Origin of the sequence: Pantoea sp. UBA6567 (assembly GCF_002434165.1) — a bacterium.
GTDB lineage: Bacteria > Pseudomonadota > Gammaproteobacteria > Enterobacterales > Enterobacteriaceae > Pantoea > Pantoea eucrina.
In genome coordinates this window covers 1-57,345 of the sequence record NZ_DJJN01000009.1, presented here as the reverse complement: position 1 = coordinate 57,345, position 57,345 = coordinate 1, and the positions used below count along the sequence as shown (strand labels likewise).

Sequence of the window (57,345 nt, the reverse complement as noted above, 5' to 3'; positions counted from 1 at the left end):
CGCCCAGGCGGCGCGCAGCGCCAGCTGTTCGTTAAACGGCGCGGCAATCAGCTGTACGCCAATCGGTAAGCCGCTGGCGGTGAGCAGCGGTACGCTACATACCGGCAGGCCAGCGAACGAAATCGGCTGCGTCAGCATGCCCATGCTGGCGCGTGTCGGCAAATCCTGACCGTTGATGTGAATGGTTTCCTGGCCGATGGTGGTGGCGGTACAGGGCGTGGCGGGGGCGATCAGCACGTCATAATGGTCGAACAGCGGCAGCACCTGTTGCTGGAAGTGACGCCGGAAACGCTGGGCCTGCACATACCACGCGGCGGGCAGCATCGCGCCGGCCAGCAGGCGTTCGCGTGAATTCGGCTCAAAGCGTTCTGGCTGGGTGCGCAGAGCGGGCAGATAGTGATTGCCGCCTTCCGCCGCGGTCATGATAAACGCGGCCGCGCGCGCCAGTTCGGCCTGGGGCAGCGTCACTTCTTCTGCCGCGCCGAGCGCGCTGGCCGCTACCGCTACCGCCGCGCGCGCCTCATCATTGCACCAGGTGGTAAAAAAACCGCCCAGCGTCGCGCAGCGCAGCCCGTCGCTGCCCGCCTGCAGGCGGTCGCTGACCAACTCCGGCGGCCGCGTCAGCTGAAACGCATCCTCTGCGTCGCGGCCCTGCAGCGCATCATAAACCAGGCTGAGATCCTCAACCGAGCGGGCAAACGGGCCGATATGATCGAGGCTGGCGACAAACGGCTGCGTACCGCTGCGCGACAGGCGGCCAAAGGTGGGCTTAAGGCCGAAGATGCCGCACAGCGACGCCGGTACGCGAATCGAGCCGTTGGTATCGCTGCCGAGCGAAAAGTGCACCAGTCCGGCCGCTACCGCGGCGGCTGAGCCGCCGGATGATCCACCGGCGATGCGCGTGATATCGCGCGGGTTGCAGGTGGCGCCATAGTGACTGTTTTCGGTAGTAAAGCCATAGGCGTAGGCATCCATGTTCAGCATACCGGAGAGTAGCGCGCCCGATTCACGCATCCGGCTGACCGCCCAGGCGTCTGCACGCGCCGCCGCCCGCGTGCTAAACAGGCTGGCACCCGCCAGCGTGGTATGGCCGGCTACATCAAACAGATTTTTTACCGCATACGGAATACCCGCCAGCGGTGGCAGCGTTTCACCGCGCAGGCGCTGCCGGTCAAGCTCTTCAGCCTCGCGCAGCATGCGCTGCCCGGTGATCGCCGTCCAGGCGTTGAGCGCCGGGTTATGCTGCTCAATCGCCGCCAGCGTATGGCGGGCAATCTCAGCGGCCCAGATTTCACCCTGCTGCAGCGCACGCTGCAGCGCTGCGATCGATAATGATGTCAGGCGCATGGCTGGAATACCCCGGCCACTTCCAGGCGATCGTCCAGCGGCAGCGCCATCAGCGGCGCGGCTATAGCCGCAATCCGGCTGAGCTGCAGCTGCAGCTCAGCACGACGTGCGTCATCCAGATCCAGTGCGAGGATCTGCTCCATCTGAGCGACATAGTTCGCCCACTCTGCGGATTCGGTCATGAGTCTCTCCTGTTAAAAACCGGCTGCGCTGCCGTTGCTGCGCGGATCGAAAGCGCCTTCCAGCATGCCGCTGGTGTGGCGCACTACGGCGCCCGCATGGCCTACCACTTCACTGAAGTCAGAGAGCAGCTCAACCTGATGACCCAGCAGACGCAGCCGACCCACCGTTTCCGGCGCCACGCGCGCTTCCAGTTTGAGTGAGTCAGAGGCCTCGCCCCAGGTGCGCCCCAGCAGCCAGCGTGGCGCACTGACCGCCTGCTGCAGCGGCATACCCTGAATGACGTGACGGGTAAAAATGGCCGCCTGCGTCTGCGGCTGACCATCTCCGCCCATCGATCCATACACCATGACCCGGCCATCTTTCAGGCGGGCGGCAGCAGGGTTAAGCGTGTGAAACGGCTGCTTGCCCGGCAGCAGCGCCAGCAGATGATCGGGCTGCAGGCTGAACGCCGCGCCGCGATTCTGCCAGGTGATGCCGCTGCCTGGCAGCACCACGCCGCTGCCAAATTCGTGGTAGATGCTCTGAATAAAAGAGACCGCCAGCCCGCTGCTGTCGATGGCGCCCATCCAGACGGTATCGCCCGGACCGCGTCCGGTTCCCCACGGCGCGGCGCGATGGTCATCAATATTGGTCGCAAGGCTGGCAAGATGATCGGCACTGAGCAGCGCCTGCACGTCGGTATCGCTATGGCGCGGATCGGTGATATGCCGATCGCGCAGGCTGAACGCCTGCTTGGTCGCCTCCACAATCCGGTGCAGCGTCTGAGCTTCATCAGCCTGCGCCATATCCAGACGATCGGTAATACCCAGAATCGCCAGCGACACCAGCCCCTGCGTCGGCGGCGTCATGTTCCAGATATCGCCTTCGCTGTGTGCGAGGTGGAGCGGGGTGCAGCGCCGGGCGCGATGCTGCTGCAGATCGTTCAGCGTGACCGGCATCCCCAGCGCGTGCATGTCATCTGCCAGCGACCGCGCCAGCCGGCCGCGGTAAAAGCTCTCCAGCCCCTCTTCACTCAGCTGGCTGAGCGTGGCCGCCAGCGCAGGCTGGGTAAAGCGGCTGCCCGGCTGTGGCGGTCCGCCGTCCGGCATAAACGTGGCGGCAAAGCCGGGCTGATGCTGCAGCTCAGGCGCTTTTGCGGCGGTAGCGGCCGCCTGCGAGGCGGTAACCGGTATGCCGTCGGCAGCGTAACGGATAGCATCGCGCAGCAGACGGTGTGGCGGCAGCGGCGCATGGCCCAGCTCCTGTGACAGGGTCAGCGCCTCCTGCCAGCCGCTGACGGTGCCGGCGACGGTCAGCGCCGCTTCCGGCCCGCGATGCGGGATCGTCTGCCGGCCCTGATAAAAACTCATTGTCGCCAGCGAGCCGGCGGCGCCACTGGCATCAATCGCAACGGGTTCCCCTTCAGGCGGCACCACCAGCCAGAAGCCGTCGCCGCCCAGCCCGTTCATATGCGGATAGACCACCGCAATGGTTGCGGCGGCGGCGACCATCGCTTCGAGTGCGCTGCCGCCGTCGCGCAGTACGGCAAGGGCGCTTTCACTCGCCAGATGATGTGGGGTGACGACCATGCCCTGCGGGGCCATGTTGCTCTGAATCATAATTGTTCCCGGCTGATTTCTGCTCATCTCCATCCGACACAGCTGCCAAACCCGCTGCGGCGGCATTCCCTGACGTAAACATAAGCAAGAGCTGTTCCACTTTTTCTGTCGGTGGGTGCTGGATCGATTTATGCTAGAGCAGGGTGAAACGAAAGTTACAGGACAACGCATGAAACAACTCGATGAACGTCTGCGCAGCCAGTACGCGCAGCTGTCGCCTCAGGAGCAGCGCATTGCTGACTTTGTGTTTGACCATTTTGATGACCTGATCAGCTACAACAGTGCTGAACTGGCGCGGCTAAGCGGCGTCTCCAAAGCAACGGTAAGCCGGCTGTTCCGGCGCCTTGGCTATGAAAAATATAAAGATATGCGCGATGAGCTGCGCACCCTGCGGCAGAGCGGAATGCCGCTCACCGACAACCGCGATGCGGTGCAGGGCAACACGCTGCTGGCGCGCCACTATAAGCAGGAGATGGCAAACCTCACGCAGTGGATCAACCGTATCGACAGCCAGCAGTTAAGTGACGTTATCGCCGCGCTGGGCAGCGCAAAACGCGTCTTTATCATCGGTATGCGCAACGCGTATCCGGTCGCGCTGCACCTGCGGCAGCAGCTGCTGCAGGCGCGTGCCCACGTGGTACTGCTGCCGCAGCCGGGCCAGACGCTGGGCGAAGAGCTGGTGGATATTACCCCGGACGATATGGTGGTGGTGATGGCGTTCCGGCGACGTCCGCGCCTGCTGCGTCCGCTGATGCAGCAGCTGCAGCAGCGTGATATCCCGCTGCTGGCGCTCTCGGAGCCGCAGGCGCAGGGGATTCAGGGCGTGGCACGCTGGCAGCTTTGTGCACCGCTTGACAGCGTGTCTGCCTTCGACAGTTACGCTTCAGCCATGAGCCTGGTCAATTTACTGGCAAACGCGCTGCTGCATGAAACCCTGTCGCAGGGGCGGCAGCGTATTCATCAGATAGCCGATCTCTATCAGCATCTGGATGAGCTGGAACACCGATAGCGGGCACTGAAATGGTGCGTTGCACCGTTTTGAATCTCTGAAGCAGGGTACGCCAGTACCCGATTTTTCCTGCTGCTGACCCCTTTTATGCCGGTTTGTTACCGGTTTTTTTCTGTCGCTTTGATTGGCACATTAGTTGCAGTAACTGCCTGTAAGAATCTTTTGTTTCACGTTCAACACACCGGGGTGCATAATGAAAAAGGTTTTACTGGCGGTAGCGGGTGCGGCGCTTTTACTGGCTCAGGCAGGCAGCGCGCAGGCGGATCAGCTACAGGATATTCAAAAGCGCGGCGTGATCCGCATCGCAGTGCCGCAGGATTTCCCGCCGTTTGGATCAGTGGGCACCGATCTGCAGCCGCAGGGATATGACATCGACATGGCGCGCTATCTGGCAAAGCAGATGAAACTGAAGTTGCAGCTGGTGCCGGTCTCCAGTGCCAACCGCGTACCTTATCTGCAGACGGACAAAGTCGATCTGGTGATCTCCAGCATGGGTAAAAATGCGGAGCGGGAAAAGGTCATCGCCTTCAGCCGCGCCTATGCGCCCTTTTTCCTCGGCGTGTTCGGGCCGAAAGGTGAGACGCTGAAGGATGCCGCCGCACTGAGCGGCAAAACGATCGGCGTTACGCGTGGCGCGGTTGAGGATATGGTGCTGAGCGCGGCCGCGCCGAAAGATGCGCAGGTCAAGCGTTACGAAGATAACAACACCACGCTTTCGGCTTATCTCTCCGGTCAGGTGCAGTATGTGGCAACCGGTAATCTGGTGGTGGCGGCCATTACCCGGCAGAACGCGGCAAAAGCGCCGGTGGCGCAGTTTATGCTGAAAGATTCTCCCTGCTTTATCGGTCTGAAGAAGAATGAGCCGGCGCTGAAAGCAGAGGTCGATACGCTGATCGAACAGGGTATAAAGGACGGTACGCTGAATAAGCTCTCGGAAGAGTGGCTGAAAGCGCCGCTGCCCGCTTCGCTCGGTGCCTGAGTCATGGCGCAGCTAAATTTCGCTGAACTCTGGCCTTACTGGCCGGAACTGCTGGCCGGGCTATGGGTCACTGTGCAGCTTACGGTGGTGGCTACGCTCGGTGGCGTCAGCCTCGGCATCCTCGGCGCAGCGCTGCGCAGCGGCAGGCCAGGCTGGGCCAGCCGCCTCTGGGGCGTCTATGTGGAGCTGATCCGCAATACGCCGTTTGTCGTACAGCTGTTTTTTATCGTGTTTGGCCTGCCCAACCTGGGGGTAAAACTTACCGCCGGAGAAGCTGCGCTGCTGGCGATGCTGATCAATCTCGGCGCTTACAGCACAGAGATTATCCGCGCCGGCATTCAGGTCACGCCGAAAGGACAGTGGGAAGCGGGGCGCGTGCTGGGTTTAAGCCGCGCGCAGACCTTTCTGCGCGTGGTGCTGCCACCTTCGCTGCAGCGCATCTATCCGGCCCTGGTCAGTCAGTGCATCATCGTTATGCTCGGCTCATCGGTGGTGTCGCAGGTCTCTTATGAGGAGCTGACCTTTGCGGCCAATCTGATTCAGTCCCGCACATTTTTGAGTTTTGAAGTCTACCTGGTGACCACGCTGCTCTATCTGGCGTTGTCAGTTGCGATGCGTCAGCTGCTGCTGGCGCTGGGGCGTAAATGGTTTGGAGTAGAGCCGGCATGACAACCTTTACCGACTGGGACATTCTGCGCAATCTGCTGCTGGCCGCACGCTGGACGCTGCTGCTGTCGCTGGTGGCCTTCGCCGGCGGCACGCTGGTGACGCTGCCGCTGCTGCTGCTGCGCCTGCTGAAAAAGACGTGGCTGACGCGGCTGATTCAGGGCTATACCGCGCTGTTTCAGGGCACGCCGCTGCTGATGCAGCTGTTTCTCGCGTTTTTTGGCGTCGGGCTGTTTGGCGTGGACGTGGCGCCGTGGACCGCTGCCTCGCTGGCGCTGACCTTTTATACCAGCGCCTTTCTGCTCGATATCTGGTACGGCAGCATACGCGCGCTGCCAAAAGGTCAGTGGGAGGCGTCACGCTGCCTCGGCCTGAACTTCGGCCAGACGCTCTGCCGCGTCGTGGCACCGCAGGCGATCCGCATCGGCATTGCGCCGACGGTGGGCTTTGCGGTGCAGGTGATCAAAGGCACCGCGCTGGCCTCAATCATCGGTTTTATCGAGCTGACGAAAGCCGGCACTATTTTAAACAACGTCACGTATCAGCCGTTTAAGGTGTTTGGCCTCGTGGCGCTTGGCTACTTCCTGATGTGTTATCCGCTGTCGCGCTACAGCCAGTACCTGGAGAAAAAATTCCATGCCGCTCATCACCATTAATCAGGTTCAGAAATACTACGGCGAAAATCATGTCCTGAAAGGGGTTGATCTGGATATCGATAATGGCGAAGTGATCTCGATTATCGGCCGCAGCGGCTCCGGTAAAAGCACGCTGCTGCGCTGTATGAACGGGCTGGAGGGCTACCAGGAGGGCAGCATTAAGCTGGGCGGCATGACCATTACGCATCGTGAATCTCAGGCGCGTGAAATCAGCCGCTCGGTCGGTATGGTGTTCCAGAATTTCAATCTTTTTCCGCACATGACCGCGCTGGAGAATGTGATGCTGGCACCGCGCCGCGTGCTGAAAAAAAGCGCGGCGGAGTGCCGGCAGCTGGCAACAAAAATGCTGGAAAAAGTGGGGCTGGGTGAGCGACTGGACTACTACCCGGCCAGCCTCTCCGGCGGCCAGCAGCAGCGTGTGGCGATTGCCCGGGCGCTGGCGATGCAGCCAAAAGTGCTGCTCTGCGATGAGATCACCTCCGCGCTCGATCCGGAGCTGGTGGGCGAGGTACTGAAGGTGCTGGAGCAGCTGGCGGCGGAGGGGATGACGCTGATCCTCGTGACGCATGAAATGAATTTTGCCCGCGACGTGGGCGACCGGGTGGTATTTATGCATCAGGGTCGGGTGTGGGAGCAGGGCAGCAGTAAAACGCTGTTTGCGCAGCCGCAGACCGCCGAACTGAAACAGTTTATCTCGACCGTACGCCTCTGAGCGGGGCCATTAAGGAATTCACTATGGACATTCATCAGTTCTCTCAGATCAATCCGCCGCAGCGTCTGCTGATGGGGCCAGGGCCGATTAACGCCGACCCGCGCGTGCTGCGCGCCATGTCGAGCCAGCTGCTCGGGCAGTACGATCCGGCGATGACGCACTACATGAATGAAGTCATGGCGCTCTATCGCGGCATTTTTCGCACCGAAAACCGCTGGACGCTGCTGATTGACGGCACCTCACGCGCCGGCATCGAGGCGATTCTGCTTTCTGCTATCCGTCCCGGCGATCGGGTACTGGTACCGGTGTTTGGCCGTTTTGGCCATCTGCTGTGCGAGATTGCGCGGCGCTGCCGGGCGGAAGTGCATACGATTGAAGTGCCCTGGGGCGAAGTGTTCTCGCCGGATCAGATTGAGGATGCGATCAAACGGGTTAAGCCGCGCCTGCTGCTGACGGTGCAGGGTGACACGTCAACCACTATGCTGCAGCCGCTGGCGGAGCTGGGCGTTATCTGTCGCCGGTATGGCGTACTGTTCTATACCGATGCCACCGCCTCTCTGGCGGGTAACGCGCTGGAAACTGATGCCTGGGGGCTGGATGCGGTCTCTGCCGGCATGCAGAAATGCCTGGGCGGTCCCTCCGGCACCTCTCCCGTTACCCTGAGCCCGCAGATGGAGGAGATCATCCGCAAGCGTAAATGCGTGGAGGAGGGGATCCGCACGGCGGCGCATCAGGATGGTGATGACGAGATGATCTACTCCAACTATTTCGATCTCGGCATGATCATGGATTACTGGGGGCCGGAGCGGCTTAATCACCATACGGAAGCGACCAGCGCGCTGTTTGGTGCCCGCGAATGCGCGCGCATCATTTTGCAGGAGGGGCTGGATAACAGCATCGCCCGGCACAAGCTGCATGGTGACGCGCTGCTGAAAGGCATCCAGGGCATGGGACTGGAGACCTTTGGCGATCTGCAGCACAAGATGAACAACGTGCTGGGCGTTGTCATTCCGCAGGGCGTGAACGGTGACCAGGTGCGCAAACTGATGCTGGACGATTTTGGCATTGAGATCGGCACCTCATTTGGTCCGCTGCACGGCAAAGTGTGGCGCATCGGCACCATGGGCTACAACGCGCGTAAAGATTGCGTGATGCAGACCCTGAGCGCGCTTGAAGCGGTACTGCAGCACTGCGGTTTTGGTACGCCGCAGGGTGCGGCGCTGCAGGCCGCCTGGGATCGCTACGGGAGCGAAGCATGAGTGCACGCCAGATGAGCGCTGAAGAGGCGCAGTCGGCCGCCGCGCGCATTATGGCGCGTTGTGATGCGCTGGCGGAGATCAGCGAGGAGGAGGATAGCCTGACGCGCGTTTATCTCTCTCCGGAGCACCTGCGCGCTAACGCCTGCGTGGCGGAGTGGATGCAGGCGGCGGGCATGCGGACCTGGCAGGATGCCGTGGGCAATATCTGCGGCCGCTATGAGGCGGCCGAGCCGGGCGCAGCGGCGCTGCTGCTCGGTTCCCATCTTGATACCGTGCGCAACGCCGGACGCTATGACGGCATGCTGGGCGTGCTGAGCGCAATTGAAACCGTGCAGTGGCTGCACGATCGCCGGCAGCGCCTGCCGCTGGCGGTCGAGATAGTGGGTTTTGCGGATGAGGAGGGGACCCGCTTCGGCATTACGCTGCTGGGCAGCCGCGGTCTGACCGGCAGCTGGCCGGAGAGCTGGATCACTCATCCCGACGGCAACGGCATTACGGTCGCCGCCGCGATGCAGGATGCCGGGCTGGATGCCGCACAGGTAAGTCTCGCAGCACGTCATGTCAGCGAGATCGCCGCCTATCTGGAGCTGCATATCGAGCAGGGGCCCTGCCTGGAGGAGGCGGATTTAGCTCTGGGCGTGGTCACCGCCATCAACGGCGCGCGCCGCCTTAACTGCCATTTTAGCGGCGAGGCGGGACACGCCGGCACGGTGCCGATGCTGCTGCGTAAAGATGCGCTGGCCGCCGCCGCCGAGTGGATGCTGTTTATCGAACAGGCGACGCAGGCGCCGCTGGTGGCGACAACCGGCACGCTCAGCTGTCAGCCTGGCGCAGTGAATGTCATTCCGGGAGAGGTGCAGCTGTCGCTGGATATTCGCGGCCCGCAGGATGAGCCGCTGGAGCGGCACCTGTCGCAGCTGTTAACGCAGGCGCAGGCGATTGCGCTGCGGCGCGGGGTGAGCTTCAGCGCCAGCGAATATTACCGCATTGCCGCGACGCCGTGCGATAAACGGCTGCAGCAGGCGCTGGGCGCGGCGGTTGAAACCGTTCAGGGCTGCACGCTGGCACTGCCGAGCGGGGCGGGCCATGATGCAATTGCCATGGCGGAGCGCTGGCCGGTCGGCATGCTGTTTGTGCGTAACCATCACGGTATCAGCCACCATCCGGCGGAATCGGTAAATACGAACGACGTGGCGCTGGGCGTGCAGGCGTATCTGCAGGCGGTAACAGCGCTGGCGCAGGCATAAGGGAGCGGGCATGAAGCTGAATGAGTTTAATCAGGCGGATGAGGCTGACGCCCGTCAGGCGATCGCGCACTGCGTCGCCATTCCTGCCTGGCAGCAGGCGCTGGTGGCCGCACGGCCCTATGCGTCCCTGAGCGCGCTCGCAGAGCGGGCGCAGCAGCTGGCGCAGCGCTGGCAACAGGCGGAGCTGGATCAGGCGCTCAGCGCCCATCCGCGTATTGGTGAAGCAGCCCAGGGTACGGCGCATGAGGCCACGCTGTCGCGTCAGGAGCAGGCTGCGATGCAGCAGGCAGACCGCGACCTGCAGCTTGCGATGCGCGCAGGGAATCAGGCCTATGAAGCACGCTTTGGCCGGGTATTTCTGATCCGGGCCAGCGGACGCAGTGCGGAGCAGATGCTGGCAGAGTTGCAGCGCAGGCTTAACAATAATAAGGCGTGCGAACAGCAGGAGACGCTGGCGCAGCTGCGGGAAATTACCCTGTTACGGCTTAAGGAGAGCATCATATGAGCACCATCACCACGCATATTCTCGATACCGCGCTCGGCACACCGGCCGCAGGCGTTGCCGTCTCGCTGGAGCAGAACAGCCCGGAAGGGTGGTTTCCGGTCAGTGAAGGAGAAACCGATCGTGACGGGCGTATCAGCGATTTGACACCGGAACCCTTAGCGCCAGGGCACTACCGGCTGACGGCAGAGATTGGCGACTATTTTGCCGCTGACGGGCGCGATGCGCTCTATGTCAGCGCGCAGATAGACTTTGTTATCGGACGGGCGGGCAGCCATTATCATCTGCCGTTTCTGATCTCCCCCTGGTCCTGGTCCACCTATCGCGGCAGCTGAACGGCCGCGCTTCATTTTGTGCAGCCTGTCACAAAACCTCTTTTTGAAAGACAAAAGCTATCAAAGCTTTCGGTCCATCCAAATATATTCTGCTCCTGAGTGCCGCTATCTTAACCGCAAAACGTGAAGCCAATGGAGCCGAATAATGAGCACGCCAGAACATAACGATAATGCTGCAGCGTCCGGAAAATGTCCTTTTCATCATGGAGCGTCAGAAGAGAAGAGCGTGCTTGCACGCGGCGCCGGCAGCGGCACCTCGAACCGCGACTGGTGGCCTAATATGCTGCGGGTCGACCTGCTGAATCAGCACTCCAGCCGCTCTAATCCGCTGGATGAAAATTTCAGCTACCGCGAAGCGTTCAGCCAGCTTGACTACGCGGCACTAAAAGCGGATATCCGCGCGCTGCTGACCGATTCACAATCCTGGTGGCCCGCCGACTGGGGCAGTTACATTGGCCTGTTTATTCGTATGGCGTGGCACAGCGCCGGTACCTACCGCACCATTGATGGCCGCGGCGGCTCCGGACGCGGACAGCAGCGCTTTGCGCCGCTCAACGCCTGGCCCGATAACGTCAGCCTTGATAAAGCACGACGCCTGCTCTGGCCGGTAAAACAGAAGTATGGCCAGAAAATTTCCTGGGCCGATCTCTACATTCTGGCGGGTAACGTCTCCCTGGAGAACGCCGGGTTCCGTACCTTTGGTTTTGGTGCCGGTCGTGAGGATGTCTGGGAGCCGGATATGGATGTGGACTGGGGCCATGAAAAAGAGTGGCTGGCGCACCGTCATCCTGAGAGCCTTGCAAATGCCCCGCTGGGCGCCACCGAAATGGGCCTGATCTATGTGAACCCTGAGGGCCCGGAAGCGAGCGGCGATCCGCGTTCTGCAGCACCGGCGATCCGCGCCACCTTTGGCAACATGGGCATGAACGATGAAGAGATCGTCGCGCTTATCGCAGGCGGGCATACGCTGGGTAAAACGCACGGGGCGGCGGCCGCCAGCCACCTTGATGTCGATCCTGAAGCCTCACCGATTGAAGCGCAGGGCTTTGGCTGGCACAACAGCTACGGCAGCGGCGCCGGCGCAGATGCCATCACCTCCGGTCTGGAAGTGGTCTGGACGCAGACGCCAACCCAGTGGAGCAACTACTTCTTTGAGAACCTGTTCAAATATGAGTGGGTGCAGACGCACAGCCCCGCGGGCGCAATTCAGTTTGAAGCGGCGGACGCAGAAGCGATCATCCCCGATCCGTTTGATCCGGAGAAAAAGCGCAAGCCCACCATGCTGGTGACCGATCTGACGCTGCGTTTCGATCCGGAGTTTGAGAAGATCTCGCGCCGCTTCCTGAACGATCCGCAGGCGTTTAATGAAGCGTTCGCCCGCGCCTGGTTCAAGCTGACTCACCGCGATATGGGACCCAAAGCGCGCTACCTCGGCCCGGAAGTACCGAAAGAGGATCTGCTGTGGCAGGATCCGTTACCGCAGCCGGTGCATCAGCCTGGCGCTGATGATATTGCGCAGGCTAAAGCGCAGATCGCCGCGTCGGGCCTGAGCGTCAGCCAGCTGGTCTCCGTGGCCTGGGCATCCGCTTCAACGTTCCGTGGCGGCGATAAGCGCGGAGGGGCCAACGGCGCGCGTCTGGCGCTGGCACCGCAGAACGGCTGGGCGGTCAATGCCGGCGTGGTAAGCGATGTGCTGCCGGTCTTGCAGCAGATCCAGCAGGCGTCCGGCAAGCTCTCACTGGCGGATATCCTTGTGCTGGCGGGCAGCGTCGGTATTGAGCAGGCGGCAGCCGCCGCTGGCGTGGCGGTACAGGTGCCGTTTATGCCAGGCCGCGTGGATGCGCGTCAGGATCAGACCGATATTGAGTCGTTTAACGTGCTTCAGCCGCTGGCCGATGGCTTCCGTAACTATCGTCGCGTGCAGAGCGGTTCCTCAACGGAGACTCTGCTGCTGGATAAAGCGCAGCAGCTGACGCTGAGTGCGCCGGAGCTGACGGCGCTGCTGGGCGGCCTGCGCGTGCTCGGCACCAACTATGACGGCAGTCAGCACGGCGTTTTTACCGATCGCCCGGGCGTGCTGAGCAACGACTTTTTTGTCAATCTGCTCGATATGCGCACCGCATGGCGCGCCACTGATGAACGCGCGGAGCTGTTTGAAGGACGCGATCGTGAAAGCGGTGCAGTGAAATATCACGCCACGCGCGCCGATCTGGTGTTCGGCTCTAACGCCATCCTGCGCGCGCTGGCGGAAGTGTACGCCAGCAGCGATGCGAAGCAGAAATTTGTCCATGACTTTGTGGCCGCCTGGACGAAAGTGATGAACCTGGACCGTTTCGATCTGGCGTAATTATCCTGCGCTGCATCGCGCCTGACAAATCTGCAAAAAAAGAACCGGAAGCCGCGCGCTTCCGGTTTTTTATGTGACGAAAAACAGCCTGTAGCGCAGATCAGGTATGCCCAACTGGCCAGGCAAGCCGGAAAATGGAATGCTGCTGTGACGTTACCACGCAAGTGGCATTGCCGCCGTGTGCCTGCATAATAGCCCGGACGACAGAGAGCCCCAGACCACATCCTTTTGGATTCGCCTCTCTGGCACTTATCCCGCGCTGAAAAGGCTGAAACAGCAGTGGCTGAAATTCAGGTGGAATACCAGGGCCTTCATCCTGAACAAGAATGTAATTCTCTCTCTCTGTCATACCATTTTTTATCACCAGGGTGCGTGATGTGGAGTAGTGCAGCGCATTATCAAACAGCACGGTCAGGCACTGTGTCATGCGCAAAGCATCACAGACGCAGAGCTGTGGAGTGAGTTCAGTGATAACCGTAAAGCCTTTGTTTTCAAATTCCGGCGTAAATACGTCAATGGCATGTGTAATCAGCTGCTGCAAATCGGTTTCATGCGGATCCAGCAGGTAGCCAGCTCCGCCTGCAGAGCTGACCACGCGTAAATCTTCAATCAGTCTGTTTAAGCCTTCGGTTTGTCTGAGCAGCTTTTCAAACAGAAGCGGGTCGGGGCCAAAAACGCCCTCCACCAGCCCCTGTAAACGGCCGCGTAATATAGTAACCGGTGTCCTGAGTTCGTGTGCGATGGCCGCATTCCACAGATTTCTCTGCTCATCGAGCGTCTGCAGCTTCTCCGCCATTTCATTAAAATCTTTTACCAGGCTGTTGATCTCGCCCAGCATTGAGGTTGTGCAGAGCGCCCGGGCGCCTAAATCACCGGCAGATATCTTTTTCAGGCTGGAAGCAATCGTGTTCAGCGGAGTCAGTATGCGCGCAGAGAGCTTCACCGTAAAAAACAGAGAGATAACCAGACTGGAGAGCGTCATAACCAGAACCCATATCCAGTCCCACAGGTTCATAGACTCTTCTGCACCTGCTGTATTTTCGCCAGGAATATAGTCAGTGATAAAGGTATAAAACAGCCATGAGCCTGCAACTGATATAGTAACAATAATGAAAGTCAGCGACAGCATATAGGTGAGTATCTGGCGACTGAGCACAGGCTCCCGGCTCATTGACTTTCTCCCAAACGATAACCCATCCCTCTGATACTTTCCGGCACACCCATCAGACCGGCATGCTCAAGTTTTTTACGCAGTTTACTCATATGGCTATCTACCGTTCTGTCGAGTGTGTCTCCCTCAGGCAGACAGGCGTTGAGTAGCTCTTCACGGGAACAGACTTTACGTGGACTTTTTGCCAGATAGGTCAAAAGTTTAAACTCGGTTGTGGTGAGTACCGGCGTTATGACGCTCTCTCCGGCTTTAATTTCCAGATAAAAGTCGTCAGGATAAATAGTGATATGAGCTGTTCGTATTGGCCTGGCTGCCTCAGCTGGCACATTACGCGCGGCTCGTCTGAGGACAGCCTCAACCCGGGCAATGACTTCGGAAGGGTTGAAAGGTTTGATGACATAATCATCAGCCCCCAGCCTTAACCCCATCAGTTTATCGATATCCTGATCGAGAGCGGTGACCATAATAACCGGCACGTTGCTCTCTTTACGCAGCGTGGTCATGACGTTCCAGCCATCAAGCAGGGGAAGGTTGATATCCAGCAAAATCAGGTCGGGCTTTTTCAACCGGCTCAGACTGATGGCCTGCTCGCCATTGGCTGCCCGCAGGCTGCTCATGCCTGCTCGCTGCAAATAGCTCATTAATATATCTGCTATTTCATCATCATCTTCAGCAACAAGAATTAAAAAGCCGCTATTCATTTATTCTCCGAAAGAGCCAGGTAATGCTGGCTGGCCGGTAGGCAGAAGCAGGCAGCATAATCTTTTGCTCAAAAAGGTAACTGATATCTCATCAGGACAGGCTGGTTTAAAAAAAGTTTCATAAGGCTGACCCTATTTCTTTGCCGCTGCCTTATCTGCACGCGCCGGGGGATCTTAATGCTATCTCCACAAACCACAGATAAACACTCCATAGTGTAATGAGATAATGAAAAAAACAGGCATGCCTCTCTGGTTTTTCATTAATTGAGCGTAAAAGAGAACAGGATACCCGATGACAGGCGCTAACAGAGATACAGAAGAGATGAATGGCCTTCAGGATGTTTTTATCAAAAGATTACGTGTGCTGGTACCTTTTATCTCAGTTTCATGGGGACTACTTTATCTCTGGCTTATACTGGCGCACGCCGCTGACGACCGGGTATCGCATACGCTTATGGCGTCACCATTGATCTATCTCTCTATTGTGGCAGCCGCTTTACTGCTGGTGATGCAGAAGAGGTCCGGTGCATTAAAAGAGATACTCATTATTGCATTCTGGCTGCTGATGATAATGCTGTGGCTGGTGTCATTTTTCTCCAGCATGCTGAATCTGCATCCGGGATTAAATGAATTACTATTTTATTATGAATGTTTTTTGATTTTATTTTTCTGCGGCTCTCCGCTCTGTCTGATGATGAGAATAATTAATGCTATTTACTAGCCGTTATTTTAAGGTTTTTTGCTCCATAATCTATCCATAAACCTCACATACAGCCTAAACAATGGCGCTTTAAACTGCCTCCCTGTCTGGTTGTCACTGCGCAACAGGTTTGTTGCGGGCAGAAGCGTGCTGTAGTCAGTTGCTGAGTATGAGATAAATATAATGCCGCTATTTTTTATTCACCGCCCGGTTTTCGCCTGGGTTATTGCTCTGTTTATCGTTCTCAGTGGCGTTTTATCGATTCCGCATCTGCCGGTTGCTCAATATCCTGCTGTTGCGCCTCCCAGCCTGATCATTTCAGTGAGCTATCCGGGCGCAAACGCAGAGGTCATGAACACCTCGGTGGTGTCGCTAATAGAGCGCGAGATATCAGGCGTTGATCATCTGCTCTACTTTGAGTCATCCAGTGACACGACGGGCATGGCTTCCATTACGGTTACCTTTAAACCGGGTACTGATATCAAACTGGCGCAGATGGATCTGCAAAACCAGCTTAAAACGATTGAGCCACGGCTCCCGCAATCTGTCCGCCAGAATGGGATTAATGTTGAAGCGGCAAATGCCGGCTTTCTGATGATGGTGGGTCTGCAATCCCGAAACGGTGCGTTTCAGGAAGCGGATTTAAGTGATTACTTTGCCCGCAATATTGCGGACGAACTGCGGCGGGTACCGGGGGTCGGCAAAATTCAGCTGTTTGGCAGTGAAAAAGCGCTGCGCATCTGGCTGGATCCGGTACGGCTGCACGATTATAAACTTTCTGTCACGGAAGTGCTTACGGCAATCAGTCAGCAAAACGTCATTGTTTCGCCGGGTAGAACCGGCGACGAGCCAGCCATCGACGGGCAGGCGGTAACCTGGCCTATCACGGTAAGGGGCCAGCTTACGTCTGCGGAGGCGTTTGGTAATATTACCATCCGGTCCGATGCAACCGGCGCACGCCTCAGGCTTGCAGATGTGGCGCGCGTTGAATCCGGATTACAGAGCTATGCATTCGGCATACGCGATAATGGCTTGCCAGCCACGGCTGCCGCGATTCAGCTGGCACCCGGCGCTAACGCCATCAGCACTGCATCGGGCATTCATAACCGGCTTAAGGCGCTCACCGGCTCGCTGCCTGAGGGAATAAGCTTTACCGTGCCTTTTGACACCGCACCCTTTGTAAAACTCTCCATTATCAAAGTGGTGGAGACCTTTGCAGAAGCGATGGTGCTGGTATTTCTGGTTATGCTGCTCTTTCTGCATAAAATTCGCTGTACGCTTATTCCGGCTATTGTGGCACCGGTTGCGCTGCTGGGCACGTTAACCGTGATGCTGCTGTGCGGATATTCCATCAATATTCTGACAATGTTTGGCATGGTGCTGGCTATCGGCATTATTGTTGATGACGCCATTGTGGTAGTAGAAAACGTCGAGCGTCTGATGGCAGAAAAAAAGCTGTCACCCCGTGAAGCGACCCAGGAAGCGATGCGCGAGATCACGCCAGCGATCATTGGCATTACGCTGGTACTCACTGCCGTCTTCATTCCCATGGGCTTTGCCAGCGGATCAACCGGAATCATCTATCGTCAGTTCTGCATTTCGATGTCGGTGTCCATTCTGCTGTCAGCCTTTCTTGCGCTGACGCTGACGCCCGCATTGTGCGCTACTCTGCTCAGGCCGCACGATAGTCGCTTAAGCAGCGACCGGACATTTTCAGCCCGCTTTAACCGGCATTTCAATGCGCTTACGGTTCACTATGAATCGGGCATCCGCGCACTTCTCAAACGAACCGGCAGGATGATGTTGATCTATCTGGCGCTCTGTATGGCACTGCTGGCCGGTTTAGCTACGTTGCCATCCTCGTTTTTGCCTGAAGAAGATCAGGGCTATTTCATGTCGTCTCTTCAGCTGCCTTCCGACGCCACGATGCAAAGGACACTTAACGTGGTTGAAAAATTTGAGCATGAAATAGCGCAACGGCCAGCCATTAAAAATAACATCATGATCCTGGGTTTTGGCTTTTCAGGCTCTGGTCCTAACACGGCGATGGCGTTTACGACGCTGAAAGCGTCAAAGGAACGTGGCGGCAGCAGCGCGCAGGCTGAAGCGAGTTATATCCAGCAGCAGATGGAAAGCGTGGCGGATGGCGTTACGATGAGTTTGCTGCCACCTGCCATTGCCGATCTGGGAACCTCTTCAGGCTTTACCTACTATGTGCAGGATCGGGGAGGGCGGGGCTATAAAGCGCTGAAACAGGCTACCGACGAACTGATACGGCGTGCAGGCCATCATCCTGCGCTGGCAGAAGCGTATATCGACGGTTTACCGGACGGCACCAGCCTGTCGCTGAAGATCGACCGGGAAAAGGCAGAGGCGCTGGGCGTTTCATTCGACGAGATAAACCAGACTCTCTCCGTTATCGCCGGGTCCAGTTACGTCAATGATTATGTTAGCCAGGGGCGGGTACAGCAGGTTATCGTCCAGGCGGATGCAGCATACCGCATGCAGCCTGAGCAGCTGCTGCAGAGCTGGGTCAAAAACCGCAGCGGCCAGATGGTGGCACTATCCAGCTTTGCGTCGATCGGCTGGGGCGTTGCGCCGCAACAGCTGAATCGCTATCAGGGCTATCCCGCTATCCGTATTACCGGCAGCGCTGCGCCCGGCGTCTCCAGCGGCACCGCCATGCAGGTCATTGACCAGCTGGCGCAACATTTACCGGAGGGGTTTGCTGGCGAGTGGGCCGGCAGTTCGCTGCAGGAAAAGGCGTCTGCAAAACAGCTTCCGTTACTGATTGTGCTTTCCGTGTTGGTGGTATTTATGGTGCTGGCAGCGCTCTATGAAAGCTGGTCTGTGCCAGTGGCCGTTATGTTGGTTGTACCGCTCGGGCTGATAGGGGCTGTAATTGCGGTTGCCATGGCACAGATGACGAATGACGTATTCTTTAAAGTCGGACTGATTACCCTGATTGGGCTTTCGGCCAAAAATGCCATCCTGATTATAGAATTTGCCCGCCATTTACGGCAACAGGGTGAGACCCTGACGGTGGCGATTCTGACTGCGTCAAAACAGCGCCTGCGTCCGATTATAATGACCTCCCTGGCCTTTACGCTTGGCGTTGTTCCACTCATGCTTGCCAGTGGCGCAAGCGATAGTACACAGCATGCCATCGGCACAGGCGTATTTGGCGGTATGATCAGCGGTACGCTACTGACAATATTTTTTGTACCCGTATTTTTTACCATAGTGATGCGTTTTGTTAAGAAAAGGGCGGAGTAGCACAGTGGTATCTGCAGACAAGCTTCAGTAATCAATCGTTTTATCACATGGTAGCGCGAGGCATAATGAATATTATTACCACTTCAAGACTGATTATTCGTCGCTTTTGTCGGGACGATGGCACAGCATTATTCAGTTATCTTCATGAGCCGGCCACTCCCTGCTTTTATGATGAAAGAGTAGCGTCGCTGGCGGCTGCTTATCTGGAAGCGGAAAAACGATCGACAGATAAAAGTCAGTTTGCCGTATGCCTGCAAGAGAACAATCAGTTAATAGGCCATCTTTTTGCTGAGAACGGGAATGATGAACCTGACAGGCACACCTGGTCAGCGGGCTGGCATTTCTCTCCGGCATTTCACGGTCAGGGATATGCCCGTGAATTGGTGGCGGCACTGTTTGATTATCTTTTTAAGCAGAAATATGCCCGGCGGATTTATGCCTGGGTGGAAGATTATAATGTTCCTTCGCGCAATCTCTGCGTTCGCTTACATATGCGGCAGGAAGCGTGCTTTAAAGAGTTCGTCAGTTTCATCACTGAACATGGTGAGGCGCGTTATGACGATACGCTGGTGTATGCCATTCTGAAAAAAGAATGGGATGCGAAGCGAAATAAAAATAATGGCGATAATGCTTAGTGAAAGAGTGAACTTTTTTTATAGAGTAAAGACTAATATCTGTCATCAGAAATGATGCAATATATTCAAATAATAGATTCCATTTAAAGGGTGAATGCGCTATTTAGCGCTATTCGCCAGGGCAGCTTATGTCTGCTGTGTCATAATTAAAGAGAAAAGAGATGAAAAAAATACTGGTTACAGGGGCTACCGGCTTTTTGGGTGGTGCTATTGCTGCTGAGTTAATAATAAATGAGAACCCAGAGAGATTGCTTCTTCTTGCGCGAGGCGATGCAGAGAGTAGTGCCCTGGAACGGGTTAAGGAGAATTTAGCTAAGTTTGGCATCAGCCCCGCTCAGCTAAATACCATTTCAGCGCAACAAATCATAGAAGGCGATTTATCAAAGCCGGAAACTTTTATTGCAGACCTCAGGCTGAACGATGTGGAAAAGGTGATTAACTGTGCCGCTATCGCTTCCTTTGGTAATAATCCGTTAATCTGGAAAGTAAACGTTGAGGGCACGTTTCAGCTTGCCAGCCGCATGAGTAAAGTAAAGGGATTAAAACGCTTTATTCATGTAGGTACAGCAATGTCATGTACGCCTGAACCTGACAGCCATGTGACAGAAGCGATCGCGCCCACGCAAAGAAAAGATCATATTGTAGAGTATACCTGGAGCAAATCGACGGTAGAGCAGATGATAAAAGAGCACCTGCCGGGATTCCCGTTAATTATTGCACGCCCCTCTATTGTTGTAGGGCATACTGAGCATGGGTGTATTCCCTCCGCCAGCATTTTTTGGGTGTTTCGCATGGCGCTCAGACTGGGCAAGTTCATGTGCAACCTTGATGACAAAATCGATGTTATACCGGTAGATTACTGCGCCAAAACCATAGTCAGGCTGCTTCAGGCAGCTGAACTCGATCATCCGGTTTATCATATCTCCTCCGGTAGAGAGAGCAGCGTAACGTTTGCAGAGATTGATCGTGCTATGGCGCTGGCTTCAGGCTCCCGACCCGTCTCGGCCGATTATAAAAAAGTCGGCTATAAAGAGTTATCCCGGGAAAAGCATAATTTCAAAACGCTTTTTGGCGACTGTAATGAAAGGATCGTACTGAAATCTATGAGTCTGTATGGCGAGTTTTCAAAGTTAAACGTGACTTTTGATAATGAAAAAATCCTGAAGCTCGGCATGCCAGCCTCACCAAGATTTACCGATTATATTGCGGTCTGCCATAACTCAGTAAAAGAAAAATCACTTTCTGAATTGATGGCTGTCGATTTCAAATAACATGAATGCTTAATAGGGTAGTGCTATATTTAAGCACTACCCTGAATGCCGCTCGGGAACATTTACGCCTGAAGTTAACCCTTTTTCAGGGTATCTTTTTAACGGCAGTGCTGAGCTTATTAACCGCGGTTATGGTAGGTATAAGCTGCCTGACAACCCGGTTCCAGCGCGTCAGTGGCGTTGCGGTAACATAGACAATATCATAGGGCTGTAGTTTGAAATCACTGGCCAGTGCCATCGCTGCCGCATTTTTCAGGTTGATTTGATAAATATCAGCCAGTCTTTTTTCTGCTGGCGCCTTTAATTGCCTGATGACAAAAACGCCTGTGGCGTCAGCCGTAGTCTGATCTATTCCCCGCGCACTGCTGATAGCCTCTGTCAGCGTCATGCCGCTTCTGTCCATCAGTAATGTTTTTTGCGCGCCGGTTTCACCCATGACAAAAATTTTGCGGGAATCATTACGCGGAATGTAAAGAATATCGCCATGATGCAACAGCGCATTTTGTGTCAGGTCGCCCTTCTCTAACAGCAATTTAAGAGATATCGGATACTGCACGGCATCATGCGTCAGTGTGACATTTTCCCAGTCCGCCTCTTTCGTCAGGCCGCCTGCGGCATTGATGGCGTCAAGCACGGTCAGAGGAATATGAGTAATGGGCTGCTGGCCGGAGCGAACGACTTCACCACTCACATACGCTTTCCGGGAGCGAAAAGCGGCTATTTTCACATCAACCTGCGGGGATTCAATGTAGTGGTGAAGTCGTGCAGTTATCTCCGTCCTGACCTGTTCTGTGGTTTTATTAAGAACGTAGATGCTGCCCGTATAGGGAAAATAGAGGGTGCCGTTAGGTCGGACAGTGCTGCCGGTTTCCGTTGAGTCACGATACTGACCCGCCGGAGACGTAATTTCCGGATGATCCCAGACGGTAATACTCAGTACATCACCTACGCCGATGCGATAAGAATAATCGTCTTCCGGCAGCCGGAAAATATGTTTTGAACGGTTTTGCTGACCGGCTTCATTAAGCTGTTGCAGCATTACCGGACTTAACAGAGTGACCCTGACCAGCGCGTTAATGTCAGAGCGCTCGCGGTTATCGTTAACCAGCGTTTTATTGGCCAGCGGCAGGTCCTGACCTGGCTGCACGGTACAGCCACAAAGTATTAACGCAACACTGAGCGCTGAATGGCGAAATAGTCGCAATTTACTCTTCATTAATCCGGTCCATAAAAAAGTGCACAACAGCAAGGGTTTTCAGAAATTATCAGTAGCGGCCAGCTATCACGCTGCAAAGCGCTCTGCAGCGGACTGGCGATACAGATGGTGATAACTAGCTGGTATACCGAAGTAGTGCGGATTACTGATGCAGGATTTATGGAGGGAAAATGCAGGCCTGAAAAAGCAGCGTTGTTAACGCTGCTTTTTCGCCGGATAAACTAAATCCGATAAATAAAAATCAGCGGCTGATTGCCTGTTGTCAGCCGCAGTCGCTCAGCCCAGCGTCCACGTATCAGCATCGCGCCACGCCGGAAAGCGCTCGCGGTACGCCTGCAGCGCCTCCAGCGACAGCTCCGCATCCAGACGTGCCGGGGTGAACGGTTCAGCGGCTGCGAGGATCTCCCCCTGCGGTGAGATAATCTGGCTGTCGCCGCGGTAGCGATGATGATTGCCGTCGCTGCCCACCCGGTTACAGCCGGCGATATACGCCTGATTTTCGATGGCGCGCGCCATCAGCAGCGCCTGCCAGTGATGCGCGCGTGGAGCCGGCCAGTTGGCCACATAGAGCGCCAGATCGTAATCGTTGCGGTTGCGGGAAAACACCGGAAAGCGCAGGTCGTAGCAAATCTGCGGCAGAATGCGCCAGCCGCGCCAGTAAACCAGCTCCCGGCGTTCGCCCGGCAGATAGTGCTGATGCTCCTCCGCCATACGAAACAGATGGCGTTTGTCATACTGATGCAGCGTGCCGTCTGGCTCCACCAGCAGAAACCGGTTTACCGCACCCGCTTCTGTCTGAATGGCCGCGCTGCCGCCGATCAGCGCCTGGGTGGCCCGCGCGTGATGCTGCAGCCAGGCCACCACCTCCTGCTGCGGCAGCGAAGCCTGTGCCGCCTCCATGGCAAAGCCGGTCGTAAACATCTCCGGCAGCACAATCACATCGCGTCCGCTCAGATTTTCCAGCAGCCGATCAAAGTGACGCAGGTTAGCGGCGCCGTTCATCCAGCTCAGCGGCTGCTGCAGCAGGGTCATCTTCAAAGTTTGCACAGGCGCTCCGCGGCGGCGTCAAGCGTCGCCTCTTGTTTGGCAAAGCACAGGCGGATCAGCCGGTGCGGGAAAGGATCAGCGCAGAACACCGACAGCGGGATAGCAGCGACGCCCGCCTCTCCGGTCAGCCACTCGCAGAAGCTGACGTCGTCGAGATCGGAGATCGCGCTGTAGTCCAGCAGTAAAAAATAGGTGCCTTCGCAGGGTAATACCTGAAAGCGACTGGCTGCCAGCGTCTGCGTCAGACGATCGCGCCGCGCGCGGTAAAACTCAGGCAGCGTCCGGTAGTGTTCCGGCTGCTGACGCAGCATATCCGCCAGCGCCAGCTGGGCCGGAGTATTGACGGAAAAGGTCAGGTACTGATGTACCTTACGCAGCTCGGCGCTGATAGCGGGTGGCGCTATGGCGTAGCCCACTTTCCAGCCGGTCATATGATACGTCTTGCCAAATGAGGAGACGGTGACCGCGCGCTGGCGCAGTCCGGCATGCGCCAGCACGCTGGCGTGGCCTGCCGTGCTGAAACAGATATGCTCATACACTTCATCGCTCAGCACATAAATCTCCCGATCCGCAATCGCCTGCCACAGCGCCTCCAGATCGCTCTGCTGCCAGACGGTAGCGGAGGGATTGTGCGGCGTATTCAGGATCACCAGCCGCGTACGTGCGCTGAGCCGATCGCGAAACGCAGGCCAGGGGACGCGAAACTCAGGCGGCTGCAGGGCGATGCGCTGCATCACGCCGCCCGCCAGCGTTACCGCGGGCGCATAGCTGTCGTAGCTGGGGTCAAAGCAGATCACTTCGTCGCCGGGGCGCACCAGCGCGGTAATGGCAGCGTAGAGCGCTTCCGTCGCCCCGCTGGTCACGGTAATGTCGCTGCCAGCGTCGGGCCGGTAGCCATAAAGCCCGGCGGTTTTATCCGCGATGGCGTCGCGCAGTTCCGGCGTGCCGATCATCGGCGCATACTGATTAGCTCCCTGACTGACGTGATGCGCCAGCCGCGCCTGCAGCAGGGCGGGGCCGCTGAAATCGGGAAATCCCTGAGAAAGGTTAATGGCGCTGTGCCTGGCGGCAAGCGCGCTCATCTGCGTAAAGATCGTGGTGCCGGTCGCGGGAAGCTTGCTGTCGGGAATAAGATCAAATGGCGTCATAGTAAGCTGGCCTTGCGCGTAAGCAGCGTGATAAGAAACCCTGTATTGCTGACACTATAATCAGGATGCTACTCTTTGGCAATCGAGACGCTTAGATGGCTAAATGCAGCTTTTACAGGAGCAGGTAATGGCACAACCTCATGACAACAGCGCCGCCGGCGAGGCGCTGGCGCAGACTTTGCTGGCGGCATCAACCGGGATAAATGACGGAGCGGCACGCCGGCTGGCGGAACAGCTGTTCAACTGGCAGCCCGCGACGGTGCCGGTTACGCTGCAGGCGCTGGCGGCCGAACTGCAGCAGGATGAGGCGCTGCAGCAAATCCTCGGTGTACTGCGCTGGCGTTTCCTTACCCGTCCTGAAACGCAGCTGCCTGAGCACGGCTGCGCTGCGCCTGTCGGTTTTGCCGTCAGCGGGGCGTTAAGCGATCTGCTGATCCACTACTGCGCTGCCCCCGGCCAGCTGCCGCTGCGCGAAGCCGCCGATGCGCGCGAGCAGCATCTGCAGGCGGTTCAGCAGCTGTGGCGCGGATTTTCCGCCAGCTTTCGTCGCCGGGTGGGCAGCGAAGCGCTCTTCAGCTGGCCCGGATGTGACCAGCTGCTGCTGCAGTCGGTCTGGCATGACGCTCTCGGCTACAGCGGTGCAGCGCTGATCCGGCGCAGCCTCAGCGCTATCACGCTGAGTGATTTTTCCGGTATTGATGATGAGGAGATGCGCAACGCCTGTCTGCACAGCGCGCTGGCGCTGGGGCGCACCCTGATGCTGGCCGCTGACCATATTGCGGATGAAGAGGCGCTGGTTGCCCGCATTCGCCAGGCCGCGTAGGCGCTGGCGCAGGCAAAAAAAACGCCTCCGTAAGGAGGCGTCTGGCACCTGGTGTCGGGATTATGCCGCTTCGCTGGGCTGCGCCCGCGGCCGGGGTTGTGGCTTCGGTGCGGCCAGGGCTTCCGGCACGAACTCATCCACATTAATGGCTTTCAGCCGGCTTGCTTCTGCGCGGATCAGCACCTGCGCTTCGCTCTCGTCGATCAGCTCCTCTTTCAGCGCCCGCTGCGCCAGCGCATCAAGGCGGGTAAAGGAGAGATGCTTTTTCTGTTGCTGACAGAGGCGATCGTGGATCACTTCTGCCGCCATCACATCCTGCAGCGCCTGCTCCAGCTGGCCCGCCGGATTATGCTCAGCTGGCGTCAGATACTGACCGCGGCCAAGGCGGGAGCGGGTGGCAGAAGGCAGCTGCAGCAGCTTCGCCAGTTTATGATCAAGTTTGTCTGACGGCGGCAGGCAGCGTTTGCCGCCGGCGAAGATAGCCAGGCGCAGCGCACCGGCGGCCAGACGGTTCGGGAAGTTACGCAGCAGATCGTCCATCGCCACTTCTGCCTGATGCAGCGCATCCTGCACGCCCCAGTGCACCAGCGGCAGATCGGCCTCATGGCGGCCTTCTTCGTCATAGCGTTTCAGCGTGGCGGAGGCCAGATACATCTGGCTCAGCACATCGCCAAGGCGGGCAGAGATGCGCTCGCGCCGCTTCAGGCTACCGCCGAGCACCGCCATGGAGATATCGGAGAGCAGCGCCAGGTTCGCGCTCAGACGATTAAGCTGCTGATAGTAGTGGCGCGTGGCGTCACGCGTCGGCGCGGCGCTGGTGCGGCCGTTGGTCAGGCCGAGCCACAGGCTGCGTACCGCGCTGCTGCCGACGTGACCGATATGGCTGAACAGCGCGTGGTCAAAGCGGGAGAGATCGTTCTTCGCCGCCGCGTCCATCTCTTTAAGCACCCAGGGATGGCAGCGAATGGCACCCTGGCCGAAGATAATCATGCTGCGCGTCAGGATATTAGCGCCCTCAACCGTAATGGCGATTGGCGCACCCTGATAGGCGCGGGCGAGGAAGTTGTTATCTCCGAGCATAATGCCTTTGCCGCCCGCGATATCCATCGCGTCAATAATGGCGCGCTGGCCGCGGTGGGTGCAGTGATACTTCACAATCGCAGAGAGCACGGCGGGCTTTTCACCCTGCATAATGCCGGTGGTGATCAGCGTGGCGGCCGCGTCCATAACGTAAGCATTACCGGCAATACGCGCCAGCGGCTCTTCAATACCTTCCATTTTACCAATCGCCACTTTGAACTGACGGCGGATGTGCGCATAAGCGCCGGTGGCCAGCGCCACGCTTTTCAGACTGCCGGTGGAGTTAGAGGGCAGGGTGATGCCGCGCCCGACCGAGAGGCACTCGACCAGCATGCGCCAGCCCTGACCGGCCATCGCCGGGCCGCCGATGATATAGTCAATCGGCACGAAAATGTTGTTGCCGCGCGTCGGGCCGTTCTGGAACGGCACGTTGAGCGGGAAGTGGCGATTACCAATCTCCACGCCCGGCGTATGGGTCGGGATCAGTGCACAGGTAATTCCCGGCTCCGGGTTATCGCCCAGCAGACCATCGGGATCGGAGAGTTTAAACGCCAGGCCCAGCACGGTGGCAACCGGTGCCAGCGTAATATAGCGTTTGTTCCAGGTCAGGCGCATGCCCAGCACCTGCTGACCCTGCCACTCGCCCATGCAGACCACCCCGGTATCAGGAATGGCGCCCGCATCAGAACCCGCTTCCGGGCTGGTCAGGGCAAAGCAGGGGATCTCATCGCCGCGTGCCAGACGGGGCAGATAGTGATCTTTCTGCTCCTCAGTACCGTAATGCTGCAGCAGTTCGCCCGGTCCCAGAGAGTTCGGTACGCCGACGGTGATTGCCAGAATACCGGAGACGCCAGCCAGCTTCTGCAACACGCGCGCCTGCGCATAAGCGGAAAACTCCAGTCCGCCATACTCTTTTTTGATGATCATGGCGAAAAAGCGGTGCTGCTTCAGATAGGCCCACAGCTCCGGCGGCAAATCGGCCAGCTCATGAGTAATCGCGAAGTCGTTTGCCATACGGCACGCTTCCTCAACCGGACCATCCAGAAACGCCTGCTCCTCAGCGGTGAGGTGCGGGCGCGGATAGTTGTGCAGCTTCTGCCAGTCCGGCTTGCCCTGAAACAGGTCGCCTTCCCACCAGGTCGTGCCGGCATCGATCGCTTCCTGCTCTGTGCGTGACATCGGCGGCATGACGTTACGAAAGCCCCGCAGGGCTGGTTTTGAAAACAGGCGCTGGCGCAGCGACGTCAGGTTAAGCGGCAGCAGGAGCAGCGCCAGCGGCAGCAGCAGCCAGGCGCTCCAGAGGCCGGTTAAGGCCATGGCAGCGGTCCAGAGCAGCAGGATGGCGCTGCTCAGACGCAGAGATATCTGATGATAAAAGAGGGCGCTAACCAGCAGTAGCGTCGCCACAATGGAAACCAGCAGCATAGTGAATCGCTCCGTAAGTAGTAAGAGGTCTGACCTGTTAGTCACAGGTTTAGAGCAGCCGCTCTTAATAAGCAATTCCTTTACATCACAATTACAACCAGGCTCACAAAATCATCGCGGCTGGCGCATTTATCGCCTGGCTACGCTGTGGCAGACGCGTTTTCACTGCTGCCAGCGCTTTGCGCCCCTGTGGCATTCCGTTAAACTTGCCGGGTTAACCTCTCCGCTAAAGGATATCTCTTATGTATCAGGACATCATTCGCTCGGAACTCAACGAAGCCGCCGACACCCTGACCCGATTTTTGAGTGACGACGCGAACATCCACGCTATTCAGCGCGCTGCGGTGCTGCTGGCAGACAGTTTCAAAGCGGGCGGAAAAGTGCTCTCCTGCGGTAACGGGGGATCGCACTGTGACGCGATGCATTTTGCCGAGGAGCTGACCGGCCGCTATCGCGAAAATCGTCCTGGCTACCCGGCGATTGCGATTTCTGATGTCAGCCATCTCTCCTGCGTCAGCAACGACTTCGGCTATGACCATGTGTTTTCGCGCTACGTGGAAGCGGTCGGGCGCGAAGGCGATGTGCTGCTGGGGCTCTCCACTTCCGGCAACTCCGCTAACATCATCAAAGCGATTGAGGCCGCGCGCGCGCAGGGAATGAAAGTGATCACCCTGACCGGCAAAGATGGCGGCAAAATGGCGGGCAGTGCGGATATTGAGATCCGGGTTCCGCATTTCGGCTATGCCGATCGCATTCAGGAGATCCACATTAAAGTGATCCATATCCTGATGCTGCTGATTGAAAAAGAGATGGTTAAGTAATTTACGCTGCCTTCCTGCATGCCGGGAGGGGTGAGAAGGGGGGAAGCTATGTGCGAATTGCTTGGGATGAGCGCCAATGTCCCTACGGATATCTGTTTCAGTTTTACCGGACTGGTGCAGCGCGGCGGCGGTACCGGACCGCATAAAGATGGCTGGGGTATCGCCTTTTATGAAGGTAAAGGGTGCCGCACATTTAAAGATCCGCTGCCGAGCGTAAATTCACCGGTTGCCCGCCTGGTGCAGGAGTATCCGATCAAATCGCACTCGGTGGTCGCGCATATCCGTCAGGCAAACCGGGGCGAAGTCTCGCTGGAGAATACGCATCCGTTTACCCGCGAGCTGTGGGGCCGCAACTGGACTTACGCGCACAACGGACAGCTTAAAGGCTATCGCCAGCTCGACAGCGGCCACTTCCGCCCGGTGGGGGAGACCGACAGTGAAAAGGCGTTTTGCTGGATCCTCTCACAGCTGCAGGCGCGCTATCCGCGCACGCCAGGTAACTGGCCCGCCGTGTTCCGCTATATCGCTGAAATCGCCGGCGAGCTGCGTGAAAAGGGCGTTTTCAATATGCTGCTATCGGATGGTCGCTATCTGATGGCGTTCTGCTCCACCAATCTCTACTGGATCACGCGGCGCGCGCCGTTTGGTAAAGCGCGCCTGCTGGATCAGGATGTGGAGATCGATTTCCAGCAGCAGACCACGCCGCATGATGTGGTGACGGTTATCGCCACGCAGCCGCTGACCGGAAATGAAACCTGGCACCGGATAGCGCCAGGCGAGTGGGCACTATTTTGCCTGGGTGAGCGCCAGGAATGATTTGGACGCCGCGTCCGGTGCAGAAAGTACCGGCGTGTTGTTCACCGCATACTGACCCGTTGCGGTGACGTTAACGCTGGGCGGTACGTGATATTTAGCAAAATAGGCGTAGCCCGGCTGCAGTTCGCGCCAGAAATCGATGTAGGTCGAATAGCGATGACGCTGAAGATTGCTTTCCGTCATGCGGAACGGATAAATATTCAGCTGCATCTCCTGCTGGCCGTTACGCAGGGCCGCATTAACGTAGTTGAAAATCTCATCCATTGAGCCGTTGGTCATGGCGTAGCAGCCCACGGAAACGCAGTCGCCGTGAATCATCAGATAGTTGCCGTTATAGCCCTTACTGCGATCGTACTGGTTAGGAAAACCGGTATTGATGGCGCGGTAAAAGCGGCTGTCAGGTTTCAGCTGATTGAGTTTGACGTTGTAGAAACCTTCCGGACTTTTGAAGTCGCCCTGGCGGCGCTTGGGACCGAGTCCGCCGGAAAAATTACAGATGCGATAGCTGTCCAGCAGGCGATATTCATTACCGATTTTGCCATAGAGCTCCAGCGTACGCTCTTCTTTGAAAATCTGAATAAACACCGGTGTACCCAGCAGTTGTTTTTTTAACTCTTTGCTTACCGGAGCCAGCGGCTGTGCGGGTTCAGGTGTGATTGCCCAGCTAAGGACTGGCATAAGAATCATCGCGAACAGCAGTGCGATTCTGCCCATTCTGTGTGTACCTTGAAGTGAAGAAAAACTCAGACGCGCAGCGTCACTCAGTTGCATTATCGGAAATATCCGCTATCGCTGCGCAACATTAACATTGTCTGGCTTTTAATCAAGATAGCGGGCAACAAAATGGCGCAAAGTTGTGATGCATCGGGGAGTAAAAGCGCTCAGGCGCGGCATCGGTGCCGATGACGATTGCTCAACGCCTTCGCTACTGTATACTTAGCCAGTGTCCGGAGGGGGTATGCGCAAAATCATTCATGTCGATATGGACTGCTTTTACGCAGCGGTTGAGATGCGTGACGATCCGTCGTTGCGGGATATCCCTATCGCGATTGGCGGCAACCGCGTTCAGCGCGGAGTGATCAGTACCGCTAACTATCCGGCGCGCAAATATGGCGTGCGCAGCGCCATGCCGACCTCGACCGCGCTGCGTCTCTGTCCGCACCTGCGCCTGCTGCCGGGACGCTTTGACGCCTATAAAGAAGCCTCGCGACAGATCCGCGACATCTTTCTCCGCTACACGCCGCTGATTGAACCGCTCTCGCTGGATGAAGCCTATCTGGATGTCACCAGCAGTCTGCACTGCCAGGGGTCGGCGACGCTGATGGCGCAGGCGATCCGCGCGGATATTCTGCGCGAAACCGGACTGACCGCGTCAGCCGGCATCGCACCGATCAAATTTCTGGCGAAAATCGCCTCCGACCTTAATAAGCCTGACGGCCAGTATGTGATCACCCCGCAGGCGGTGCCGGCGTTTCTGCATGAGCTGCCGCTCAGCAAGATCCCGGGCGTGGGCAAAGTGGCGACCAAAAAGCTGGAAGAGATGGGGCTGCGTACCTGTGCTGACGTGCAGCGCGCCGATCTGGCGCTGCTGCTGAAGCGGTTCGGAAAGTTTGGCCGCTCGCTCTGGGAACGCAGCAACGGCATCGATGACCGCGAAGTGATCGTCGAACGTGAACGTAAGTCGCTGGGGGTAGAGCGTACGCTGCCGGAAGATATCCACCACTGGGAGCAGTGCCTGCCGATTATCGACTACCTCTATGCGGAGCTGGATCGCCGTCTGGGGGCTATCCGGCCAGATAAGCAGATCGCCCGGCAGGGGGTGAAATTTAAGTTCAGCGATTTTCAGCAGACCACGCAGGAGCACGTCTGGGCGGTGCTGAATAAAGAGGATATGGTGGCGGTGGCGCGTCAGGTCTGGGAGGCGCGTCGGGCAGATCGCGGAGTAAGGCTGGTGGGACTGCACGTTACGCTGGTGGACCCGCAGCTGGAGCGTCAGCTGCTGCTGGGACTCTGAAATCTCCCCCGCCCGGCAAGCGGACAGGGGAGCGGCATCGATTACGCTTTTGCCGGAATCGCGTTCAGTAGCGCAGTGAGCAGCTTCCAGTAGAGGCCAACGCTCTCAATATGCACCTGCTCATCCGGCGAGTGCGGGCCGGTAATGGTCGGTCCGATAGAGACCATATCCATATGCGGATACGGTTTCTTGAACAGGCCACACTCCAGACCGGCATGGATCACCTGAATGTTTGGCGTTTTGCCAAACAGCGCTTCGTAGGTGGTGCGCGTCAGCGCCATGACCGGTGAGTCAGCGTCAGGCTGCCAGCCCGGATAACCGCCTTTTGGCGCAGTCTGCGCGCCCGCCAGCGCGCCCAGCGAGGTCAGCGTCTCTACCACCCACTCTCTGCCGGTATCGATCAGCGAACGGATCAGGCAGATGATTTCAGCGTTAGCCTGATCCATGCTGACCACACCCACGTTCAGCGAGGTTTCAACCACGCCTTTCGCCACGTCTGAATTACGGATCACGCCGTTAGGGGTGCTGTTGAGCAGGTTGATAAAGCGATCGCGGCTCTCCGCGCTCAGCGCCTCAGCCTGCTGCGCCAGCGGCTCGGTCTGCAGCACAATATGCTTCTCTTTGCTGCCGAGCTCGTTGAGCAGTATCGCCTGGAAGTGCATCGCCGCAGATTTCAGCGCGTCCACTTTGTGGCTCTCAACGGCCAGCGTGGCAAAGGCTTCACGCGGGATCGCGTTACGCAGCGTGCCGCCGGTAAAGTCGATCAGACGCAGATCCAGCTCGCGGGCATGGGCGGCCAGGAAACGCGCCAGCAGTTTGTTCGCGTTGCCGAGACCAAGATGGATATCCGCACCGGAATGACCACCTTTCAGACCTTTAAGCGTCAGCTTCAGCGTTTCATAGCCGGCTGGCACCGCTTCGCGACTCAGCGGCAGCGTGGTAATAAAGTCGATGCCGCCCGCGCAACCCATGTAGATCTCACCCTCTTCTTCAGAGTCGGTGTTGATCAGGATCTCTGCCTGCAGCCAGTCCGGCTGCAGGCCAAACGCGCCATCCATGCCCGACTCTTCGGTCATGGTCAGCAGCACTTCCAGCGGGCCGTGCGTCAGGCTGTTGTCAGCCAGTACCGCCAGCGCTGACGCCATGCCGATACCGTTATCTGCACCCAGCGTGGTGCCGCGCGCTTTCACCCATTCGCCGTCCACCCACGGCTGAATCGGATCTTTCGTGAAATCGTGGGCGGTATCGTTGTTCTTTTGCGGCACCATATCCAGGTGCGCCTGCAGGGCAACCGGCGTGCGGTTTTCCATGCCGGGCGTGGCAGGTTTGCGGATCAGAATATTACCGACCCGATCGCGTTCGACCCAGAAATTCTGCTCTTTGGCCCAGCTGACCACATATTCAGCCAGCGCCTCTTCATGATAAGAAGGGTGGGGAATGGAGCAGATTTTGGCGAAGATATCCCACAGCGGCTGCGGGGAGAGTTGAGACAATTCAGACACAACGCGTCTCCTGTATCAGCGTGGCGGACAGGCCGCTCGCACGCAGTTTCCGGTTTAAGATCGCCGTCAGCTCATCTGACGTGATGAGCCAGAGAATATCACCCTTTATTCGCAGGCGCGTCATCAGGCGCGCTAAAAACCTGCAACCAGTGTGACGGATGCTGGTTTTTAACGCGTCAGATCCTTATAATCTCGCGCAACCTTTTCCCCCTTGCATATTTTTAAGCCACTTTTGGTGGTTGGGATTCCTTTTATGAGCGAAAAATACGTCGTAACCTGGGACATGCTGCAGATTCATGCCCGTAAACTGGCCCAGCGCCTGCTTCCTGTGGAACAGTGGAAAGGCATCATCGCGGTAAGCCGCGGCGGTCTGGTTCCGGCATCGCTGCTGGCGCGTGAGCTGGGTATTCGCTACGTCGATACCGTTTGCATCTCCAGTTACGATCACGATCACCAGCGCGAAATGAAAGTGCTGAAGCGCGCCGAAGGCGACGGTGAAGGCTTTATCGTTATCGACGATCTGGTCGACACCGGCGGCACTGCGCAGGCGATCCGTGATATGTATCCGAAAGCGCGTTTCTGCACCATCTTCGCCAAGCCTGCTGGCCGCGCGCTGGTGGATGATTACATTGTGGATATCCCGCAGAACACCTGGATCGAACAGCCGTGGGACATGGGCGTGGTCTATATTCCGCCAATCGTCAAAAGCTGATTGATGCAACGCAAACAACGCCCGGTTAAGCCGGGCGTTGTGCTATTCGCGCCTCGCGCAGCCGGGGCGGGTGCAGTAAACTCATAGCCATCTATGCGACCGCCGCAGGAGAAACCATCAGATGGCCGAAAAAAATCTTAGCGAAGAGTTATTCAAGCCGCGTTTTAAACATCCCGAAACCTCTTCCCTGGTGCGCCGCCAGCATCACGCTACCGCACAGGTGCATAACGCGCTGGAGGGGGATACTCAGCGCGGCTGGTATCGCATGCTTAACAAGCTGCTCTGGACATGGCGCGGCCTGTCACCGCAGGAGATCAGCGAAGTCCTGGCGCGCATCGCCGTCAGCCGCTTTGAACACACCGATGAGGCGCTGCTGGATACGGTAATCGGCTATCGCGGCGGCAACTGGAATTTTGAGTGGTCAAAGCAGGCGGCGCTCTGGCAGCAGCGGGCGATGCAGAGCGAGCAGCATGATGAAGCGGGCCAGCAGTGGCTGCATGCGGCGAATCTCTACAGCCTCGCGGCCTATCCCTACATTAAAGGCGATGAGCTGGCCGATCAGGCGCAGGTGCTGGCTAATCGCGCCTATGAAGAGGCGACCCGGCGGCTGCCGGGCGAGCTGAAATCGCTGACGTTTCCCGTCAGTGGCGGCAGCCCGGTTACCGGGTTTCTGCATATGCCGGCGCAGGCCAGCGCACCTTATCCCACCGTGATGCTGTGCGGGGGGCTTGATTCGCTGCAGAGCGATCACTATCGGCTGTTTCATGACTACCTGGCCCCGCGCGGTATCGCTATGCTGACGCTGGATATGCCATCGGTTGGCTATAGCAGTAAATGGACGCTAAACCAGGACACCAGCCATCTGCATCAGCAGGTTCTGCGCGAGCTCAGCAACGTGCCGTGGATCGATCACACCCGCGTGGCGCTGTTTGGCTACCGCTTTGGTGCCAATATTGCGACCCGACTCGCCTGGCTTGAAGTACCGCGTATCCGTGCCGTGGCCACGCTGGGCGCGATGGTACACGGCGTGTTTGTTGACGCGGCGCGTCAGCAGCAGCTGCCGGACATGTATATGGATATGCTGGCGAGCCGGCTGGGTATGGCGTCAACGTCCGACAGCAACCTGCGCATTGAGCTGAATCGCTATTCGCTGAAGGTACAGGGGCTGCTGGGACGCCGCACCCCGGTGCCGATGCTGGCCGCTTACTGGCCGGACGATCTTTTCAGCCCGGAGGAGGACTCACGCCTGATTGCCGGTTCGTCGGCGCAGGGCAAAACGCTGGCTATCCCGGCTTCACCGGTATTTCACAGTTTTGAGAAAGCGCTGAATCAGATCTGTGACTGGCTCAGCAAACAGTTGCAGCGGTAACTGGCAAAACACAAAACCTCTGCTAAAACTTAATGTCGGCATATTACGCGCTGCGCCCTTTGCGCGGCGCGCTGCTTTTTTTACGGTTTATTTGAGGGAGAGAATTAGCATGACGTTACCGAGTGGTCACCCCCGTAGTCGCCTGCTTAAGCGCTTCACCGAATTGGGGCCGTACATCCGTGAAGGAAAATGCGAAGATACGCGTTTCTTTTTTGACTGCCTGGCTGCCTGCGTTAACGTAAAGCCTGCACCGGAGAGCCGCGAGTTCTGGGGCTGGTGGATGACGCTGGATGCGCACAGCGATCACTTTACCTACGAATATCACTTCGGCCTGTTTGATAAAGAGGGCGACTGGAGTGTGACAACCATTAAAGGTAAAGAGAACAACGAGCGTGTAGAGAGCACCCTGCGTAACTTTCATGAGCGGCTGAAAGCGATGCTGCACGAGCAGAAGCTCGATCTGCGTCCCGCAGCTGGTTTTAAAGAAGAGCCGGTTAAGCTGAGCGCATAACGTAAAAAAAAGAGCCGGTCATGCGCCGGCTCTTGCGTTGTCAGGGTGTCGATACCGCAGCGGGTAATCAGAACTGATAGGTCAGCGCAACGGCCACCACATCGTCATTGTTCAGCCCCAGCTTGTTGTTGTCATCCAGCTGATTAATTTTGTAATCCACCATGGTCGACATGTTTTTATTGAAGTAGTACGTCAGGCCCAGATCAACATATTTCACCAGGTCTTCATCACCCACGCCTTCAATATCCTTGCCTTTGGTCTGTACATAGCCGAGTGACGGACGCAGACCGGAATCGAACTGATACTGCGCCACCATTTCAATGTTCTGCGCTTTGTTGGCAAAGCCGCGCGTGCCGATTGGCGTCATGTTGCGCGTCTCGGTGTAGATGGACGCCAGGTAGAGGGCGTTGGCATCATATTTAATACCGGCTCCCCAGGACTCCGCTTTGTCGCCGCGTCCGAGCAGGCCGGCCTGCTGCTGCTGGCTGGTGCGATCGGATGAGGTAATGGCTGACATCAGGCTGACGCCGCTATCGCCAATGGTGTAGCCCAGGGATGCGCCGTAGCCGTCGCCGTTCTGGGTGCTGGTATCCGCTGCGCTGCCGCGGCTGTTCGCGCTGTCGGCGTCGTTTTTACCCTGATACTGCAGGGCGAAGCGCAGGCCATCCACCAGACCAAAGAAATTACTGTTGCGGTAAGTTGCCACGCCTGACGTGCGCGCCGCCATAAAGTTATCGGTGCGCGCGGTGCCGTCACCCCCGAACTCAGGGAAGACGTCGGTCCAGGCTTCCACGTCATACAGCACGCCGTAGTTACGGCCATAATCGATTGAGCCGTAGTCGCCAAATTTCAGGCCGGCAAAGCCGAGACGGGTTTTGTTGCCGTTGTTCGCGTCACTGCCTTCAGAGCGGTTGCCCTGAAACTGATATTCCCACTGGCCGTAACCCGTCATCAGATCGTTGATCTGCGTCTGACCTTTAAAACCGAGACGCACGTAAGTTTTATCACCGTCCGCGCCTGCATTGTCACTGAAATAATGCATCCCTTTTACGCGACCGTAGAGATCCAGTTTGTTGCCGTCTTTATTATAAATTTCTGCGGCTTGTGCCGTTGTGGCCAAAGCCAGTGCGGAAACAACCAGTGCCAGTGTGCTTTTCTTCATTTGCTATCAATCCCGATGAGTAAAAAAAAGTATGTACCCGTGAAAAGGTTTGTAAAACACGGGACGTTTTACCGATCGCTGATGAAGGTTTTATGACAGATTTGCGCAATCGGGGTGAACGAGGCGGTTAAGTTGTGCTGACTGGCCTGCGGAAATTCGCGCTTTTCCCGGCGTGGCTGTTGGCTTCCTTGCTGACTCCTGATAAAACGTCCGTTCGCGGATTTTTTCTCAGATGGCAGGAAAATATGAGTGGCAGTCAGACCCTGGTGGTCAAATTGGGTACCAGCGTTCTCACCGGCGGTTCGCGCCGGCTGAATCGGGCGCACATGGTGGAGCTGGTTCGCCAGTGTGCACAAATGCACGCGGCGGGACATCGCATTGTTATTGTCACCTCCGGCGCGATTGCGGCCGGACGTGAACACCTTGGCTATCCCGAACTGCCACCGACCATCGCCTCAAAGCAGCTGCTGGCTGCGGTGGGGCAGAGCCGTCTGATCCAGCTGTGGGAGCAGCTGTTCTCTATTTATGGCATCCATATCGGGCAGATGCTGCTGACGCGCGCGGATATGGAAGATCGCGAACGCTTTCTTTATGCGCGCGATATGCTGCGCGCGCTGCTGGATAACCACATCGTTCCGGTGATTAACGAAAACGATGCGGTCGCTACGGCGGAAATTAAAGTTGGCGATAACGACAACCTCTCGGCGCTGGCGGCAATGCTGGGCGGAGCGGACAAACTGCTGCTGCTGACCGATCAGCAGGGGCTGTTTACCGCCGATCCGCGCACGAATCCGGAGGCGCAGCTGATTAGCGACGTGCACCAGATTGATGATGCGCTGCGGACGCTGGCGGGCGGCAGCGTGTCAGGATTAGGCACCGGTGGTATGGCAACCAAACTGCAGGCTGCGGATGTCGCCTGTCGCGCCGGCATCGATGTGATTATCGCTGCCGGCAGCCGTCCCGATGTGATTAGCGATGTGCTGAACGGCAAACCGGTCGGCACGCGCTTTCATGCGCAGCAGTCGCCGCTGGAGAACCGCAAGCGCTGGATCTTCGGCGCGCCGCCGGCCGGCGAAATCACCATTGATGATGGTGCCCTGGCGGCGGTGCTGGAGCGCGGCAGTTCGCTGCTGCCTAAAGGCATCCGCGAGGTGCAGGGAAATTTCTCACGCGGTGAGGTGATCCGGATCCGCAACCTGCAGGGACGCGATATCGCCCACGGCGTGACGCGTTACAACAGCGATGCGATGCGCATGATCGCCGGACATCACAGCCAGGAGATCGGTGATATTCTCGGTTATGAATATGGCCCGGTTGCCGTGCATCGCGACGACATGGTTGTCAGCTAAGGAGCAGAAAATGTTAGAGGAAATGGGTAAGGCGGCGCGGGCGGCATCGTACGCGCTGGCGGCGCTCTCCACCGCAGAGAAAAATCAGGTGTTGCTCACCCTGGCTGAAGGGCTGGAGGCGGATCACGCAGAGATTCTGGCGGCGAATGAACAGGATCTGGCCGACGCGCGGCAGAGCGGCATGAGCGCGGCACTGCTCGATCGCCTGACGCTGACGCCGCAGCGGCTGAAGAGTATCGCCGATGATGTGCGGCAGGTCTGCCAGCTGGCCGATCCGGTCGGACAGCTTATTGACGGGGGCCAGCTCGACAGCGGCCTGCGTATTGAACGGCGTCGTGTGCCGCTCGGCGTAGTGGGCGTTATTTACGAAGCGCGTCCGAACGTCACCGTTGATGTGGCGGCTCTCTGCCTGAAAACCGGCAACGCAGCCATCCTGCGCGGCGGTAAAGAGACATGGCGCACCAATGCGGCCACGGTCAGAGTCATTCAGCGTGCGCTGGTAAAGCACAACCTGCCAGCCGGGGCCATACAGGCGATTGAAAATCCGGATCGCGAGCTGGTCAGTCAGCTGCTGAAGCTGGATCGCTATGTCGATATGCTGATCCCGCGCGGCGGAGCAGGGCTGCATAAGCTGTGCCGTGAACACTCCACTATCCCGGTGATCACCGGTGGTATCGGCGTCTGCCATCTCTATCTTGATGAGACGATGGAGATCGCGCCGGCGCTTGAGATCATCGTTAACGCCAAAAAACAGCGGCCGAGCGCCTGCAACTCGCTGGAGACGCTGCTGATCCATCAGGATCAACTCGATCGTTTCCTGCCAGCTTTCCTGCAGCGTATGGCGCAGGAAAATATTACGCTGCACGGCGATGCCAATATTCTGGCGCAGCTGCAGACAGGGCCGGCCAGCGTCGTCGCAGTGAGCGAGGCGCACTATCGCGATGAGTGGCTGTCAAACGATCTCAACGTGAAGCGGGTAGCGGACATGGATGAGGCGATTGCGCACATTCGTGAATATGGCACCCAGCACTCCGACGGCATTCTGACGCGCAGCATCCGGCACGCGAATGCGTTTGTTCAGCAGGTGGACTCTTCTGCGGTCTACGTCAACGCCAGTACCCGTTTCACCGACGGCGGCCAGTTTGGTCTGGGCGCTGAGGTGGCAGTCAGTACGCAAAAATTGCACGCGCGCGGTCCGATGGGGCTGGAAGCGCTGACTACCTACAAATGGATTGGCTGGGGCGACGATACGCTGCGCCGCTAGCCGTCCTGCCCGCCTCAGATGGGTACCTGTACAGGTACCCATTTTTTTTGCTTTAGATCCACTCAATATCACAGCTTTCTGAAATTTATCTGTCATCTGTGGCGCGTCAGCCGCTTTTCACCCATTTTTTTGTGTAAGCGCTGGTCCGGGTTTAACAGAAGATTCCTGAAAACCTCAGTCAGAACAAGCTGTCACACATTCATTGCTGGTTTAGCGCAGACGGGCGAGGATAATGATCCTCCAGCTTCATTGATAATATCGCGTGGGTAGTAAACTAGCGGTAATATAAAATGAACTGGTAGCAAAAACCAAAATAACATTCAGTCTTTTACTGATGGCAGACAATTAACTGATGGTTAAAAAAGAGAGTACAAAACACGCTTTTACTGCCAGGCTGATTGCCGCATGCGAAAGTGCGGGAATTGTCGGACATGGACGAAACAAACAGGTTGCACAGGCGTTGCAGCAAAGAGGATGCAAAATTTCAACGCCGGGGGTATGGAAATGGTTCAACGGTCAGTCGATTCCGGATGACGGGAATCTGTTAGCGCTAAGCGATCTGCTGGGCGTGCGCGTGGAGTGGCTGCAGTTTGGTATGGAGAAACCGGATGCCGGGCTTTCGCAGCAGCGTCTGCTCTCCGCCGGGCATATGTTCCGCGTGGAGAGCCTGGATATCGGCCAGCGCAGCGCGCAGGGCATTGCCGCGCGCGATGAGCTGGTAGAGACCATTCAGGCGATAGAATATGGTCTGGATGAGGCGCGCGTGCTGTTTAATGGCCGCCCGGCAGAAAGCATCCGGCTTATTGCGCTGAACAGCGATTCAATGGCCGGCACCTTCGCACCGCGCGATCAGCTGTTTGTCGATATCAGCGTGCATCACTTTGATGGCGATGGAATTTATCTGTTTACGCTTGACGATCAGCTCTATCTCAAACGCCTGCAATTGCAGCATAAAAAAGTGGCCGTTATCTCAGATAACAAGCGCTATGAGACCTGGTATCTGACGCTGGATGAAGCCGATTCTCTGCAGGTGATCGCCCGCGTCATCATGAGCCAGGCACGTGATTATCAGATCCTGGGCTGAGCCGTTGCCGGCATCGGCAGAAAAAAATAACCCGGCTGAAATCATAAATTTAACTGCTGGTAAATAAAAAATTAACTGTTGGTGTTTGCCAAAGTATTAGAACATGTTAATAATTTGACCATAGATGGACGAAATCGTTGCCCCCGGATGGGCCCGCTCTTAAACAATTGAGGCGCTGCACAAGCGCGAAACTACCCACTCAAAATCAGTGTATTTTGGGATGGGGTGGATACGCACTCAGCAGCGTTGTCAGTTGTCTCCTGCCTTCACTTCTCTCTGCTTTTTCCTGGCCGTTTTTTAACGACCGGGAAAGCGGATTGTGGGTGATTCCAGTGGCACACCGGACGCACCGGCCTCTGCCGGAAGGCCGCGTTTGCCACCCCATCGCCAAAAACTCATTCACAGGAGGAGTTATGGCGATTATCCAATATGGCAAATCAGCGTTTACCGGTAATGCACGAACCCGGCGTCATCGACGACGCCAGCCACTCGCACGTCTGAACCGTACTATCGACAACGCACTCGGGCTCGAATGCGATGACGTCACGCTGCGCACTGCTGAACGTATCTGTCAGCGGGAGATTCGATCCAGAGTAGAGCGTGCCGTACTGGCGCCGGGACGCTCGCACAGTGAAAGCGCCAGTTTCGATAACTGCTGTTTACCTCACGTTCATCTCTACGCTACCCGTTAAGTTTCTCCTGCTTTTCCAGTTCTGAACGGAACGTTTTTACATTGCTCACTGTTTAACCACGCTTGAGCGTTGCGCTTGAATCTGGCGTGCGCGAATGGCTGACCGATCAGTGACGTTTAAGTGTGCTGACCCTGTGCGCAGCGTACTCCGCGTTGCGCCTCAAAGAAGGAACGGATATGAGCCAGATTATTGCCATTTTAAATTTTGAAGAGGGTTATCGCGAAGCGCCCTATCTGGATACGCAGGGCTTTCCCACCGTGGCGGGCGGCATCCGCATCGGACCAAAGGGCGCCTCGCTGAGCAACTACATCTTTCAGGTGCCGCGCCGCGTCGGGGACGTCTGGAAGCAGTGCATTGTGGAGAAAAAAGTGCAGGAGATGCAGCAGCGCGAACTGATCCGCCAGGCGCTGCTGAAGTGCAACGACGCCCGCAGTGACGTGCTGATTAGCATGGCGTATCAGATGGGCGTGGAGGGGCTTGCGCTGTTTCGCGGCATGCTCACCTCGGTCACGCAGGGCGACTTTGACGCCGCAGCGAATGCCATGCTGGATAGCCTTTGGGCGCGGCAGACCGCCGGACGCGCCCGGCGGCATGCGGAAGCGATGCGCAGCGGCACCTATGACATCTACCGGGGGCTGCTATGAACATGAAGTGGATGATCTTCATCATTGCGGTACTGGCGGCAATCATACTACTGCTCCTGCTGCAGCGCTTCACCACGCTGGAGTTTGTTAAACACGCGCGCCTGCTGTTTAAAACCTGGTCAGTGTGGCTCGCTTCACTCGGCTCCATGCTCAGCGCGTGGGCGCAATCTTTTCCCGCTTCCGCGCTCGATGCCTGGAACGCGCTGCCGCCGGACGTCAAAGAGGTTCTGCCGCACAACTACCTGGGGTTAATTGGTGCCTTTATGGTGGCAATGGGCGTTATGGCGCAGTTTGTGCGACAGAAAAATCTGGCGGAAAAACGCAGCGCGCTGGAGGAAAAATCATGAGTTTTCTTCTTTCCCTGCTGGCGGGCAGCTGGCACTGGCTGGCGGCGCTGTTCGGCATCATCGCCGCGCTGGTAGCCAGCTACGCTGGCGGTAAAAAGATCGGCAAAGTGCAGCAGCAGGCTAAAGCAGACACCGAACGCGCAGAAAAAACAGCGGCGCAGGCGGTAGCGGTTAACCAGCAGCAGCAGCAGCTGCGTGAGGAGGCCCGACGTGTGGAAATCAGCAACAGTAATCTTGATGATGCTGCCGCTCGTGACAAGCTGCAGCAATCGAAGTACCACCAGCCCTGAGGCGCCGGTCGTTATCGACTCCGCCTGCTCTCTGTTTTCACCCATTTATACCCACGGCAGTGACGCCGATCGCATGGATATTCGCACCGTGCGTGCCATTAACAATCACAACGACCTCTGGGATCGGCACTGCCGCACGCCGGCACGCTAACGCCGCTCCTTCTGACGCTATTCCAATACCCCTGTATAAGCCGAGGAGGCTGACATGATCGAAGTTAATTCATTTGCTGAACTGCGTACCACTGCACCTGCTAAAAACGGCGATTCTGCGTTTTTGCGCCGCTACAATGCGGACTCAAACTTTCGCGGTGGCGGTGACTTTACCGGTTTTATCGGGACGACCACGGCGGCTGACGATGGCGGTACGCTGGCGGTTGGTAATGGCTTCTACTGGAAGCGCGTGATCAACGACCCGGCAGACCTCAACGTCTACCACTTTGGTGCGAAGGGAGATGGCTACGCCAATGACACCGAACCCTTCAAACGCATGCTGGCGTGGACCCAGGGCTACAGCGGCAATATCCGCGATCTGCCGGTGCGCTTTCCGGGCGGTAAATTCCTGATTAACCCGATAGATATCAGTGATACTGAGGTCGCCTTCTTTGGCCTGCAGGGGGATGATGTGGAGCTGGGTTCGCTGCCGCGTACCACGATCATTTCCGACAAGAGCGCCAATACGGTGTTCAAAGTGAAGGCGCGCCGCACCGCGATCAAAGGGATCACCTGGCATGGTCAGGCGTCCGCCGATACCAATACCAACAAAGGCACTATCACAGCCGAGCTGTGTACCAACGTGCAGCCCTTCTTCGAAAACACCTGCATCGAAGGCTCTACGGTAAATATCTACTGTTTCCGCGCGCAGAATAGCGGCGGGACCGTCATTAAAGTGCTGGATACCCTCGACAGTAAGTTTGACCAGATCTACACCCTGTGGACCTACGGGCGCGTATTCGACATCGGCTGGTCAAACTCGCCAAAAGGTAAGTGGGACCACTCCACCGCGATTGAGATCTGCAACTGTAACTTCCAGACCGGTTACGGTGACGCCACGCTCTATATGCCGCGCGTGACGCAGGGCATTATGCGTAACGTCTGGATTGAGCATACGCGTAACCCTGGCGATCTCTCCGACGGCGGCTGGACCATCGATACGCTGAACATTGAGGATTGCGGCTCGCCGTTTAACCTCAATAACGCCCGCGTGATCATGCGCCAGATTGGCCTGCAGTCGGGTGCTACTATCTCCAACGACCTGGCGGGCACGCGCTGGCTCTCGACGTTTGAGTATGGCTACCGGCGTGAGGAGAACCACGGCACTATTATCACCGGCTCCCTGCGCACGGGTTACTACAGCGGCCATAAAGTCACCAATAACACCGATACCGATAACTGGTATCGCCTGGGACAGCTCTTTTTCCCGGTGGCGAACCAGCAGTGGGTGATGGAGCTGATTGGTAAAGCGGATGCGACCCAGCCCACCGGCACGGCGGCGTCGCCGGTCAATATGGCCGGCACCGGTAAAACCTGGATCAACCTGCAGCGGCTGGATACCGTCTGGGCTGACGCCTGGCATATGGGCCAGCCTGCGGTGATGGATATCCGCTACAACCGGGTCGGCACCACCTATGCGGTGGTGTGGGTTAAGCTGCGCGCCAAAAGCGGTGATACGCTGATTAACCTGAAAACCACCGGGCCAACGCGTTTTGAGTCAGGCTCCTGCTCGCTGTTCCAGACTGACTTTTCAGTCGTAACCGATACCACCAAAATGGGCACACTCAAGCCTGCGGCGCGCTTCGGACTGCATAATGGTGTAGCTGGCATTGGTGCCAATGAGAAAGGGGTGCTCACTGTCGCGACGGCAGCGGGTAATCCCACCAATAAAACGGCCCCTTCGGGCTTTGTGCTGGTCAATATCAACGGTGTTGATCGTAAGCTGCCTTATTACGATTAAGGCCAGCACCTTTTTGGCGAGGCTCCGGCCTCGCCTTTTTTTTTGTGGTGGAAAACGCGCCGGCGCTGCTGAAAAAGCGGGCGGTTGAATCACCGCATCTTGACGCCGCGCGTCACATTTCCTATTTTTACTCCCCGTAGTTCCCGCCCCATTGCCGGTGTAGCTCAGTTGGTAGAGCAGCGCATTCGTAATGCGAAGGTCGCAGGTTCGACTCCTGTTTCCGGCACCAGTTAATTCCATCTCTTATAGATTATTTTTTCTTCCCCTTTCAGCATCTGCATAACACAGCCTCCGGCAGACCCCAGCTGGACGTATTCTCATCCGTTGACCAGACTTAGCGTTCCCCCCGAAAAGGAGAATGCGCAATGAGTACCCGATACAAAGTGACCTATGAACATCAGGATGGCGACGTTAAAAAGCGCGAAGAGGTGATACTGGAGAGCGAAAATGAGCCTTCAGATGAAGAGGCGCATGAAGCGGTGCTGCAGGATCTTGCGATGATGAAAACTCCCGGCACCGGCGTAGATGGCGTGGCGAAGTTCGATATTATCAGTATCGCCCCGGCTGACGAGTAAAAGGGGCGGTTGCTCCTTACCCCTGCAGCAGCTTAAGCACCTGCTGCGGTTCCTGCTGCGCCTTTGCCAGCACGGAGTTACCGGCCTGCTGCAGAATTTGCTGACGCGCCATCGCTGACACTTCCTGCGCATAGTCAGCGTCTTCAATACGCGAGCGGGCTGTTGCGTAATCGGTTGTGCTCTGGCTCTGCAGCCGCTGCGCCGACTCCAGCCGGTTGGCAATCGCACCCAGCTGGCTGCGCCGGCTGTCAATCAGCGCCAGGGCGCGATCCAGCGTTGCCAGCGGATCGTCCGGGTGCTTCAGGCGGATCTCATCGCCCATCTCTGAAACACGCATCGTCGTCAGATTGGTTGAGGCATCAGTGGTTGAAGAGATGCCCGCCTGAAAATAGATCTGAATATCACCGGTGCCCTGCAGCGTTTTCAGCATGATACTGCCGCTGCTGTCGTGGGTCACAAAGGTCGCTGTTTTATCAATGCCGGTATCCGGCGCATCCATATAGTAGTTGCCGTCAGCGTCCAGTCGCAGCACGTCGCTGGCGCTCTGGCCTGAGACGTCGGTATAGCGCAACTCAACGTTTGCCGGGTCCAGCGTGACGTAAGCCGTACCGGTTACGCTATTTACGCTGCTAAAACTGTTGATAGCGCTGCTGCTGACCGCGCTGATAGCCAGCGAGCTGCTGCCGTTCTCGTCAGTATGTGCGGCCACCGCTGCGTTAAAATATTGATAATTACCGCCGCCGTTATCAACTTCCATCACGTACTGTGAACCGCTCTGCAGCAGCCGCGCATTACTCACGCTATTTCCGCTGGCATCCGTAAAGCTGAGCGTGGCGCTGCTGGTATCGATAGCGGGCGTTTGCGTTACAGCAGCCGGTGGCGTAGCAAAATCGGCGCTGCTTTTTGTCGGGGCGCTGGTGACCTGCGCAATAACATTTCCGCTGCTGCCAAAGTCCAGCGTGGCAGCGTGATAGAGACCGCCTTGCTCAACATAATAGCTGCCGTTATCAACGGTCAGATGCGCGGCGGGCGTAGCGGCAAGCGCAGTGCCATCCGATTGCTGAAAATTAACGGCCGGAATAGCACGCGCCGCTATGGTGTTTACGCTGCTGTAGAGCGGGGCGGATGTGGCGCGGCTGATGGCCACCGTTCCGGCGGCGTTAGCGGTGTCCCAGCGGGCGCTTACCGCCGCCAGATAGTATACCGGCTTGCCGTCAGCGCCGGTGCTCTGCACATACTGCCGGTTATCCGCGCTGCTGCGCATCAGCTGCGGCGCACCTGACGAAGGCGTATAGGTCACAGTAATAGCCGGATTGGTGAAATTCATATTGGTGGCAAGGCCGGTCACGCGGTTAACCGGCGTCACTTTGCCGCTGATGCCACCAATCACCAGATCTTTCAATCCCAGCGCGCCGACGCTAAAGCCCGGCGCGGAAAGGTCCAGCATAATCTTTTCACGATCGTTGGCACCAACCTGGAAACCGATTTGTCCGGCGCTGCCGTCGAGCGTTTTGATGCCATTAAACGCAGCCGTGCTGTTCAGACGGTCGATCTCTTTCAGGTTAAGGTTGATCTCTCCCTGAATGGAGTCGGCGTCACTCTGCGAAAGGGTACCGTTCAGTCCCTGTACCGCCAGCTGCCGGATCCGCTGAACGCGATTATTGATCTCATCCAGAGCGCCGGCAGTGGTATTTACCAGCGACAGCCCATCGCCTGCGTTGCGCTGCGCCTGCTGCAAACCGCGCTGCTGACTCTGCATCCGGTTGGCTATCGCCTGGCCTGCCGCATCATCACTTGCGCTATTGATACGCATCCCGGAAGAGAGATTACGTATCGCTGTTCCCAGCGCTGACTGGCTTTTGTTTGTGTTCTGCACCGCGTTGAGGGCAGAAAGGTTGGTTTGCAGGGAAATCATTTACTGGCTCACCGGTTGTTCTGTTGATAGCGTTATCGGCAGAAAGTGATTTTATTTTAACCATTATTTGACCTAAGTCGCTGTAGCGCTGCGGTGCTGTGATTTACAGCGGAATCGCGATCTTTTTTTACTGATATTAATCCTGGTGACCTTTACGCGTTTATCTTATCAGTCAGCGTAATATTCCTTTATTAAAGCTAATCAATCTGCATTTTAATTAACGGCAGGGTCGCTGCGTAAATTCTGTTTTCCTGACCTCCCCATTGACCCTGGCTTGTTCAGCGGAGAGAATGCCGTTTAAAGTTTTGAAACAGATCGCATTTTAAGGGCCTGAAGCCCATTGCAGTATGGCTGCGATAGCCATACTGGATTAACGCCTCCTGCTTCTCACGCGGCGCAACAGACGCAGCGGAATAATAAAAGAGCAGGGCGCACAGCACATATCATTAATGTTGCCACACGTTACGTTAAGGCCGCTGAAAAGTCGGTAAAACGATTTGCGCGACGTCGCGCCGCAGAGTGCGGCAGGTCAGTCGCTGATAACTTATTGATAAAGAATGATATCCAGCTGAAGCTAACGCTAAAGCCGCCACTCTTTGCCCGCCATCCAGCCGGATTGCAGGGTGAAGCGCAGGCAGCTGCGCGTCGTCAGCGGTATGCATTTACAAACGAATAATAAATAGTTCTGGCGTGCAGCGCTGGCGAAATTCTTATTATTACATTGAGTATTCATTTATTTAATTAGCGGAATTCCTTACTGAGGAAACTCCGAAAAAAATCCGGAATACAGTTAAGCCGGACGCAGGAATATGCCATCAGGCACGCGCGTTATCTGAACGGCAATGTTTAACGCCGCTGCGTTCGCCTTATTAATACTGACAAAACGAGTTCTGAGGTCTCATGCAAAATCCCGTAAACGACGTGTTACTGAGCGTCATTGTGCCGGTGTATAACGCGGCTGCTTATCTGGAAAGAAGCATTAATAGTCTGCTGCAGCAGACGGAAATGCGCTTTGAAGCGATTTTTATCAATGATGGCTCAACGGATACGTCGCAGGCCATTCTTGAGCGGTTTGCGCACCATCCGCAGTTTCACATCATTGAACAGTCCAATATGGGCGTCTCTGCGGCACGTAATCAGGGGCTGCGCAGCGCACGCGGTAAATTTATCTGTTTTTTAGACGCTGATGATTTTTTGCCGCACGACGCCTTTGCCACCTGGGCTGGGCTGATGCAGGAAAATATCGGCATGTGTATCGGCGAGTCGCAGCATTTTACGCCTGCCGGTGAGCCGCTGGATCAGCCTGCCAACCGTGACGCATCGCGGCAGATGAGCGCGGCGGCAGCGGTCAACGACGTGCTCTATTTCCATCCCCGTCACGGCATCTGCGACAAGGTATTTCGCGCGGACGTTATCCGGCAGCATCAGCTGCGCTTTAACGAGGAGATCTTCAACTTCGAAGATCTGCTGTTTGTGATGAACTACCTCTATCTGCTGCAGAACCAGCAGGTAATCGTCACCGAACGCGTGGTCTACCACTACGTAAAGTCGGACAACTCCGCCACCCGTTCGGCGCTGCGGGAAAAACACTTCTCCTTTGCGCGTTCGTTTGGCCGGATGAAGGCGTTTATGACCCGGCAGCACCATCGCTATTACTACCATCTCGTGCTCAAGGTCACCTCTTCCTATATCAGCAAAGGGCTCAACAGCCGTGAATTCAGCGGTGCCTTTATTGAAGATTATATCGCGCTGTATCGCCGCAGTTTCCGCGCTTATCTCTCGTCCGGCCCGATGCTGAATCCCTGGAGCCTCTATTTCACCCTCTTTTTTGTCAGCCCGCGCGGCGTTTCACAGCTGCGCCGCCTGGCGCGTAAAGCGTAAGGGGAACCGGAATGAAAGAGAAACTCAGAAACTCAATGTGGATGATCGCTGAAAAGCTGATCGCCGTGTTTGGCCTGATTTTTGTGACCTCTTACGTCGCCAAATATGTCGGCCCGACCACCTTCGGCATTATCTCACTCTCAATGCTGATTTTTCAGTTTTTGCAGAGCATCGCGGTAATGGGCAGCGATGTCATATTGCTGAAGCGCATTGCGCAGAATCACCGTTCGGGTATTCGTCTGATGATGGCTGCCGGCCTGCTGGTGCTGGGCGTCTACAGCGTCCTGGCAATCAGCGGCATGCTGATCATGAAAGCGGAGTGGAGCCCGGATGCGGTGGTCTTTATCTGTGCCGCTGCGCTGGCCTGCCTTTTCTCGGCGCTCGATCTGGTTAACATCTACAACGAGGCGATGCTCAATGCCCGTCTCAATGTGATCGCTAACGTTATCGGGCTGGCGATCAGCCTCTCGGTGCGATTCCTTATCTCCTGGCTGGAGCTGGATCCGCACTATCTGGCGATCCCGATTGTGCTCGCCACCCTTATTCCCTTTGTCATTAAGCTCGCGCTCTTTACGCGCCAGCACCGCCATGAACCGCTGCCGGCGCTGCGTCAGCTGAAGCAATATTCGCGCTATATGGTGGCATCAGGCATGTCGCTGGTTATCTCGGCCATTGCAGTCGGCATCTATACGCGCGTCAACCAGGTAAGCGTCTCTTACTTCCTCGGCGTAAAAGAGGCGGGCATTTTCTCTGTGGCGCTGACGCTCTCCACGGCGTGGGTATTTTTACCGGCCGCGCTGCTGGCGTCGTTTTATCCCGCTTTCTTTGCCGAGCGCAACCGCGAGCGGGCGATCGTTAAAGCGCAGCAGCTGCATCTGCTGGTGATTGGCGTCTCCGCGCTGGTGATTGTGGCGATCTGGCTGCTGTCAGGCTGGTTTATTGGCCATTTTTATGGCGCTGCCTATCTGGATGCGGTAGCCCCGACGCTGTTGCTGAGCGTGGGCGCGATGTGCGGTGTGCTGAGCAGCGTGATGGACCGCTTCATTGTGAAATATAACGGCTACCGCTTCCTGATCAAAAAGACCTTCGCGGTGCTGGTTATCTGCCTGATCTCTTCACTGCTGCTGGTGCCGCATTACGGCCTGACCGGCGCTGCACTGAGCGTGGTGATTACCGAATTCGTCTCCTTCTCCCTGCTTAATTATTTTTTCACCGCGCAACCCGTGGCGCGGATCCACCAGGTTTTTTTCAACCCCAGGAAGCTATGGCAGTTATTTAGCAATTACAAAACCTCAGACAGCAAAGAGAGTTTATCATGAATGACAATCCGCTCTTCAGTATCATCATTCCCGTTTATAACTCACAAAATACCATCCGGCGCACGCTGCTGAGCGTTTTGAACCAGACGTTCAGCAGTTATGAAGTGGTGGTGGTTAACGACGGCAGCCGCGATAACAGCGCGCAGATTCTGTCTGAGTTTGCCTGTTATCCGCAGATAACCGTGCTGGAGCAGATCAACGCCGGCGTCAGCGCTGCGCGCAATACCGGGCTGTTAAAGGCGCGCGGCGACTACGTGCTCTTCCTGGACGCCGACGACTGGGTTGATGACAATTTCCTGATGAGTTTTAAGCAGAATCTCAACGCCTGGCCGGCTGAAACCGTAGACCTGATGGTTGGCCACCTGAATGACGATCGCATTGGCAAGGTTTCGCAGGCGGGCTTTTTCAGCCAGCACGATATCCCTTATGTGCTGGGCGAACTGGAGATCAGCGACAACATCGGCTATCTGCATAATAAATGCTACCGCCGGGAGATTATTGAATCCCTGAATCTGCGTTTTCTTGAGGGGATCTCAATGAGTGAAGATCTGCTGTTTAACCTGAAATATTTCAGCTGCATCAGCAACTTTCTGATTACGCCTAACGCGGCCTATCACTATGAGGATACCAGCGGCTCGCTCTCCAAGCAGAAGGTACAGTACAGTGAATTAAAGGTGCGTAAGCAGTCGCTGACCGCGCTGTATGACACCATCGTCGATAAATATCAGGCCAGCGAGCTAGATCACTTCCTGAAAGGGATCTCAAAGCGCGTGCTGGCGCTGGATATGCAGATTGTCACTGCCATGTACCACGCTTCCTTTTCACCGGCAGATATCGCAACAGAAATAGAACAGATAAAGCGCGGAAAATACTCGAAAGGTATCTTCACGCTGCTGAATAAAAATGAAAAACTGAAGTACATGATTATGAATCTGAACTCACTCACAGCGTACTATTTCCTCTATGCGTTATACAGAATGCGCGCATTCTGATCCCTGACCCTCCCGGCGTTGCCCTCCGATCTCTGTCTCTGGCAGAAGAGGGCAGCAGCCGGGAGAGACCGCTGCTTTTACTCACCGGTTACTACCTTCACTTGCACAATTTTTGTGACTCAGGTCAAATAACGTCAGGCAATCGATTGCGCGCCGGTTTTGTGCATTTTTAAAGCATAAATTTACCAGCCTGCGCATTTTTGCTGCTTTTGTGACGCGTATCTTGCGTTGTGACCCCCGCACGGTGACAAAAACGTATAGCATGAGCGCGGTTAAACGGCAGCCCGCAGCGGCTGACCGTGAACAGAGAGCCGGAGACCGGCTGCAATAATGATGAATCTGGAGAGAGTGATGAACAACTCACAAACCAGCACGCTGGCAACCGCCAGAGCGGCCAGGGGCTGGAGCAAGAGTGACACGGTGTGGATGCTGGGTCTGTATGGTACGGCGATTGGTGCCGGAGTGCTGTTTCTGCCGATTAACGCCGGCGCGGGCGGGCTGCTGCCGCTGCTGATCATGGCCGTACTGGCGTTCCCGATGACCTTCTATGCGCACCGCGCGCTGACGCGTTTCGTCCTCTCGGGTAAAAATCCGGGCGAAGATATCACTGACGTGGTGGAAGAGCACTTTGGCAGCGGGGCGGGTAAAATCATCACGCTGCTCTACTTTTTTGCTATCTATCCCATTCTGCTGATGTACAGCGTGGCCATCACCAATACCGTAGACAGTTTTATTGTGCATCAGCTTGGCCTGGTGTCGCCGCCGCGCGCGCTGCTGTCGCTGCTGCTGATCAGCGGGATGATGGTTATCGTGCGCTTTGGCGAGCAGATGATCGTGAAGGCGATGAGTATTCTGGTCTTTCCGTTTGTTGCCGTCCTGATGCTGCTGGCCGCCTGGCTGGTTCCGCACTGGCACGGTGCCGCGCTGCAGACGCTGTCGTTTAGCGAGGCAACGGGCAGCGGCAATCTGTGGATGACGCTGTGGCTGGCCATTCCGGTGATGGTTTTTTCATTTAACCATTCGCCGATTATCTCGTCTTTTGCCGTCGCAAAACGCGACGAATATGGCGCCGGTGCGGAAAAACGCTGCTCGCGCATACTGGCCAGCGCGCATCTGATGATGGTGGTCACGGTGATGTTTTTTGTGTTCAGCTGCGTGCTGAGCCTGTCGCCAGCCGATCTGCAGGCGGCCAAAGCGCAGAACATTACCATTCTTTCTTATCTGGCTAACCATTTTCAGGTGCCGATGATCGCCTGGCTGGGTCCGATTGTCGCGATGGTGGCGATCACGAAATCGTTCCTGGGTCACTACCTGGGGGCGCGCGAAGGCTTTAACGGCATCGTCACCAAATCGCTGCGCAGCCGGGGTAAAGCGATCGCGCCGCAGAAGCTGAACCGGCTGACCACGCTGTTTATGCTGCTGACCACCTGGCTGGTGGCCACGCTGAACCCCAGTATTCTTGGCATGATTGAAACGCTGGGCGGGCCGGTTATCGCGGCAATCCTGTTTTTGATGCCGATGTATGCGATTCAGAAAGTGCCGGCAATGCGCCAGTACAGCGGGAAAATCAGCAACCTCTTTGTGGTGATTATCGGAGTGCTGGCGATCTCTTCTGTCGCCTGGTCGCTGTTCAACTGACCGCAGCCGGGTCGCCGTCACCGGCGGCCCGGCCGTGGGCATTACGCCAGCGCGGTTTTAAACACGCTCATCGACTGCGCCAGCCGATCGGCCTGCTCCTGCAGCGCCTGCGAGGCGGCAGATGCTTCCTGCACCAGCGAGGCATTCTGCTGCGTCACCGCTTCCATCTGCGTAATAGCCTGATTAATCTCACCAATGCCGCTGCTCTGTTCGCTGCTGGCAATGGTAATTTCGCTCATAATCTCAGCCACGCTCTGCACGCTGCTGACGACTTCACTTATGGTAGATCCGGCGTGCGTCACCAGGCGGCTGCCTTCATCAACTTTGGTCACGGAATCTTCAATCAGGACTTTAATCTCTTTAGCGGCAGAGGCGGAGCGCTGGGCCAGGTTACGCACTTCCGATGCCACCACGGCAAAGCCGCGTCCCTGTTCGCCGGCACGCGCTGCCTCAACGGCGGCGTTAAGCGACAGAATATTGGTCTGGAAAGCGATAGAGTCGATGACGCTGATAATATCGACAATCTTCTTCGAGGAGTAAGTAATCGCCTCCATTTTATCGATAACCTGCTCCATCACCACGCCACCCTCTTTAGCCACCTCAGAGGTTTTTGAGACCAGCGAGTTTGCTTCGCGCGCGTTATCGGCGTTGTGCTTCACGGTCGCGGTCATCTGCTCCATCGCGGAAGCGGTCTCTTCCAGCGAGCTCGCCTGCTGCTCGGTGCGCGAAGAGAGATCGATATTGCCGCTGGAGATCTGATTAGAGGCGACGGCGATGGTATCGGAGCCGGCGCGCACGTTAGAGACGATGGTCATCAGATTGTCGTTCATGGTCTGCAGCGCCTGCATCAGCACGCCGGTTTCATCTTTACTGCGGACCGTTATGCGCGAGCTGAGATCGCCGGCGGCAACTTTGCTGGCGACGGCGACAGCTTCATTAAGCGGACGCACGATGGAACGGGTCAGCAGCAGGCCCAGCAGCACGGCAGCCGCGATGGCGATAGCCGTAAAAATAACGGAAACCTGAATCGCCGTGGTGCCATCTTTGATGATGCCTACTCCCTCCTGATGCAGCTGGCTGGCCTGAGAGTCGGCAAAAGCGGCCGCGCTGAGCAAAAAGGTGTTTTGCGTCTGGGTAATCTTCTTCAGCACGTAGTTGCTGGCTTCATCTGTCTTGCCGTCCCGCACCAGCGCCAGCACATCATTTTTTTGCTGTTCAAACAGTTTGCTGGCGGCAAGTAATCCGGCAATTTTCTTTTTACCTACCGGCGTAACCTGAATGGCCTCAATTTTTTTCATCGCGCTGTTGGTCTGCGCCGTCGCATCCGCAAGCTGAGCAAAGCGTTTAACGTTATTTTCCGGTCGGGTGGTATCAATCACGATACCGCGCAGATATTTTATCTGGTCATTCACGCCATCGCGCACGTCGAAGCCGAGGCGAACCTTAACAAAACGATCTTCTACAATGGAGGTAATGCCGGTTTTAATATTGCTGATTTTCAGCCACGACGTAACGCCCACCACCATTAACAGGGCCACTACCAGGCTAAAGGCGATGCCCAGGCGTACCCCGACTTTCATATTCTTGATGCTCAACATTGGTTCTCCCTGTTTGCCAGAAATCAGACAGTAATAGGATGCGTCAGCAAATGATTAATTTGCTGCGAAAGACTGTTTTTAAAAGAAAAATGGAAATCTGTCTGCGCAGGTTATCCCTGAAAACGCCAGCGCAGGCGCAACAGTTATCGGTAACTAATATATTTACTTTAATTTTTGCGCGCGGTAGCGAAGATCGGTTAGCAGTACTAAATGATGGTAAATAAGCGGTACTGTTTCAGGGCGGAAGGAATAGCCGCAATAAAAAAGGCGCGATAGTCGCGCCTTAAATGGAAGGGGGAACAGGGCGGATTTAGCGCTGTTTTTCCAGCACGCTGAAAATGGCACTGGAGAGCTCATTGATCTCGAATTTTGCCACATAACCATCGGCGCCCACTTTACGCACGTGATCTTCATTGGCGCTGCCGGAAAGCGAAGAGTGGATGACGACCGGTATATGGCGCAGTGTGTCATCACGCTTGATATTACGCGTCAGCGTGAAGCCATCCATCTCCGGCATCTCCAGATCGGTCAGAACCAGGGCGATTTTATCGTGAATCGATTCGCCGCTGGCCTGCGCTTCTTTCTTCATTTCGTTGATTTTTATCCACGCTTCCAGGCCGGTATTGTGCATCAGGGCCGGAATACCCATGCTTTTCAGTCCCTGTTCGAGCAGCTGGCGGGCCACTTTAGAATCTTCCGCCACGATAGCGACTGCGCCCGGCTTCAGGTTAAAGTTTTTCGCGGTCTTAGCGTCAGGCTCAACGCCGCGCACCGAAGGAATAATGTCATAGAGGATCTGCTCTACGTCGAGTACCAGCGCCAGATTGTTGCTTTCGCCATCGCTGTCAAGACAGGCGATACTGGTGATATTGCGGCTGCTGATCCCCGCTTCTGCGGTATGCACCTGACTCCAGTCGAGACGCACAATATTCTCTACCGACTCCACCGCGAACGCCTGAGTACTGCGCGCATATTCAGTAACCAGCAGCAGATTCAGACCGGTTTCCGGCTTGCAGCCGGTTACGGCCGGCAGATCGATAACCGGAATAAACTGCCCCCGGATACTGGCCATACCCAGCAGCGGCGAGTTCATACCGGCCGCGCGCGTAATCGCCGGCATCGGCACAATTTCGCGCAGCTTGAACACGTTGATGCCATACAGCTCAGATTTGCCTTTCAGCCGATCGGAACCCAGCCGAAACAGCAGCAGTTCAAATTTGTTGGACAGCGCCAGGTTTGCGCGTTCGTCGATCTCTTTCTGAAAATTATCCATCATGGCCTCGGGACAGAATCTGGGCGGAGCAGGGAGAGGGCGGAAGTGCCATGATTAACTTATCGGCAGGGCGCGCGAAAAATGAAGGGAGAAGGGGAAGATTTAGCGCAAGGGCGCGATCGCCCTCACGCTATGGCCATACTATTTCAGGAGAATCGCGCGTACGCTTTTCCCTTTGATTTTGCCCTCTTTGAGCCTGATCAGCGCTTTTTTCGCCTGCGCTGCCGCAATAGCGACATAGGCGTGCGACGGTGTCAGGTCAATTTTACCGATCTGATCGGCGCTGAAGCCCGCTTCGCCTGTCAGCGCGCCCAGGATATCACCCGGACGGATTTTTGCTTTGCGTCCGCCATCAATACAGAGTGTCATCATGGCCGCAGGAAGCGCCTGTGCCGCTCTGCCTTTTAAGGTAGCGGCCGCTACCCAGTTAAGTTTCTGCTGCAGGTAATCCTCCAGCGCATGGGCGCGAGCCATGCCGTCAGGTGCCACAAAGCTCACCGCGAGCCCTTTTTCACCCGCTCGCCCGGTGCGACCAATGCGGTGCAGGTGCACTTCCGGATCCCACGCCAGCTCAAGGTTGACTACCAGCGCCAGCGATTTGATATCCAGACCGCGTGCGGCTACGTCGGTCGCAATCAGGACGCGGCTGCTGCCGTTAGCAAAGCGGATCAGCACGCGCTCACGATCGCGCTGTTCCAGATCGCCATGCAGCGCCAGCGCGCTGATATCGCGATCGTTCAGCGCAGCGGCAATATCATCGCACTCGCGTTTGGTGTTGCAGAACACCACGCAGGAGGCGGGCTGGTGCTGACTCAGCAGGGCGCACAGCAGGTTAACGCGCTCGCCTGCGCTCGCTTCGATAAACTGCTGCTCAATCGCAGGCAGCTCCGCTTCGGTTTCCGTTGCAACCGCCAGCGCGTCGCGCTGAAAGCGCTGGCTCAGGCTGGCAATGGTGTCAGGCCAGGTGGCGGAGAAAAGTAGCGTCTGCCGTGCCGCGGACGTGAAGCCAATAATCGCTTCCATATCGTCGCGGAAACCCATCTCCAGCATGCGGTCGGCTTCGTCGAGCACCAGCGTCTGCAGCTGGCTGAGATCGAGATTGTCGCGCTTAAGGTGATCCAGCAGTCGGCCTGGCGTGCCGACGACGATGTGCGGGGCATGCACCAGCGAATCGCGCTGTGCGCTCATCGGCTGGCCGCCACACAGCGTGAGAATTTTAATATTGCGCGTAAAACGTGCCAGCTGACGCAGCACATTGCTGACCTGTTCAGCCAGTTCACGCGTCGGGCAGAGCACCAGCGCCTGGGTATGAAACTGGCTGTTGTCGATACGATTAAGCAGGCCGATACCGAACGCAGCGGTTTTGCCGCTGCCGGTCTTCGCCTGCGCACGCACATCGCGGCCGGCAAGTATGGCGGGAAGCGACGCTGCCTGGATAGGCGTCATCGCATCAAAGCCCATATCGCGCAGGTTGTCGAGCTGGCTGGCGGGCAGTTGCGTCAGGGTTGAAAAAGCAGTCACAAAGATGTCTCAGATAGGAGGGAAGATAACGCGGCCAGTCTGGCAGAAAGCCACGCGGGCAGCAACGGTAATTCGCCTGATGCATACGGCCGGAGAGAGAACAAAAGCCTGTCCCGCATCAGGGGGCTTATTGTTGCAAAGTTTTAATAAGTTATTATCCGTAACGATCCTTTGGCGTATAAAAATCACTCAGCAAATAAGGAGATTAACGCTTTTAGTGCGTTTTTCAGCGGCAATTTAAGATAAATTTCCCCCGGGTCAGGCTTATATATTACGCAGCATAAGGAAATTCTTATTAAAAACCCTTGTTGTTCTGATCTATATTGAGCGCGCCATTTGGCGAACGAATTTACTTCAGAGGTCAATTTCATTGAGTCATAGTCTCCAGGGACATAGCGAAGACATTCTGAAAATCGTCGGCCGCGCCGTATTAACGCTGCACCTTCATGGAGAAGCTTTATCCTCTGATAAAGTCAGCTCAATGATCGCCTGTTATGCGGAAGAAGAGCCAGTCAGTGACGATGATCATCAGCGCCTCTACGCGCTGGCCATTCAGATGTTGTCGTAAAACGCTATGCAGCGGCGGGTGTCGCCGGTTAGTAAGACAAAAGCCTCCAGCCGGAGGCTTTTTTGTTTTTGGGCTGGGTGTTTAGCAGCGCGGGGCACTGAGAGGGTTCCGCCCGTCAGGGCAGGGCTGAGCGCGGCACCGGAGGGGTTCCGCCCGCCAGGCTTCTGGCAGTTTCAGCGGCATTTCCGCACGCGGACGGGCTAA

The 57,345-nt window shown here is 56.7% G+C and carries 52 protein-coding genes and 1 tRNA gene (1 of these 53 only partly in view); 37 read left to right on the top strand and 16 right to left on the bottom strand.

Annotation, left to right across the window (positions count from 1 at the left end):
* The 3 genes in view from B4M48_RS15700 to B4M48_RS15690 are tightly spaced (at most 12 nt apart) and all read right to left on the bottom strand, a layout consistent with a single transcriptional unit that may run on beyond the window.
* Positions 1–1,347, bottom strand: partial view of an AtzE family amidohydrolase gene (locus B4M48_RS15700; RefSeq protein ID WP_288657187.1) — the 5' portion only. It extends 51 nt beyond the left edge of the window; only the first 1,347 of its 1,398 coding nucleotides appear in the window; the start codon lies at positions 1,345–1,347; its stop codon lies off the left edge, out of view.
* The gene (gene hpxX, locus B4M48_RS15695) at positions 1,338–1,529 is read right to left on the bottom strand and encodes an oxalurate catabolism protein HpxX (protein ID WP_039382827.1); all 192 of its coding nucleotides are present in this window, start codon (positions 1,527–1,529) and stop codon (positions 1,338–1,340) included. The genes B4M48_RS15700 and hpxX overlap by 10 nt, the downstream gene beginning before the upstream one ends.
* A gap of 12 nt (positions 1,530–1,541) precedes the next feature.
* Positions 1,542–3,128: a gamma-glutamyltransferase family protein gene (locus B4M48_RS15690; protein WP_039385720.1), complete on the bottom strand. Its 1,587-nt coding sequence runs from the start codon at positions 3,126–3,128 to the stop codon at positions 1,542–1,544.
* 169 nt (positions 3,129–3,297) lie between these two features.
* Between B4M48_RS15690 and hpxU the strand changes: the two genes are divergently transcribed.
* From hpxU to katG, 10 genes are all read left to right on the top strand, one after another.
* A complete protein-coding gene (hpxU, locus tag B4M48_RS15685; RefSeq protein WP_039382830.1) occupies positions 3,298–4,137 on the top strand; it encodes a MurR/RpiR family transcriptional regulator HpxU in 840 nt (279 codons plus the stop codon).
* Positions 4,138–4,330: 193 nt separating this feature from the next.
* Positions 4,331–5,116, top strand: a complete 786-nt coding sequence (locus B4M48_RS15680) for a transporter substrate-binding domain-containing protein (protein WP_039382831.1) — start codon at positions 4,331–4,333, stop codon at positions 5,114–5,116.
* Between the two features lie 3 nt (positions 5,117–5,119).
* On the top strand, positions 5,120–5,785 hold the full coding sequence (locus B4M48_RS15675; protein WP_039382832.1) for an amino acid ABC transporter permease: 666 nt from the start codon (positions 5,120–5,122) through the stop codon (positions 5,783–5,785).
* On the top strand, positions 5,782–6,438 hold the full coding sequence (locus tag B4M48_RS15670) for an amino acid ABC transporter permease (RefSeq protein ID WP_039382833.1): 657 nt from the start codon (positions 5,782–5,784) through the stop codon (positions 6,436–6,438). The genes B4M48_RS15675 and B4M48_RS15670 overlap by 4 nt, the downstream gene beginning before the upstream one ends.
* A complete protein-coding gene (locus B4M48_RS15665) occupies positions 6,419–7,150 on the top strand; it encodes an amino acid ABC transporter ATP-binding protein (RefSeq protein ID WP_039382834.1) in 732 nt (243 codons plus the stop codon). The genes B4M48_RS15670 and B4M48_RS15665 overlap by 20 nt, the downstream gene beginning before the upstream one ends.
* A gap of 23 nt (positions 7,151–7,173) precedes the next feature.
* On the top strand, positions 7,174–8,409 hold the full coding sequence (locus B4M48_RS15660) for a pyridoxal-phosphate-dependent aminotransferase family protein (RefSeq protein WP_039382836.1): 1,236 nt from the start codon (positions 7,174–7,176) through the stop codon (positions 8,407–8,409).
* Positions 8,406–9,656, top strand: coding sequence for an allantoate amidohydrolase (gene hpxK / locus B4M48_RS15655; protein ID WP_145339300.1), 1,251 nt, complete (start codon positions 8,406–8,408; stop codon positions 9,654–9,656). Before B4M48_RS15660 ends, hpxK begins: the two co-directional genes overlap by 4 nt.
* A 10-nt stretch (positions 9,657–9,666) precedes the next feature.
* Positions 9,667–10,161, top strand: a complete 495-nt coding sequence (uraD, locus tag B4M48_RS15650) for a 2-oxo-4-hydroxy-4-carboxy-5-ureidoimidazoline decarboxylase (protein WP_039382840.1) — start codon at positions 9,667–9,669, stop codon at positions 10,159–10,161.
* Positions 10,158–10,493 (top strand): hydroxyisourate hydrolase, encoded by a 336-nt coding sequence (gene uraH / locus B4M48_RS15645; protein WP_071668481.1) that lies wholly within the window; start codon positions 10,158–10,160, stop codon positions 10,491–10,493. The genes uraD and uraH overlap by 4 nt, the downstream gene beginning before the upstream one ends.
* A 145-nt stretch (positions 10,494–10,638) precedes the next feature.
* Positions 10,639–12,840 (top strand): catalase/peroxidase HPI, encoded by a 2,202-nt coding sequence (gene katG, locus B4M48_RS15640; protein WP_250341051.1) that lies wholly within the window; start codon positions 10,639–10,641, stop codon positions 12,838–12,840.
* Between the two features lie 100 nt (positions 12,841–12,940).
* On the opposite strand, the gene B4M48_RS15635 is transcribed toward katG, so the two are convergent.
* Both B4M48_RS15635 and B4M48_RS15630 read right to left on the bottom strand, forming a co-directional pair.
* Entirely contained in the window at positions 12,941–14,011 is a 1,071-nt protein-coding gene (locus B4M48_RS15635) for an ATP-binding protein (RefSeq protein ID WP_071668483.1), read from the bottom strand.
* Positions 14,008–14,712 carry a response regulator gene (locus tag B4M48_RS15630; RefSeq protein ID WP_039382845.1) on the bottom strand — a complete coding sequence of 235 codons (705 nt, stop codon included), beginning with the start codon at positions 14,710–14,712 and terminating at the stop codon, positions 14,008–14,010. The genes B4M48_RS15635 and B4M48_RS15630 overlap by 4 nt, the downstream gene beginning before the upstream one ends.
* A gap of 292 nt (positions 14,713–15,004) precedes the next feature.
* On the opposite strand from B4M48_RS15630, the gene B4M48_RS15625 reads away from it, so the two are divergent.
* The 4 genes from B4M48_RS15625 to B4M48_RS15610 all read left to right on the top strand — a co-directional run bounded on the left by B4M48_RS15625 (position 15,005) and on the right by B4M48_RS15610 (position 20,594).
* Complete coding sequence (locus B4M48_RS15625; RefSeq protein ID WP_288657180.1) at positions 15,005–15,433, top strand: transporter; 429 nt, start codon at positions 15,005–15,007, stop codon at positions 15,431–15,433.
* Positions 15,434–15,595: 162 nt separating this feature from the next.
* Positions 15,596–18,688 carry a multidrug efflux RND transporter permease subunit gene (locus tag B4M48_RS15620; protein WP_288657177.1) on the top strand — a complete coding sequence of 1,031 codons (3,093 nt, stop codon included), beginning with the start codon at positions 15,596–15,598 and terminating at the stop codon, positions 18,686–18,688.
* Between the two features lie 65 nt (positions 18,689–18,753).
* On the top strand, positions 18,754–19,323 hold the full coding sequence (locus B4M48_RS15615; protein ID WP_288657174.1) for a GNAT family N-acetyltransferase: 570 nt from the start codon (positions 18,754–18,756) through the stop codon (positions 19,321–19,323).
* A gap of 161 nt (positions 19,324–19,484) precedes the next feature.
* Positions 19,485–20,594, top strand: a complete 1,110-nt coding sequence (locus tag B4M48_RS15610) for an SDR family oxidoreductase (protein ID WP_288657172.1) — start codon at positions 19,485–19,487, stop codon at positions 20,592–20,594.
* An 85-nt stretch (positions 20,595–20,679) separates the two neighbouring features.
* Here B4M48_RS15610 and B4M48_RS15605 read toward each other — a convergent pair whose 3' ends face one another.
* From B4M48_RS15605 to B4M48_RS15595, 3 genes are all read right to left on the bottom strand, one after another.
* Positions 20,680–21,810, bottom strand: coding sequence for a polysaccharide export protein (locus B4M48_RS15605; RefSeq protein ID WP_052246469.1), 1,131 nt, complete (start codon positions 21,808–21,810; stop codon positions 20,680–20,682).
* A 276-nt stretch (positions 21,811–22,086) separates the two neighbouring features.
* The gene (locus B4M48_RS15600; RefSeq protein ID WP_139239664.1) at positions 22,087–22,857 is read right to left on the bottom strand and encodes an amidohydrolase; all 771 of its coding nucleotides are present in this window, start codon (positions 22,855–22,857) and stop codon (positions 22,087–22,089) included.
* On the bottom strand, positions 22,845–24,005 hold the full coding sequence (locus B4M48_RS15595; protein WP_288657168.1) for a pyridoxal phosphate-dependent aminotransferase: 1,161 nt from the start codon (positions 24,003–24,005) through the stop codon (positions 22,845–22,847). The genes B4M48_RS15600 and B4M48_RS15595 overlap by 13 nt, the downstream gene beginning before the upstream one ends.
* 127 nt (positions 24,006–24,132) lie before the next feature.
* Between B4M48_RS15595 and B4M48_RS15590 the strand changes: the two genes are divergently transcribed.
* A complete protein-coding gene (locus tag B4M48_RS15590; RefSeq protein ID WP_052246470.1) occupies positions 24,133–24,828 on the top strand; it encodes a hypothetical protein in 696 nt (231 codons plus the stop codon).
* Between the two features lie 60 nt (positions 24,829–24,888).
* Here B4M48_RS15590 and fadE read toward each other — a convergent pair whose 3' ends face one another.
* On the bottom strand, positions 24,889–27,333 hold the full coding sequence (gene fadE, locus B4M48_RS15585) for an acyl-CoA dehydrogenase FadE (protein WP_039382855.1): 2,445 nt from the start codon (positions 27,331–27,333) through the stop codon (positions 24,889–24,891).
* 242 nt (positions 27,334–27,575) lie between these two features.
* On the opposite strand from fadE, the gene lpcA reads away from it, so the two are divergent.
* Together lpcA and B4M48_RS15575 are read left to right on the top strand one after the other, a co-directional pair.
* Positions 27,576–28,154 (top strand): D-sedoheptulose 7-phosphate isomerase, encoded by a 579-nt coding sequence (gene lpcA / locus B4M48_RS15580; RefSeq protein ID WP_065650032.1) that lies wholly within the window; start codon positions 27,576–27,578, stop codon positions 28,152–28,154.
* A 48-nt stretch (positions 28,155–28,202) separates the two neighbouring features.
* Complete coding sequence (locus B4M48_RS15575; RefSeq protein WP_039382863.1) at positions 28,203–28,970, top strand: class II glutamine amidotransferase; 768 nt, start codon at positions 28,203–28,205, stop codon at positions 28,968–28,970.
* Here B4M48_RS15575 and dpaA read toward each other — a convergent pair.
* On the bottom strand, positions 28,941–29,684 hold the full coding sequence (gene dpaA / locus B4M48_RS15570) for a peptidoglycan meso-diaminopimelic acid protein amidase (protein WP_039382866.1): 744 nt from the start codon (positions 29,682–29,684) through the stop codon (positions 28,941–28,943). The two genes, B4M48_RS15575 and dpaA, sit on opposite strands and share 30 nt — an antisense overlap.
* Positions 29,685–29,928: 244 nt before the next feature.
* On the opposite strand from dpaA, the gene dinB reads away from it, so the two are divergent.
* Complete coding sequence (gene dinB, locus B4M48_RS15565; protein ID WP_071668489.1) at positions 29,929–30,984, top strand: DNA polymerase IV; 1,056 nt, start codon at positions 29,929–29,931, stop codon at positions 30,982–30,984.
* Positions 30,985–31,025: 41 nt separating this feature from the next.
* Here dinB and pepD read toward each other — a convergent pair whose 3' ends face one another.
* Complete coding sequence (gene pepD / locus B4M48_RS15560) at positions 31,026–32,486, bottom strand: beta-Ala-His dipeptidase (RefSeq protein ID WP_039382873.1); 1,461 nt, start codon at positions 32,484–32,486, stop codon at positions 31,026–31,028.
* 253 nt (positions 32,487–32,739) lie between these two features.
* Between pepD and gpt the strand changes: the two genes are divergently transcribed.
* From gpt to crl, 3 genes are all read left to right on the top strand, one after another.
* Complete coding sequence (gpt, locus tag B4M48_RS15555; RefSeq protein WP_007887137.1) at positions 32,740–33,198, top strand: xanthine phosphoribosyltransferase; 459 nt, start codon at positions 32,740–32,742, stop codon at positions 33,196–33,198.
* 121 nt (positions 33,199–33,319) lie between these two features.
* The gene (gene frsA, locus B4M48_RS15550; RefSeq protein ID WP_039382875.1) at positions 33,320–34,567 is read left to right on the top strand and encodes an esterase FrsA; all 1,248 of its coding nucleotides are present in this window, start codon (positions 33,320–33,322) and stop codon (positions 34,565–34,567) included.
* Positions 34,568–34,676: 109 nt separating this feature from the next.
* Complete coding sequence (gene crl / locus B4M48_RS15545; RefSeq protein ID WP_039382877.1) at positions 34,677–35,078, top strand: sigma factor-binding protein Crl; 402 nt, start codon at positions 34,677–34,679, stop codon at positions 35,076–35,078.
* Between the two features lie 67 nt (positions 35,079–35,145).
* On the opposite strand, the gene ompC is transcribed toward crl, so the two are convergent.
* Entirely contained in the window at positions 35,146–36,240 is a 1,095-nt protein-coding gene (gene ompC / locus B4M48_RS15540) for a porin OmpC (protein ID WP_039382879.1), read from the bottom strand.
* Between the two features lie 245 nt (positions 36,241–36,485).
* Between ompC and proB the strand changes: the two genes are divergently transcribed.
* The 11 genes from proB (at position 36,486) to B4M48_RS15485 (ending at position 44,436) form a co-directional block, all read left to right on the top strand.
* Positions 36,486–37,589, top strand: coding sequence for a glutamate 5-kinase (gene proB, locus B4M48_RS15535; protein WP_039382881.1), 1,104 nt, complete (start codon positions 36,486–36,488; stop codon positions 37,587–37,589).
* Between the two features lie 10 nt (positions 37,590–37,599).
* Entirely contained in the window at positions 37,600–38,853 is a 1,254-nt protein-coding gene (gene proA, locus B4M48_RS15530) for a glutamate-5-semialdehyde dehydrogenase (protein ID WP_039382883.1), read from the top strand.
* 352 nt (positions 38,854–39,205) lie between these two features.
* The gene (locus B4M48_RS15525) at positions 39,206–39,937 is read left to right on the top strand and encodes a LexA family transcriptional regulator (protein ID WP_039382885.1); all 732 of its coding nucleotides are present in this window, start codon (positions 39,206–39,208) and stop codon (positions 39,935–39,937) included.
* A gap of 413 nt (positions 39,938–40,350) precedes the next feature.
* Positions 40,351–40,629, top strand: a complete 279-nt coding sequence (locus B4M48_RS15520) for a hypothetical protein (protein WP_071668492.1) — start codon at positions 40,351–40,353, stop codon at positions 40,627–40,629.
* Between the two features lie 176 nt (positions 40,630–40,805).
* Positions 40,806–41,273 (top strand): glycoside hydrolase family protein, encoded by a 468-nt coding sequence (locus B4M48_RS15515; RefSeq protein ID WP_039382888.1) that lies wholly within the window; start codon positions 40,806–40,808, stop codon positions 41,271–41,273.
* Positions 41,274–41,275: 2 nt separating this feature from the next.
* Entirely contained in the window at positions 41,276–41,620 is a 345-nt protein-coding gene (locus B4M48_RS15510; RefSeq protein ID WP_175540454.1) for a hypothetical protein, read from the top strand.
* Entirely contained in the window at positions 41,617–41,910 is a 294-nt protein-coding gene (locus B4M48_RS15505) for a hypothetical protein (RefSeq protein ID WP_039382893.1), read from the top strand. The genes B4M48_RS15510 and B4M48_RS15505 overlap by 4 nt, the downstream gene beginning before the upstream one ends.
* Positions 41,873–42,061 carry a hypothetical protein gene (locus B4M48_RS15500; protein WP_128083791.1) on the top strand — a complete coding sequence of 63 codons (189 nt, stop codon included), beginning with the start codon at positions 41,873–41,875 and terminating at the stop codon, positions 42,059–42,061. Before B4M48_RS15505 ends, B4M48_RS15500 begins: the two co-directional genes overlap by 38 nt.
* Before the next feature lie 54 nt (positions 42,062–42,115).
* Positions 42,116–43,861 carry an amylovoran biosynthesis protein AmsF gene (locus B4M48_RS15495; RefSeq protein WP_039382897.1) on the top strand — a complete coding sequence of 582 codons (1,746 nt, stop codon included), beginning with the start codon at positions 42,116–42,118 and terminating at the stop codon, positions 43,859–43,861.
* Positions 43,862–44,014: 153 nt separating this feature from the next.
* Positions 44,015–44,090 (top strand) — tRNA-Thr (locus B4M48_RS15490).
* A gap of 136 nt (positions 44,091–44,226) precedes the next feature.
* Complete coding sequence (locus B4M48_RS15485; protein WP_039382899.1) at positions 44,227–44,436, top strand: hypothetical protein; 210 nt, start codon at positions 44,227–44,229, stop codon at positions 44,434–44,436.
* Between the two features lie 16 nt (positions 44,437–44,452).
* Here the strand turns inward: B4M48_RS15485 and B4M48_RS15480 are convergent, their stop codons facing one another.
* Positions 44,453–46,351 carry a flagellin gene (locus B4M48_RS15480; protein ID WP_039382900.1) on the bottom strand — a complete coding sequence of 633 codons (1,899 nt, stop codon included), beginning with the start codon at positions 46,349–46,351 and terminating at the stop codon, positions 44,453–44,455.
* Between the two features lie 900 nt (positions 46,352–47,251).
* Between B4M48_RS15480 and B4M48_RS15475 the strand changes: the two genes are divergently transcribed.
* From B4M48_RS15475 to B4M48_RS15460, 4 genes are all read left to right on the top strand, one after another.
* Positions 47,252–48,232: a glycosyltransferase family 2 protein gene (locus B4M48_RS15475; RefSeq protein WP_039382903.1), complete on the top strand. Its 981-nt coding sequence runs from the start codon at positions 47,252–47,254 to the stop codon at positions 48,230–48,232.
* A gap of 11 nt (positions 48,233–48,243) precedes the next feature.
* Positions 48,244–49,551 (top strand): flippase, encoded by a 1,308-nt coding sequence (locus B4M48_RS15470; RefSeq protein WP_071668493.1) that lies wholly within the window; start codon positions 48,244–48,246, stop codon positions 49,549–49,551.
* A complete protein-coding gene (locus tag B4M48_RS15465) occupies positions 49,548–50,543 on the top strand; it encodes a glycosyltransferase family 2 protein (RefSeq protein WP_071668494.1) in 996 nt (331 codons plus the stop codon). The genes B4M48_RS15470 and B4M48_RS15465 overlap by 4 nt, the downstream gene beginning before the upstream one ends.
* Positions 50,544–50,894: 351 nt before the next feature.
* Positions 50,895–52,181, top strand: a complete 1,287-nt coding sequence (locus tag B4M48_RS15460) for an HAAAP family serine/threonine permease (RefSeq protein WP_104084608.1) — start codon at positions 50,895–50,897, stop codon at positions 52,179–52,181.
* Positions 52,182–52,222: 41 nt separating this feature from the next.
* On the opposite strand, the gene B4M48_RS15455 is transcribed toward B4M48_RS15460, so the two are convergent.
* The 3 genes from B4M48_RS15455 to dbpA form a co-directional block, all read right to left on the bottom strand.
* On the bottom strand, positions 52,223–53,779 hold the full coding sequence (locus B4M48_RS15455; protein ID WP_039382910.1) for a methyl-accepting chemotaxis protein: 1,557 nt from the start codon (positions 53,777–53,779) through the stop codon (positions 52,223–52,225).
* Positions 53,780–54,089: 310 nt separating this feature from the next.
* Entirely contained in the window at positions 54,090–55,052 is a 963-nt protein-coding gene (locus tag B4M48_RS15450) for a chemotaxis protein (protein WP_039382912.1), read from the bottom strand.
* Positions 55,053–55,193: 141 nt separating this feature from the next.
* A complete protein-coding gene (gene dbpA, locus B4M48_RS15445; RefSeq protein WP_288657158.1) occupies positions 55,194–56,573 on the bottom strand; it encodes an ATP-dependent RNA helicase DbpA in 1,380 nt (459 codons plus the stop codon).
* 370 nt (positions 56,574–56,943) lie between these two features.
* Here dbpA and B4M48_RS15440 point away from each other — a divergent pair, with 370 nt between their 5' ends.
* Positions 56,944–57,141 carry a hypothetical protein gene (locus tag B4M48_RS15440; RefSeq protein ID WP_039382914.1) on the top strand — a complete coding sequence of 66 codons (198 nt, stop codon included), beginning with the start codon at positions 56,944–56,946 and terminating at the stop codon, positions 57,139–57,141.
* The last annotated feature ends 204 nt before the right edge of the window (positions 57,142–57,345 follow it).

Bases quoted from the DNA above. Each gene is read 5' to 3' on its own strand.
- fadE (WP_039382855.1), bottom strand. From the start codon at position 27,333: ATGCTGCTGGTTTCCATTGTGGCGACGCTACTGCTGGTTAGCGCCCTC.
- B4M48_RS15630 (WP_039382845.1), bottom strand. From the start codon at position 14,712: ATGAATAGCGGCTTTTTAATTCTTGTTGCTGAAGATGATGATGAAATA.
- B4M48_RS15455 (WP_039382910.1), bottom strand. From the start codon at position 53,779: ATGTTGAGCATCAAGAATATGAAAGTCGGGGTACGCCTGGGCATCGCC.
- proB (WP_039382881.1), top strand. From the start codon at position 36,486: ATGAGTGGCAGTCAGACCCTGGTGGTCAAATTGGGTACCAGCGTTCTC.
- B4M48_RS15665 (WP_039382834.1), top strand. From the start codon at position 6,419: ATGCCGCTCATCACCATTAATCAGGTTCAGAAATACTACGGCGAAAAT.
- B4M48_RS15620 (WP_288657177.1), top strand. From the start codon at position 15,596: ATGCCGCTATTTTTTATTCACCGCCCGGTTTTCGCCTGGGTTATTGCT.
- crl (WP_039382877.1), top strand. From the start codon at position 34,677: ATGACGTTACCGAGTGGTCACCCCCGTAGTCGCCTGCTTAAGCGCTTC.
- B4M48_RS15690 (WP_039385720.1), bottom strand. From the start codon at position 3,128: ATGATTCAGAGCAACATGGCCCCGCAGGGCATGGTCGTCACCCCACAT.
- hpxK (WP_145339300.1), top strand. From the start codon at position 8,406: ATGAGTGCACGCCAGATGAGCGCTGAAGAGGCGCAGTCGGCCGCCGCG.
- B4M48_RS15470 (WP_071668493.1), top strand. From the start codon at position 48,244: ATGAAAGAGAAACTCAGAAACTCAATGTGGATGATCGCTGAAAAGCTG.
- B4M48_RS15460 (WP_104084608.1), top strand. From the start codon at position 50,895: ATGAACAACTCACAAACCAGCACGCTGGCAACCGCCAGAGCGGCCAGG.
- B4M48_RS15605 (WP_052246469.1), bottom strand. From the start codon at position 21,810: ATGAAGAGTAAATTGCGACTATTTCGCCATTCAGCGCTCAGTGTTGCG.
- B4M48_RS15525 (WP_039382885.1), top strand. From the start codon at position 39,206: ATGGTTAAAAAAGAGAGTACAAAACACGCTTTTACTGCCAGGCTGATT.
- B4M48_RS15610 (WP_288657172.1), top strand. From the start codon at position 19,485: ATGAAAAAAATACTGGTTACAGGGGCTACCGGCTTTTTGGGTGGTGCT.
- B4M48_RS15680 (WP_039382831.1), top strand. From the start codon at position 4,331: ATGAAAAAGGTTTTACTGGCGGTAGCGGGTGCGGCGCTTTTACTGGCT.
- gpt (WP_007887137.1), top strand. From the start codon at position 32,740: ATGAGCGAAAAATACGTCGTAACCTGGGACATGCTGCAGATTCATGCC.
- B4M48_RS15495 (WP_039382897.1), top strand. From the start codon at position 42,116: ATGATCGAAGTTAATTCATTTGCTGAACTGCGTACCACTGCACCTGCT.
- B4M48_RS15505 (WP_039382893.1), top strand. From the start codon at position 41,617: ATGAGTTTTCTTCTTTCCCTGCTGGCGGGCAGCTGGCACTGGCTGGCG.
- B4M48_RS15510 (WP_175540454.1), top strand. From the start codon at position 41,276: ATGAAGTGGATGATCTTCATCATTGCGGTACTGGCGGCAATCATACTA.
- B4M48_RS15675 (WP_039382832.1), top strand. From the start codon at position 5,120: ATGGCGCAGCTAAATTTCGCTGAACTCTGGCCTTACTGGCCGGAACTG.
- B4M48_RS15670 (WP_039382833.1), top strand. From the start codon at position 5,782: ATGACAACCTTTACCGACTGGGACATTCTGCGCAATCTGCTGCTGGCC.
- B4M48_RS15450 (WP_039382912.1), bottom strand. From the start codon at position 55,052: ATGGATAATTTTCAGAAAGAGATCGACGAACGCGCAAACCTGGCGCTG.
- B4M48_RS15465 (WP_071668494.1), top strand. From the start codon at position 49,548: ATGAATGACAATCCGCTCTTCAGTATCATCATTCCCGTTTATAACTCA.
- uraD (WP_039382840.1), top strand. From the start codon at position 9,667: ATGAAGCTGAATGAGTTTAATCAGGCGGATGAGGCTGACGCCCGTCAG.
- lpcA (WP_065650032.1), top strand. From the start codon at position 27,576: ATGTATCAGGACATCATTCGCTCGGAACTCAACGAAGCCGCCGACACC.
- B4M48_RS15660 (WP_039382836.1), top strand. From the start codon at position 7,174: ATGGACATTCATCAGTTCTCTCAGATCAATCCGCCGCAGCGTCTGCTG.
- dinB (WP_071668489.1), top strand. From the start codon at position 29,929: ATGCGCAAAATCATTCATGTCGATATGGACTGCTTTTACGCAGCGGTT.
- B4M48_RS15575 (WP_039382863.1), top strand. From the start codon at position 28,203: ATGTGCGAATTGCTTGGGATGAGCGCCAATGTCCCTACGGATATCTGT.
- B4M48_RS15520 (WP_071668492.1), top strand. From the start codon at position 40,351: ATGGCGATTATCCAATATGGCAAATCAGCGTTTACCGGTAATGCACGA.
- B4M48_RS15635 (WP_071668483.1), bottom strand. From the start codon at position 14,011: ATGAGCCGGGAGCCTGTGCTCAGTCGCCAGATACTCACCTATATGCTG.
- uraH (WP_071668481.1), top strand. From the start codon at position 10,158: ATGAGCACCATCACCACGCATATTCTCGATACCGCGCTCGGCACACCG.
- B4M48_RS15615 (WP_288657174.1), top strand. From the start codon at position 18,754: ATGAATATTATTACCACTTCAAGACTGATTATTCGTCGCTTTTGTCGG.
- dpaA (WP_039382866.1), bottom strand. From the start codon at position 29,684: ATGGGCAGAATCGCACTGCTGTTCGCGATGATTCTTATGCCAGTCCTT.
- B4M48_RS15625 (WP_288657180.1), top strand. From the start codon at position 15,005: ATGACAGGCGCTAACAGAGATACAGAAGAGATGAATGGCCTTCAGGAT.
- B4M48_RS15485 (WP_039382899.1), top strand. From the start codon at position 44,227: ATGAGTACCCGATACAAAGTGACCTATGAACATCAGGATGGCGACGTT.
- ompC (WP_039382879.1), bottom strand. From the start codon at position 36,240: ATGAAGAAAAGCACACTGGCACTGGTTGTTTCCGCACTGGCTTTGGCC.
- B4M48_RS15475 (WP_039382903.1), top strand. From the start codon at position 47,252: ATGCAAAATCCCGTAAACGACGTGTTACTGAGCGTCATTGTGCCGGTG.
- B4M48_RS15515 (WP_039382888.1), top strand. From the start codon at position 40,806: ATGAGCCAGATTATTGCCATTTTAAATTTTGAAGAGGGTTATCGCGAA.
- hpxU (WP_039382830.1), top strand. From the start codon at position 3,298: ATGAAACAACTCGATGAACGTCTGCGCAGCCAGTACGCGCAGCTGTCG.
- B4M48_RS15590 (WP_052246470.1), top strand. From the start codon at position 24,133: ATGGCACAACCTCATGACAACAGCGCCGCCGGCGAGGCGCTGGCGCAG.
- hpxX (WP_039382827.1), bottom strand. From the start codon at position 1,529: ATGACCGAATCCGCAGAGTGGGCGAACTATGTCGCTCAGATGGAGCAG.
- B4M48_RS15595 (WP_288657168.1), bottom strand. From the start codon at position 24,005: ATGACGCCATTTGATCTTATTCCCGACAGCAAGCTTCCCGCGACCGGC.
- katG (WP_250341051.1), top strand. From the start codon at position 10,639: ATGAGCACGCCAGAACATAACGATAATGCTGCAGCGTCCGGAAAATGT.
- B4M48_RS15480 (WP_039382900.1), bottom strand. From the start codon at position 46,351: ATGATTTCCCTGCAAACCAACCTTTCTGCCCTCAACGCGGTGCAGAAC.
- frsA (WP_039382875.1), top strand. From the start codon at position 33,320: ATGGCCGAAAAAAATCTTAGCGAAGAGTTATTCAAGCCGCGTTTTAAA.
- proA (WP_039382883.1), top strand. From the start codon at position 37,600: ATGTTAGAGGAAATGGGTAAGGCGGCGCGGGCGGCATCGTACGCGCTG.